Source organism: Actinoplanes subglobosus (genome assembly GCF_042650585.1).
Taxonomy (GTDB): Bacteria; Actinomycetota; Actinomycetes; order Mycobacteriales; family Micromonosporaceae; genus Actinoplanes; species Actinoplanes subglobosus.
The window spans coordinates 229,002-286,672 of sequence record NZ_JBHSBL010000028.1 but is presented as its reverse complement, the minus strand read 5'-3'; the positions used below and the strand labels follow the sequence as shown (position 1 = coordinate 286,672).

At 70.5% G+C, this 57,671-nt stretch carries 45 protein-coding genes (2 of these 45 cut by a window edge); 23 read left to right on the top strand and 22 right to left on the bottom strand.

Annotation, left to right across the window (positions count from 1 at the left end):
• Positions 1-799, bottom strand: partial view of a polysaccharide deacetylase family protein gene (locus tag ACFO0C_RS41740; RefSeq protein WP_378072375.1) — the 5' portion only. It extends 5 nt beyond the left edge of the window; only the first 799 of its 804 coding nucleotides appear in the window; the start codon lies at positions 797-799; the stop codon falls past the left edge of the window.
• 238 nt (positions 800-1,037) lie between these two features.
• On the opposite strand from ACFO0C_RS41740, the gene ACFO0C_RS41735 reads away from it, so the two are divergent.
• The gene (locus ACFO0C_RS41735; protein ID WP_378072374.1) at positions 1,038-1,700 is read left to right on the top strand and encodes a hypothetical protein; all 663 of its coding nucleotides are present in this window, start codon (positions 1,038-1,040) and stop codon (positions 1,698-1,700) included.
• Between the two features lie 89 nt (positions 1,701-1,789).
• Here the strand turns inward: ACFO0C_RS41735 and ACFO0C_RS41730 are convergent, their stop codons facing one another.
• Together ACFO0C_RS41730 and ACFO0C_RS41725 are read right to left on the bottom strand one after the other, a co-directional pair.
• The gene (locus ACFO0C_RS41730) at positions 1,790-2,524 is read right to left on the bottom strand and encodes a response regulator transcription factor (protein WP_378072373.1); all 735 of its coding nucleotides are present in this window, start codon (positions 2,522-2,524) and stop codon (positions 1,790-1,792) included.
• Between the two features lie 119 nt (positions 2,525-2,643).
• On the bottom strand, positions 2,644-4,170 hold the full coding sequence (locus tag ACFO0C_RS41725; RefSeq protein WP_378072372.1) for a GMC oxidoreductase: 1,527 nt from the start codon (positions 4,168-4,170) through the stop codon (positions 2,644-2,646).
• Between the two features lie 11 nt (positions 4,171-4,181).
• Between ACFO0C_RS41725 and ACFO0C_RS41720 the strand changes: the two genes are divergently transcribed.
• The 3 genes from ACFO0C_RS41720 (at position 4,182) to ACFO0C_RS41710 (ending at position 6,854) form a co-directional block, all read left to right on the top strand.
• Positions 4,182-4,706: a transposase gene (locus tag ACFO0C_RS41720; protein WP_378072371.1), complete on the top strand. Its 525-nt coding sequence runs from the start codon at positions 4,182-4,184 to the stop codon at positions 4,704-4,706.
• Between the two features lie 194 nt (positions 4,707-4,900).
• Positions 4,901-6,358, top strand: a complete 1,458-nt coding sequence (locus tag ACFO0C_RS41715; protein WP_378072370.1) for a pentapeptide repeat-containing protein — start codon at positions 4,901-4,903, stop codon at positions 6,356-6,358.
• Entirely contained in the window at positions 6,351-6,854 is a 504-nt protein-coding gene (locus tag ACFO0C_RS41710; protein WP_378072638.1) for a transposase, read from the top strand. Before ACFO0C_RS41715 ends, ACFO0C_RS41710 begins: the two co-directional genes overlap by 8 nt.
• A gap of 133 nt (positions 6,855-6,987) precedes the next feature.
• On the opposite strand, the gene ACFO0C_RS41705 is transcribed toward ACFO0C_RS41710, so the two are convergent.
• Both ACFO0C_RS41705 and ACFO0C_RS41700 read right to left on the bottom strand, forming a co-directional pair.
• Positions 6,988-7,386: a hypothetical protein gene (locus ACFO0C_RS41705; RefSeq protein WP_378072369.1), complete on the bottom strand. Its 399-nt coding sequence runs from the start codon at positions 7,384-7,386 to the stop codon at positions 6,988-6,990.
• A gap of 130 nt (positions 7,387-7,516) precedes the next feature.
• Positions 7,517-7,990, bottom strand: a complete 474-nt coding sequence (locus ACFO0C_RS41700; protein WP_378072368.1) for a hypothetical protein — start codon at positions 7,988-7,990, stop codon at positions 7,517-7,519.
• Between the two features lie 126 nt (positions 7,991-8,116).
• Here ACFO0C_RS41700 and ACFO0C_RS41695 point away from each other — a divergent pair, with 126 nt between their 5' ends.
• From ACFO0C_RS41695 to ACFO0C_RS41685, 3 genes are all read left to right on the top strand, one after another.
• On the top strand, positions 8,117-11,116 hold the full coding sequence (locus tag ACFO0C_RS41695) for a BTAD domain-containing putative transcriptional regulator (protein WP_378072367.1): 3,000 nt from the start codon (positions 8,117-8,119) through the stop codon (positions 11,114-11,116).
• A 90-nt stretch (positions 11,117-11,206) separates the two neighbouring features.
• Positions 11,207-11,608: a hypothetical protein gene (locus tag ACFO0C_RS41690; RefSeq protein WP_378072366.1), complete on the top strand. Its 402-nt coding sequence runs from the start codon at positions 11,207-11,209 to the stop codon at positions 11,606-11,608.
• 62 nt (positions 11,609-11,670) lie between these two features.
• Complete coding sequence (locus tag ACFO0C_RS41685) at positions 11,671-11,901, top strand: hypothetical protein (RefSeq protein ID WP_378072365.1); 231 nt, start codon at positions 11,671-11,673, stop codon at positions 11,899-11,901.
• Between the two features lies 1 nt (position 11,902).
• Here ACFO0C_RS41685 and ACFO0C_RS41680 read toward each other — a convergent pair whose 3' ends face one another.
• Positions 11,903-12,790 carry a ScyD/ScyE family protein gene (locus tag ACFO0C_RS41680; RefSeq protein WP_378072364.1) on the bottom strand — a complete coding sequence of 296 codons (888 nt, stop codon included), beginning with the start codon at positions 12,788-12,790 and terminating at the stop codon, positions 11,903-11,905.
• Between the two features lie 135 nt (positions 12,791-12,925).
• On the opposite strand from ACFO0C_RS41680, the gene ACFO0C_RS41675 reads away from it, so the two are divergent.
• From ACFO0C_RS41675 to ACFO0C_RS41655, 5 genes are all read left to right on the top strand, one after another.
• On the top strand, positions 12,926-13,576 hold the full coding sequence (locus ACFO0C_RS41675; protein WP_378072363.1) for a nucleoside/nucleotide kinase family protein: 651 nt from the start codon (positions 12,926-12,928) through the stop codon (positions 13,574-13,576).
• 46 nt (positions 13,577-13,622) lie between these two features.
• The gene (locus ACFO0C_RS41670; RefSeq protein WP_378072362.1) at positions 13,623-14,804 is read left to right on the top strand and encodes a metallophosphoesterase; all 1,182 of its coding nucleotides are present in this window, start codon (positions 13,623-13,625) and stop codon (positions 14,802-14,804) included.
• A gap of 1,190 nt (positions 14,805-15,994) precedes the next feature.
• Positions 15,995-16,900: a phosphotransferase family protein gene (locus ACFO0C_RS41665; RefSeq protein WP_378072361.1), complete on the top strand. Its 906-nt coding sequence runs from the start codon at positions 15,995-15,997 to the stop codon at positions 16,898-16,900.
• Between the two features lie 101 nt (positions 16,901-17,001).
• On the top strand, positions 17,002-20,484 hold the full coding sequence (locus ACFO0C_RS41660; protein ID WP_378072360.1) for an ATP-binding cassette domain-containing protein: 3,483 nt from the start codon (positions 17,002-17,004) through the stop codon (positions 20,482-20,484).
• Positions 20,485-20,502: 18 nt separating this feature from the next.
• On the top strand, positions 20,503-21,258 hold the full coding sequence (locus ACFO0C_RS41655) for a nucleoside-diphosphate kinase (protein WP_378072359.1): 756 nt from the start codon (positions 20,503-20,505) through the stop codon (positions 21,256-21,258).
• Here ACFO0C_RS41655 and ACFO0C_RS41650 read toward each other — a convergent pair.
• A complete protein-coding gene (locus tag ACFO0C_RS41650; protein WP_378072358.1) occupies positions 21,246-22,277 on the bottom strand; it encodes an alpha/beta hydrolase in 1,032 nt (343 codons plus the stop codon). The two genes, ACFO0C_RS41655 and ACFO0C_RS41650, sit on opposite strands and share 13 nt — an antisense overlap.
• Positions 22,278-22,303: 26 nt before the next feature.
• Here ACFO0C_RS41650 and ACFO0C_RS41645 point away from each other — a divergent pair, with 26 nt between their 5' ends.
• The 3 genes from ACFO0C_RS41645 to ACFO0C_RS41635 are packed head-to-tail and all read left to right on the top strand — an operon-like array spanning position 22,304 to position 25,745.
• The gene (locus ACFO0C_RS41645) at positions 22,304-23,458 is read left to right on the top strand and encodes an acyltransferase family protein (RefSeq protein WP_378072357.1); all 1,155 of its coding nucleotides are present in this window, start codon (positions 22,304-22,306) and stop codon (positions 23,456-23,458) included.
• Positions 23,418-24,554, top strand: a complete 1,137-nt coding sequence (locus ACFO0C_RS41640) for an NADAR family protein (protein WP_378072356.1) — start codon at positions 23,418-23,420, stop codon at positions 24,552-24,554. The genes ACFO0C_RS41645 and ACFO0C_RS41640 overlap by 41 nt, the downstream gene beginning before the upstream one ends.
• Before the next feature lie 9 nt (positions 24,555-24,563).
• Positions 24,564-25,745: a hypothetical protein gene (locus ACFO0C_RS41635; protein WP_378072355.1), complete on the top strand. Its 1,182-nt coding sequence runs from the start codon at positions 24,564-24,566 to the stop codon at positions 25,743-25,745.
• A gap of 4 nt (positions 25,746-25,749) precedes the next feature.
• Here the strand turns inward: ACFO0C_RS41635 and ACFO0C_RS41630 are convergent, their stop codons facing one another.
• A complete protein-coding gene (locus ACFO0C_RS41630; protein ID WP_378072354.1) occupies positions 25,750-26,904 on the bottom strand; it encodes a dienelactone hydrolase family protein in 1,155 nt (384 codons plus the stop codon).
• 112 nt (positions 26,905-27,016) lie between these two features.
• Complete coding sequence (locus ACFO0C_RS41625; protein ID WP_378072353.1) at positions 27,017-28,354, bottom strand: glycosyl hydrolase family 18 protein; 1,338 nt, start codon at positions 28,352-28,354, stop codon at positions 27,017-27,019.
• 128 nt (positions 28,355-28,482) lie between these two features.
• Here ACFO0C_RS41625 and ACFO0C_RS41620 point away from each other — a divergent pair, with 128 nt between their 5' ends.
• Positions 28,483-30,012 carry a diguanylate cyclase domain-containing protein gene (locus tag ACFO0C_RS41620; protein ID WP_378072352.1) on the top strand — a complete coding sequence of 510 codons (1,530 nt, stop codon included), beginning with the start codon at positions 28,483-28,485 and terminating at the stop codon, positions 30,010-30,012.
• A 10-nt stretch (positions 30,013-30,022) separates the two neighbouring features.
• Here ACFO0C_RS41620 and ACFO0C_RS41615 read toward each other — a convergent pair whose 3' ends face one another.
• From ACFO0C_RS41615 to pgi, 7 genes are all read right to left on the bottom strand, one after another.
• Complete coding sequence (locus ACFO0C_RS41615; RefSeq protein WP_378072351.1) at positions 30,023-31,849, bottom strand: glycoside hydrolase family 5 protein; 1,827 nt, start codon at positions 31,847-31,849, stop codon at positions 30,023-30,025.
• A 225-nt stretch (positions 31,850-32,074) separates the two neighbouring features.
• Entirely contained in the window at positions 32,075-33,850 is a 1,776-nt protein-coding gene (locus tag ACFO0C_RS41610; RefSeq protein WP_378072350.1) for a rhamnogalacturonan lyase, read from the bottom strand.
• 176 nt (positions 33,851-34,026) lie between these two features.
• The gene (locus tag ACFO0C_RS41605; protein WP_378072349.1) at positions 34,027-35,250 is read right to left on the bottom strand and encodes a hypothetical protein; all 1,224 of its coding nucleotides are present in this window, start codon (positions 35,248-35,250) and stop codon (positions 34,027-34,029) included.
• Positions 35,251-35,311: 61 nt separating this feature from the next.
• Complete coding sequence (locus ACFO0C_RS41600; RefSeq protein WP_378072348.1) at positions 35,312-36,238, bottom strand: metal-dependent hydrolase; 927 nt, start codon at positions 36,236-36,238, stop codon at positions 35,312-35,314.
• Between the two features lie 203 nt (positions 36,239-36,441).
• Positions 36,442-36,879, bottom strand: a complete 438-nt coding sequence (locus ACFO0C_RS41595) for a hypothetical protein (RefSeq protein ID WP_378072347.1) — start codon at positions 36,877-36,879, stop codon at positions 36,442-36,444.
• 461 nt (positions 36,880-37,340) lie between these two features.
• A complete protein-coding gene (locus ACFO0C_RS41590) occupies positions 37,341-38,411 on the bottom strand; it encodes a winged helix DNA-binding domain-containing protein (protein WP_378072346.1) in 1,071 nt (356 codons plus the stop codon).
• 33 nt (positions 38,412-38,444) lie between these two features.
• Positions 38,445-40,076: a glucose-6-phosphate isomerase gene (pgi, locus tag ACFO0C_RS41585; RefSeq protein ID WP_378072345.1), complete on the bottom strand. Its 1,632-nt coding sequence runs from the start codon at positions 40,074-40,076 to the stop codon at positions 38,445-38,447.
• A 188-nt stretch (positions 40,077-40,264) separates the two neighbouring features.
• On the opposite strand from pgi, the gene ACFO0C_RS41580 reads away from it, so the two are divergent.
• The 4 genes from ACFO0C_RS41580 (at position 40,265) to ACFO0C_RS41565 (ending at position 48,555) form a co-directional block, all read left to right on the top strand.
• Complete coding sequence (locus tag ACFO0C_RS41580; RefSeq protein ID WP_378072344.1) at positions 40,265-41,212, top strand: hypothetical protein; 948 nt, start codon at positions 40,265-40,267, stop codon at positions 41,210-41,212.
• A gap of 78 nt (positions 41,213-41,290) precedes the next feature.
• Positions 41,291-42,625, top strand: coding sequence for a DprA-like winged helix domain-containing protein (locus ACFO0C_RS41575; protein WP_378072343.1), 1,335 nt, complete (start codon positions 41,291-41,293; stop codon positions 42,623-42,625).
• Positions 42,622-45,306: a DUF6493 family protein gene (locus ACFO0C_RS41570; protein WP_378072342.1), complete on the top strand. Its 2,685-nt coding sequence runs from the start codon at positions 42,622-42,624 to the stop codon at positions 45,304-45,306. The genes ACFO0C_RS41575 and ACFO0C_RS41570 overlap by 4 nt, the downstream gene beginning before the upstream one ends.
• A gap of 183 nt (positions 45,307-45,489) precedes the next feature.
• A complete protein-coding gene (locus ACFO0C_RS41565) occupies positions 45,490-48,555 on the top strand; it encodes a DUF7824 domain-containing protein (protein WP_378072341.1) in 3,066 nt (1,021 codons plus the stop codon).
• Positions 48,556-48,762: 207 nt separating this feature from the next.
• Here ACFO0C_RS41565 and ACFO0C_RS41560 read toward each other — a convergent pair whose 3' ends face one another.
• The 3 genes from ACFO0C_RS41560 to ACFO0C_RS41550 form a co-directional block, all read right to left on the bottom strand.
• Positions 48,763-49,428 (bottom strand): esterase/lipase family protein, encoded by a 666-nt coding sequence (locus ACFO0C_RS41560; RefSeq protein ID WP_378072340.1) that lies wholly within the window; start codon positions 49,426-49,428, stop codon positions 48,763-48,765.
• A gap of 95 nt (positions 49,429-49,523) precedes the next feature.
• Positions 49,524-49,727 (bottom strand): hypothetical protein, encoded by a 204-nt coding sequence (locus ACFO0C_RS41555; protein WP_378072339.1) that lies wholly within the window; start codon positions 49,725-49,727, stop codon positions 49,524-49,526.
• A gap of 432 nt (positions 49,728-50,159) precedes the next feature.
• On the bottom strand, positions 50,160-50,786 hold the full coding sequence (locus tag ACFO0C_RS41550; RefSeq protein ID WP_378072338.1) for an SIMPL domain-containing protein: 627 nt from the start codon (positions 50,784-50,786) through the stop codon (positions 50,160-50,162).
• A gap of 479 nt (positions 50,787-51,265) precedes the next feature.
• Between ACFO0C_RS41550 and ACFO0C_RS41545 the strand changes: the two genes are divergently transcribed.
• Positions 51,266-53,356 carry a serine/threonine protein kinase gene (locus ACFO0C_RS41545; protein ID WP_378072337.1) on the top strand — a complete coding sequence of 697 codons (2,091 nt, stop codon included), beginning with the start codon at positions 51,266-51,268 and terminating at the stop codon, positions 53,354-53,356.
• A gap of 22 nt (positions 53,357-53,378) precedes the next feature.
• Here the strand turns inward: ACFO0C_RS41545 and ACFO0C_RS41540 are convergent, their stop codons facing one another.
• The gene (locus ACFO0C_RS41540; protein ID WP_378072336.1) at positions 53,379-54,335 is read right to left on the bottom strand and encodes a DUF7507 domain-containing protein; all 957 of its coding nucleotides are present in this window, start codon (positions 54,333-54,335) and stop codon (positions 53,379-53,381) included.
• A gap of 318 nt (positions 54,336-54,653) precedes the next feature.
• Between ACFO0C_RS41540 and ACFO0C_RS41535 the strand changes: the two genes are divergently transcribed.
• Entirely contained in the window at positions 54,654-55,865 is a 1,212-nt protein-coding gene (locus tag ACFO0C_RS41535) for a DUF1996 domain-containing protein (RefSeq protein WP_378072335.1), read from the top strand.
• Here ACFO0C_RS41535 and ACFO0C_RS41530 read toward each other — a convergent pair.
• Positions 55,859-56,416 (bottom strand): exonuclease, encoded by a 558-nt coding sequence (locus ACFO0C_RS41530; RefSeq protein WP_378072334.1) that lies wholly within the window; start codon positions 56,414-56,416, stop codon positions 55,859-55,861. The two genes, ACFO0C_RS41535 and ACFO0C_RS41530, sit on opposite strands and share 7 nt — an antisense overlap.
• A 176-nt stretch (positions 56,417-56,592) precedes the next feature.
• Between ACFO0C_RS41530 and ACFO0C_RS41525 the strand changes: the two genes are divergently transcribed.
• Complete coding sequence (locus ACFO0C_RS41525; RefSeq protein WP_378072333.1) at positions 56,593-57,123, top strand: hypothetical protein; 531 nt, start codon at positions 56,593-56,595, stop codon at positions 57,121-57,123.
• A 107-nt stretch (positions 57,124-57,230) separates the two neighbouring features.
• On the opposite strand, the gene ACFO0C_RS41520 is transcribed toward ACFO0C_RS41525, so the two are convergent.
• Positions 57,231-57,671, bottom strand: the end of a protein-coding gene (locus tag ACFO0C_RS41520) for an acyltransferase family protein (protein WP_378072332.1). Its footprint extends 720 nt past the window's final position; the window shows 441 of its 1,161 coding nt (coding positions 721-1,161); the start codon falls outside the window, past its right edge; it ends in the stop codon at positions 57,231-57,233.

Genomic DNA, 57,671 nt, shown 5'->3' with positions numbered 1-57,671 from the left:
TGAGCTCCCGTCCGGCCTTGCGGGCCAGTCTGCGGACCAGCCGCCAGCCCGGCTGGGCGCACTGCCGCAGGCGGGCGGCCGGTGTCGCGCCGGACCTGGAGACGAGGTCGACCAGGTCGGCGCCGGTGTGGTCGGGGGTCGGCTGGAAGCGCGGCACCGCGAACCGGCGCTCGGCGGGGGTGTGCGGGCGGCGGCCGACCTCGGTGGCGTTGTCGTGGCCGGACCGCTCGACGACCCGGCGGACCAGCGCGCTGTTGTAGCCGTGCGGGTAGGCGAACGACCGGACCCGCCGCTGGAGCCGCTGTTCGAGCTGGTCGCGACTGGACACCACCTCGTCGCGCAGCTGGGCCGGGGACAGCACGTCGAGCGGGTGGTGGACCAGGCTGTGGTTGCCGATCTCGATGCCGGCGGCGGCCACCTCGTCCAGCTCGGACCAGGTGAGCATCGGGCCGAAGTCGGACGCGTACCGGCCGAGCCAGCCGGCGTGGCCGCCGAGGTGGCCGACGGAGGCGTAGAGGGTGGCGCCGGCGCCGGCCTTCGCCAGAGCGGGCACACCCTCGGTGAGGAAGTCGCGGTAGCCGTCGTCGAAGGTCAGCGCGACCGTCTTCGCGGTGTTGCCGGCGGCCAGCCGGTCCAGCGCCTCGGTCAGCCCGACGAGCTGGTAACCGGCGTCGCTGAGTGCGCCGAGCTGCTCGGCCAGGCGTTCCGGTGGCACCGCGAGGTCACGCAGCGGGCCGCCGACTGCGGAGACCGAGTGGTACATCAGCGCGGGCAGCGTGCTCACCGCGTCCTCCCCCATGATCGTGACTTTCCGGCCGCCAAAGTTACCCGCCGTAATCGCCTCGCCGGGTCCTCCTTTCGACTGGACCTCTGGCCTTTTCACACTACAGCGAGTAACGTCCGAGACCTTCCGACTCCCCGGCCAGCGCAAATGACGTGACACGATCATCACTTAAAGTGATATGTGAACCGAAGGCCAACCGGAGACGTATCGGAGGGCAACACCGAAACCGCTCTAAACCCCGGGAGCGCGCACCATGTTCCGCCTCATTCAGTTGCACACCGAAAGCGGCGTCCCACGCATCGGCGTGGACCCCGACGGCTACGTCAGTGCCCGCGCCGCACTGGCCCACTACCGGACCGCCCCGGCGACCTACTTCGCCGTCGGCCGCTTCGACCACGAGGGCACCCTCACCGAGGTGATACTCGACCCGATATGCGGCCTCGACGGCGCCTGCCAGCGCCCCGCCTCGGTCATCCACGCGCAGACCTACGAGCGTCTGTGCGAGCGGTGCGCCTCCGGCCTCGACGTGCTCACCGTCCCGCAACTGGCCCGCCGCCTCGGCATCGCCTGCCGGCTCGCCCCGAGCGTCGCCCGCTTCCGGCAGACCGCGCTCGGCGGCCTGCGCGCCCCCTCGGGCAACCGCATCGCCCGCGAGTTCCCCGACCACGTCCACGACCCGGCGTGGCGCCAGGAACTCTGCATCAGCCTCACCCAGAGCCCGACGGCCCTGAACGGCCTGCTCATCGGTGTCGGCGCGCTCAGCCACCGCCAGGTCCTCGACCTGTTCCCGGTGCTGTGCGCCCTCGGCGACGAACTCCCCGACGCCATTCGCGACGACCTCACCCGGGCGACCTCCCGGGCACTGTCTCCGGCGGGCGTCGCGGGGCTGCGGCTCGGCCTCCGCAACAAACCCTGATCTGGTACGGCCACGCCGGGTCACGTACCTACACCGCGACCCCGGCGATCCTCACGCACACCAAGGCGCCTCACGGGCGAGGCGGTGGGTCACCGGCTGGTAGTCCGGGTTGTCTCAGGGCTGGTGAGACAACCCGAGGACCAGCCGGTCCCGTGCGTACGGACCGGCGCGACCCGGACCAGACCGCTGCGGTAGGCCGCCACCACCGCCTGTGCCCGGTCCCGTAGCCCGAGTTTCGTCAGGATGCGGCCGAGGTGGGTCTTGACCGTGCTCTCGGCGACGAAGAGCTGCCGGGCGATCTCGGTGTTGCCGAGACCCTGGGCGACCAGAGCCAGCACCTCCGTCTCGCGCGGGGTGAGATGGTCGAGCAGCGCCGTCCCGGTGGCGACGGCGGTCGGCCTGGTGACGTACTCGCGGAGCAGGTCGGAGGCCAGATCCGCGTCGAGCCAGGCGCCGCCACCCGCGACCGCCCGTACCGCGGTGACCAGGACTTGCGGGTCGGCACCGGTGAGCAGGAATCCAGAGGCGCCGGCCAGCAGGATGCGACGGGCCACCGGCCGGTCGAGAATCGCGGCGAGGGCGAGTACCCGGGCGTACCCGGAACCGACGATCTGCCGGGTCGCCTCGATCCCGTCAGCCAGCAGATCCATCACCACGACGTCGGGGCGCTCCGTGCGGCTGAGGCCGACGGCACGGACCGCGTCGCCGGCCTGGGCGACGACCTCGATGTCGTCCGGCCGCCCCAGCAGCAGCGCTAGGCCGCCCCGGATCAGCGGGTGTTCGTCGGCGATCAGGACGCGGATCGGGTTCTGCTCGGTGCTCACTCTGCGGCTCCGATGCTGGACGGCCGGCGGGCGGTCCGCCGTACACCTCCACTGTCCTCAGGCCGCTTGCGGCCACCTTGCAATGGCCTTGGACCCGGTTGTCAGTGGCCGCGCCGCCCTCAGAGATGGTCGGCGAGCCGCCGGGCCAGGGTCAGCCCGGTCAGCATCGGCCCGGCCGAACCGCATGACGGGAAGACCGAGCCGTCACAGGCATAGGCGTTGCGCAGATGATGGAACCGCCCGTCCGGATCGGTGACCGACGTGGCCGGATCGTCGCCCATCCGGAGCCCGCCGACCTCGTGGTGGCTGTCGCCCAGCGGCCAGTGCCAGCTGGGGAACCCGTCGGCGCCGAGCGGGAACGGGGTGCGGTGCCATGACGTGCCATACCAGTACCTGATCTTCTCCGGATCGGGCGCCAGGGCACCCAGCAACGCGACGGCGGCCGCGTCCATCGCCTGCCAGGTGTCCAGATCCGCCCGGCTCAGGTGCACGTTGACGTAGGCCGTCGGCACCTGGAAGCCGTCCGGGTGGTTCGAGTCGACGGTGATCCAGTTGCCGTCCGCCGCACCGGCCGGGGTGTGCGGGTCGCCGTGGGTCTCGCCGACCGCGCGGATCACCACCGTGACCCATTCCGGGTCGACGCCGGTGGTGCGCAGGCGATCGAGATGGTCGAGGTCCGGGATGGTCCGGAACAGCGGGTCGTCGGCGCCGCCGGTGCCGGTGGTGGCGGTGATCTGGAAGTGGAACCGGCCGGTCCCGGTCGCACCGCGGGCCAGGATCGTCGCGACGCCGAGCCGGTCGCCGTCCCGGGCCGGGAGAGCGGAGCGGTGGATCCGCGCGACGAAGTCACTCCGCGTGTGGATCATCAGGCCGCGGCCCATCGCCGGGGTGGGGAACGAGTTCAAGGCGAGCCGGGTGCTCTCCACCGTGCCCAGGGCCAGTACCACCGTGCAGCCCGGCAGGATCGGCAGCCGTTCCCGGCGGCCGGGCAGGCCGACGTCCAGGGCGCGGACCACGCCGTTGCCGTGCCACAGGCGCAGAGCGGTGGCCCGCGGCACGAAGTGCAGGCGCCGGCGTTCCCGGAGACGGTCGTCGCGGACCGCGTTCAGCAGCACGGGCAGGCTGCTGAACTTGCGGAACGGGAACAGCCCGAACTCCGGTGAGGCGGCCTGCACCGCCAGCGGCGCCGTACCGACCTCGTCGGCCCGCAGGCCGGGCACCTCGCGGGCCGCCTCCCGCACCATCGGCAGCAGCGTGGTGTGCAGGGCGCCGTCGACGAAATCCCAGGCCGGCACCACACCGGTCTCCTCCTCCAGCCGTGCGTACCCGGCCTCCAGATCCGCCGCCGCCCGCTGCGGCCAGCCGCTCAGATCGTCGGCGGAGAGACGGGCCAGCCAGCCACCGGAGAACATCGACCGGCCACCCGCGCAGAACGCCAGGCCGGGGAAGTACACGTTGCTCCGCCAGGGTGACCACCAGACGCCGTTCGGATCCGGTTTTCCCCGGGGAACACGCAGCTCGATGTTGCCGAGGTTCTGGACGTGCTCGGGGATGACGACCGTCCCGGCGTCGAGCAGCAGGACCCGCTTCCCCCGCCCGGCGAGCTTCGCCGCGCAGTAGGCGCCGTAGGTCCCGGCGCCGAGCACCACCACCTCGGGTGGCGGCGAGTCATCGTGGACGGCCTCGTCCCAGGTGCTGCAGAGGAACCGCCCGCGGATTCGACGGCGCGAGGCTGATCAACGGCCGCAAGCGGCACCTGATCGTGGACACCAAGGGCCTGCTCATGACGGTGAAAGTGACTCCCGCGGACGTCACCGACCGCGACGCCGCCCGGGAGCTGCTGCCGGAGCTGCGCGAGCGGAACCCGGAGTTGACCATGATGTGGGGCGACAACGGCTACACCGGCCTGGCCGACTGGACCCGCAACGACCTCGATCTCACCTTCAAGGTCGTGAAGAAGCCACCGAACCAGGTCGGGTTCAAGGTGCTGCCCCGACGGTGGATCGTGGAACGCTCACTCTCCTGGCTGATGCGCGCCCGCCGCAACGCCCGCGACTACGAACGACTGCCGGAGCACTCTGAAGCCCACATCACCTGGGCCAACATCACCCTGATGACCCGCCGACTCGCTCGAACTCAAGAGCAACGTCAAGCCGCTGAGCCGTCGTCGATCGCAGCTTAGAGCCATGTCCCGTGGGCTTGACCCGCTTCACTGGCAGAGGACACGAGTCGCCACCACCCGGATCTGCGCGGCCCGCTGGTTACGGTCGCGGAGCAGGAGCACCACGCGGTCGCAAGTTTGAGCACCATGATCGGGTGTTGCGGGCGCCTAATACTGCAACCCCGCTCAGTGACCTGGTGTGACAGCATCTTGGCATGGCGCGAATGTCCGCAGTGGAACGACGAGTGCGAGCCGCCTTCCACGCGGGCGTCGAGATCGCGTTCTCGGCCGGTGATCCTCCGCTGCCTGGTTCGGTGGTGGCCGACCTGCTGTGCCGGCCGGTCGACCGGGCCGAGCATCCGCGGGCGGCGCTGCGGCTGCGTGGGGCCACCGTCATCGGCCCGATCGACGCCAGCGATGCTGAGATCACGGTTCCGGTGCGGTTCCGGGACTGCCGGTTCGATGCGCCCGTCGACCTCTCTGGCGCGCGACTGGCCGATCTGCAGTTCAGTGGCTGTGAACTGCGCGACTTGCGTGCCCGGCTGATGGCGGTCCGCGGTGATGCCAGTCTCGCCGACAGCACCGTCGCAGGGCCAGCCGACCTGAGTGACGTCCGGATCGGCGGTGACCTGGTCCTGGAGAGGGCTCGGCTGCGGCATTCGGGCGGCCGAGCCCTCGCCGCGGCCCGGCTGGCGGTCGGTGGCAGCCTGCTCGGGAGCAGCCTGCACGCGGCCGGGGAACTGTGGCTCGACGGCGCCCAGGTAGGTGGGAACCTGGTGCTCGACGGGGCGGTCCTGCGCAACCCCTCGAAGCGGGCGATCGCCGCAGACCGGCTGGTGATCGGCGGGAACCTGCGGGCCGGCGCCGGGTTCGACGCACACGGTGATCTTCTCTTGATCCATTCTCAGGTGGGTGGGCAGCTCTGGTTCGTCGGTGCGAAGCTGACAAGCCCGGCCGGGTGGGCCCTGCACCTGGGCAGCGCGAAGGCTGACAGTGTATGGCTGTGTTTCGCCGAAGCGCCGGTCGGGCGGGTACGGCTGTCCGGGCTGCGGACCGAGACCCTGTTCGATCATCCGGCGGTGTGGCCGGCTCAGCTGGACCTGGTCGGTTGCACGTATCGGCTGTTGGTCGCCCGCTCGTTCGAGGGTGGGTCGTCCGCTCCGGCCGGGGTGGTCACGGTGCCGGTCCGGCGGCGGCTGGAGTGGGTGCGACGCAGCCCGGACGGGTACGCGCCCCAACCGTACGAGCAACTCGCCGAGGTGTACCGTCGCGGTGGCCAGGACGTCGAAGCGCGCCGGGTGCTGCTGGAGAAGCAGCGCCGTCGCCGGGCTGGTCTGCGCCTGCCCGGCCGGATCGGCGGCTACCTGCTTGACGGCCTGGTCGGGTACGGCTACCGCACCTGGCTGGCCGGTCTCTGGCTGCTCGCCTTCTGGGCACTCGGCACGGCCGCGTTCACCGCCTGGCCACCGCCGCCCCGCAACCCGGCCGAGGCCCCGGAGCCGTCGGCCGCCCTGTACGCGCTGGACCTGCTCCTGCCAATCATCAACCTGGGCCACGATACGGCCTGGAAACCAGCCGGAACTGGACAGTACGTGGCGGCGGTGCTGGTCGTGATGGGCTGGGTGCTGACCACCGCGGTGGTGGCCGGCCTGTCCCGGATCATCAATCGGTAAGCGCGGCCCACGCCACCACCCACAGAACAAGATTTCCTTCCTACGGTTCTTCCAAAACCGCGCTCAACGAGCAGCCGACAACAGCCGGGACACGCGCGGATTCGACGGCGCAAAGTTGATCAACGGCCGCAAGCGGCACCTGATCGTGGACACCAAGGGCCTGCTCATGACGGTGAAAGTGACACCGGCGGACGTCACCGACCGCGACGCCGCCCGGGAGCTGCTGCCGGAGCTGCGCGAGCGGAACCCGGAGTTGACCATGATGTGGGGCGACAACGGCTACACCGGCCTGGCCGACTGGACCCGCAACGACCTCGATCTCACCTTCAAGGTCGTGAAGAAGCCACCGAACCAGGTCGGGTTCAAGGTGCTGCCCCGACGGTGGATCGTGGAACGCTCACTCTCCTGGCTGATGCGCGCCCGCCGCAACGCCCGCGACTACGAACGTCTGCCCGAACACTCCGAGGCCCACATCACCTGGGCAACATCACCCTGATGACCCGCCGGCTCGCGCAAGCTCAAGACCAGCGGGAAGCCGCCGAGCCGTCGTCGATTGCGGCCTAGAGCCCACTGGATTCGTACGTGTCAACGAGGGCTCCGGCGCAAACCCTGTGCTTGATCTTGTCGGGCTATGTCGATTGGGGAGCGTCTCGTCGGCTTCTGACGTAGTCCATGTATTCCTCGCCGGCTACCGCGTGGTTGACCCAGCGGCCGGGGTTCGCGTCGGTGAGGTGCTCGGCGAGCGCCATAGCTTCTTCCGGGTCTTCGCTAAGGGCCAACTCTCGGCCTTCGCCGACGTACGCTTCGTCGGCCGGATCGAGCGAGATGAGGTTGGGAAGGTCACCTACCTGGTCGTCATCAGGGTCTCGCACGGTGTGAAGTGAGACCCGGTATCTCCTGTTCATGGGACTGATCGCCACCCAGCGGATGGCTCGTTCGCCGCTGATCTCGATGCCTCCGAGGAACTGTTCGATGCCGTTGCCTCGGCGCAGGGCACCGATCGCGAACTGCCGGGTGAGATAGCGCATCGGGAGAGCGTAGTGCCGATCGGGTGGGACTGCGACCGACCGGTTGAGACAGGACATCCGGTCCCGAATTGGCGAGAGCAAAGCGTTCGTGCGCCCGTCACGGTGACGGCAACTCGAACGCCGCAAATCCTTATGGGTATCCCGGAAATCGCGCTACCTGCGGAAGCAGGTTGAGAGACAGGCACTCAGCCAACGGTCGGGGCTTCGGAAGATCCCTTATAGCGAGCCGGGGGCCACCCACGACGAATCCTGAATTCTCGTTCCGGCGGCCAAGATATTTGGTGCAGGGATCCGTGACCCACCGCTGGTGCCCGCCCTCGAACGTGACCAGGTATTTGTACTCGTACCACCCGTCGGGCAGGCCATCGACCTGGCACACGTACAGATCACCGGACGGATGATCGTTTCTCTCCATGACCGGGGCGGACCCCGCATCCCATGCCCATCCGCCGTTGAGCTGCTGAAATGAGCCGACGACGCGGATCTCTCGGATGAACGGAAAGGCATCTCCGTTGTACTGTGATGGGTCTTTTCGCGCATCCGGCAGAAAGACTCGGAAGGTGACGGAGTCGTTGACGACAGTAGGTCCGAAATTCTGATACATGCCGCACCACCTCACTGTTCCGCCAGTCAGTGTGCGACACCGCATTCATGATTTCCATACCGTCGCGAAGTCGGCATCGCGATATTCAATGGCCTTGCACAGCACACCGGCCGACAATCGGCCTCGATGACCGGAACGGCTCTCCACGTCCTCGGCCCGTTGGAGTTCCTGCGCGACGGGCACTGGCTGCCGCCTGCCCGTGGTCACCAGGTGCGCCTGCTCGCTGCGCTCGCCTGCTCCCCCGGCCGGGCCGTACCGGTCGAGGCGCTCACCGGTGTGCTGTGGGGCGGCCGGGCACCCCGCGACCCGGCCACCGCGCTGCAACCGGAGATCTCGCGGCTCCGGCAGGCGCTCGCACCGGCCGGTATCCCGATCCGGTACACGACCGGCGCGTACACCCTCGTCGTCGAGCCGGACCGGGTCGACCTGTGCCGATTCGAGGACCTCGCCGCGCGGGGCGGCGAGGCGTTGCGCTCCGGAGACCACGCGCGCGCCGCCGACCTGCTGGACCGGGCCCTCGGGCTGTGGCGCGGCCCCGCCTTCGCGGACCTGACCGGCGAGCCCTTCGACAGCGCCCGCCGCCGCCTGCACGAGCAGCGCCTCACCACCCGGCTCGCCCTGGCCGAGGCACATCTGGCGACCGGAAGGCACGGTGAGACCGTCGCGTCCCTCACCGAACTCGCCGAGGAGCACACCCTCCACGAGGGCCTCGCCGGCCAGCTGATGCTCGCCCTGTACCGCTCCGGCCGCACCGGCGACGCGATGGGCGTCTACCACCGCGTGCGCCATCGCCTCGCCGAGGAACTGGGCCAGTCCCCCGGCCCAGCGCTGGTCAGACTCTACGAGCGGATGCTCGCTCAGGACCACGCCCTCGACTGGGCCGCCGGGCCGCGCCCACGGGTGTGGAACCTGCCACCGGCCAACCCGAAGTTCTGCGGACGCGCGGCGGTGCTGGCGACGCTGACCGCGCTGCTCGACCCGGCCGGCGCCGTCGTCCTGCACGGCCTGCCCGGCATCGGCAAGTCCCAACTGGCCCTGCGATACGCGCACGACCAGGACCTGCGAACCGTGTGGTGGTGCCCGGCGGAGACACCCGACCTGCTGGACGCGTCACTGTCCAGCCTGGCCGACGAACTCGGGGTGTCCGTGACCGGCGATCTGGACCGGACACGGATCGCCGTGCGACGGGCGCTCGCGGACCGCACCGGCTGGCTGCTCGTCCTCGACAACGCGGCGGACCTGGGACACCTGCGCAGCTGGCTGCCGGACACCCGTACCGGCCGGGTCCTGATCACCTCCCGCAACGCCGACTGGGAAGGATATGCGAAACCCCTCGCGGTGCCGGTCTTCGCCGACGACGAGTCCCAGCGGTTCCTGCTGGCCCACGTCGGGGGCGACCCGGCCAGCGCGGCCGTGCTGGCCGGGCGCCTCGGCAACCTCCCGCTCGCCCTGGAACAGGCGGCCGCGTTCTGCCGGCGTACGGGTGACAGCCTCGGCACCTATCTCGACCTGCTCGACCAACGCGGACGCGACATGCTGGCGCGCGGGCGCACCGGCGACTACGACGGGACGGTGGCGACCACCCTGCGGCTGGCATTCGCCCGGGTGGCGCACGACGACCCGTACGCGGCGGGGCTGCTGCGCGCCTGCGCCTTCCTGGCCGCCGACGACATCCCGACGGCGGTGCTCCGGACAGCCGTCGCGGGCCTCGACGACCCGATCGGCCTCGGAGAGGCGATCGGCGCCCTCATGCGCTACTCGCTGGTGGACCGGCGCGGTGACGCGGTGTCGCTCCATCGGCTGGTGCAGGAGCTGGTGCGCGCGGAGACCCCGGCCGGGCAGCGGCGGGACCTGCTCACCCGGCTCGTGGCCGCCCTCGACACCGCGCCCGCGACACCCGGTGACCGTCACTCACCGCACCTGGCGGTCCTGCTCGGTCACCTCGACGCCGAGGCGCTGTGGCCACGACGGACGGCCGGACTGGTCTGCCGTACCGCCCGGCACCTCGACGAACGGGGGGTCTACGCGGCCGCCGGCCGGCTGACCAATCTCGCCCTGCGCGTCCTGGACCGGGCCGGGCCGGACGACACCGCCGGCCGCGCCGACCTGCTCAGCGAGCTGGGCCGGACCCTGGACCGCGCCGGATGCGACCTGCACAGCGCACGACATCTGCTCCGCGAGGCGCTGTCCATCCTGGACAGGGCGCCCGGCGACACCACCCTCGCCGTCGGCCGGACACTGAGCCGGCTCGCCCACGCCCTGCACTGCGCCGACCTGACCTGGGAGGCGTACGAGGCACACGAGAGGGCACTGGTCCTGCTGCGCGCCGCACCCGACCGGGTCGAACTCGGGCACGCGCTGGCCGGGTTCGGCACGACACTCTGGTGGAGCCGGGACCTGGCCCGGGCCGAGGCGGCCTTCACCGAGTCGATCGTCATCCTGACGGCCGAACGCGGACCGGACTCATCCGACGTGGCCATCGCCCGCGGCGGTCTCGGCACGGTACTGCAGGACCGGGGTGACCTCGCGGCCGCCCGCACCCAGCTGGAACTGTCGGTCGCGGCACTGCGGGCCGCGCATCCCGAGGACGGCGACGCGCACCCGGACGTGGCACAGAACCTCGACAAACTCGGCTATCTACTGCGCCTGACCGGCGATGTGGCGGCGGCACGGGACTGCCACGGACGCGCCGTCCACGCCCTGGAACGCCTCTTCGGCGCCGACGACCCCCGGGTGGCGATGGCACTGACCAATCTCGGTCTCGACGAACTCGACGCCGGTGACGTGGAACGGGCCGTGACCACGCAGGCCCGGGCGGCCGCCCTGTTCGTCGAGGTGTACGGGCCCCGGCACTCCAGCTCCCTGATCGCCCGCGGCCGGCACGGGACGGCGCTGCTGGCGGCCGGCCGGGCGGCGGAGGCCGTGGAGGTGCTGCGGGCCGTGACCGAGGACCACCGGAACAGCGGAGGGAAGCGGCCCGACCCCGAACTCGGCCGCGCTCTCGCGGATCTGGCCCGGGCCGAACGCCGCGCCGGTCGTGAGGCCGACGCCGCCGCGCACGAGCACGAAGCGGCCGCCGAGCTCGCCGGTGTACTCCCGGAGTCGTACGCCGCGAAGTCCGACTGACGGCAGACGACCTCGCCGCCCGGCGCCGACAGCATGGAACCACCGGGCGACAGCCGCCCGGACTCCCCAACGAAACCCCTGGGAGGGGCCATGCCGGGAACCTGGGACGCCGAGATCAAGCTGCTCACCCTGGTGGACGAGAACACCCGTTTCACCGCACCGACCGTCGTGAACGGCAAGACGTTCGACGTGCTCGCCGACGTCGAGATCGGCGCCGACCTGATGAAGTTCGTCACCAAGCACGAGCTGTTCGTGTCAGTCCTCAACGTCAGCACCGGCGCACCGCTGCCGGGTCAGCCGATCGTCTTCAGCGAGGTCCTGCCGCCGCAGGGCAACAACCTCCCGCTGAACCGCGAGATCCGGCTGCCGGTCGCCGGCTGGAAGGCCAGCGAGGGCGACATCCTCAAGGCCGTCGCCAGCTACAAGGTCAGCGCGGGCGTCAACACCGACTACTCCACCTCGGATACCACCAACTCCATCGTCACCACCTGAACCGCGCCCGGCACTCTCCCCGTGCCGGGAGAGTGCCGGGCCACCCGAACAGGGAGGAAGAGATGCCTGAGGCACTCGCCATCGGTCTCGTCATCGTCGTGCTCGCCGGCCTGCACGTGCTCGCCTGGTTCCTCAGTGAACAGGCGGGCTGGCTGGCGGCCGTGGGCCTGGTGCTCGCCTGGATCGTCTCGATCCTGATCATGATGGCGATCTCGACGGCCGCCAGCAGCGGTAACCGGGTCCAGCCGATCCGCACGCCGCCCGCCACCCACCACTACACCTATCCGCGCTGAGTCACAGGCGGATCTTCAGGACGGCGCCGGTGTCCTTGCAGGTGCTGCACGTGGAGACGTAGGCGTGGCCACAGCGGATGGCCAGGCCGCCCGGTGCGGTCAGGGCCGTGGTGGCGATCACGCGGCGTTCGCCGGTCGGGGTCAGCGCGGTCAAGGTCCCCGCTTCCAGGACGTAGAGGTGACCGTCGGGACTCCAGGCCAGGTCGACGATGCCGGTGAAGCCCGTGGCCCACACCTGCGGGGGACGGCCGGGCTCGATCCGCCAGATGCGGGCCGGCTGTGGGCGTACCGCCGCGGGGTCTGGCATCTCACCGACGAACCAGGCGCCGTCCGGGCCCCGCGTGACCGAATTCGGCGCCGATCGCGCCGGGAAGGCCGCGACCGTCCGGGTCCGGCCGCGCGGACCGGTCCGCAGCAGGGACCGGGAGCGGGCGTCGACGATCGCCGTGTCCAGCGCGGCCACCGGCGCCGGGACCGCGGTCAGCAGGTTCGCGCCCCGATAGAGACCGCCCGGCTCGGCGGTGCTCGTGTGCAACGGCTCGCCGTCGGCGCCGATCGTCACGTCCGTCGGGCCGGCCGCGCCGGTGCCCGCCGGTGCCGCCTGTGACGGCAGACCCGAGACGATCCGCCACTGGCGACCGAATTCGATCACGGTGATCGCCCCGGATCGGCCGGAGCAGAGTGCGGCGCCGGGCTCGCACGGGCCACCCCGGCCGGCCTCGGCGACGTAGAGCTCACCGCGGTCGCCGAAGGCCAGGCCCCTCGGATTGTCCAGGCCGCGGGCGACGATCTCGACCGGCGGCCGGCCCGGGACCGGGACCACCGGATCGGCGGCATGACCCGTCGCGAGCAGCCCCAGGACAGCAAAATATGAACGGATTGTGAGCAACTAGAACCCCCGTGTAGTCGGCTCTCCTCGGACAGGTTCCTTTCGGCACCCTGCGGGCGCATATCGCCCGAACGGCCGGACCGGCCCCGGAGTCGGAGATCCGACCCCCGTCCGGGGGACCGGTACGGTCACGGCATGACGTTCGCCGAACTGGTGACCCGCGCCCGCGGACTGCCCCGGAACGGGCGGCGCGCCGTGCTCGGCATCGCCGGGCCACCCGCGGCCGGCAAGACCACCCTCGCGACCGGGCTGGTCGGCGCCCTGTCCGCCGATCCGCCGCCGGGATCCGGGCCGGGCTGGGTGGCGCACGTGCCGATGGACGGCTTCCACCTCGCCGACGCCGAGCTGGAACGGCTCGGCCTCCGCGACCGCAAAGGGGCTCCGGACACCTTCGACGCGTACGGCTACGCGGCCCTGCTCCGGCGACTCCTCGACGACCGCGACGAGATGATCTACGCGCCGGGGTTCGAGCGGGTCCTCGAACAGCCGATCGCCGGGAGCATCGGGGTGCCCCGCGAGGCCCGGCTGATCATCACCGAGGGCAACTACCTGCTGCTCGACCAGCCCCGATGGACGCCGGTGCGGGAGCTGCTGACCGAGGTCTGGTACACCGATCTGGAGAACGGCGAGCGGCTCCGGCGACTGATCGAACGCCACGTGCGGTTCGGCAAACCGCGGGAGGCCGCGGTGGCCTGGGCGACCGGCACCGACGAGCGCAACGCCGAGCTGATCATCCCGACCCGGGAGCGGGCCGACGTGATCGTCGACTCCCTTTGCCTCAGCTGAGAGCCGGCTCAGCATTTCGTCGCCGGTGAGTGGCATGCTTGCCGACATGTCGGTGGGTGAGGCGGTCGAGACCGAGCCGCGCAGGCGCGGGCCACGGTTCGCGCGTTTCGGTCTGGTTCTGGTCGTGGTGCTGTCGCTGCTGTTCGGCGTGCCGTGGGCGACGCTCGTGTGGTCCGGCAACGACTGGCCGCTGCCGGCCTTCGTCGCCGGCACGCTGCTGTTCGCCGGTGTCGCCGCCGGCTTCCCCTACCTGATGTTCCGCGGCCACGGCGGTCACCGTGACCTCGAGTCCCGGATCGCCGACACCCTGCTCGGCGTGATCTGGGTGCTCTTCACCTGGTCGCTGATCGGCCAGCTCGCCGGCCTGGTGCTGCTCGCCCTCGGTGTCGACGACCCGATCCGGTCACGCGTCGTGTCGGCCGGTGTCGTGGTGATCTCGGCCGGCCTGCTGATCTGGGGCTACACCGAGGCGATGCGGGTCTCCCGGGTGCGGCGCGTCGACGTGACGATCCCCCGGCTCGGCCCCGGCCTCGACGGGCTCAAGGTCGCGCTGATCACCGACACCCACTACGGCCCGATCGACCGTTCGCGCTGGTCGCGGGGCGTCACCGAGGTGGTCAACTCGCTCGACGCCGACATCGTGGCGCACACCGGCGACATCGCCGACGGCCTCGTCGAGCAGCGGCTGGAGATGGCCGCCCCGCTCGGCGACATCCGGGCCCGGTTCGCGCGGGTCTACGTGACCGGCAACCACGAGTATCACAGCGGAGCCCAGGGCTGGGTCGAGCACATGGAGCACCTCGGCTGGGAGACCCTGCACAACCGGCACATCCTCGTCACCCGCGGGGGCGACTCCCTGGTCGTGGCCGGCGTCGACGACCGGACCGCCGGCGGCTCCGGCCTGCCCGGCCACCGCACCGACCACGAGGCCGCCCTGGCCGGCGCCGACCCGGACCTGCCCGTGCTGCTGCTGGCCCACCAGCCGCAGCAGATCGCGGACGCGGTCACCCACGGCATCGACCTGCAGCTGTCCGGCCACACCCACGGGGGCCAGATGTGGCCGTTCCACTACCTGGTCCTCACCGACCAGCCGAGCCTCCAGGGCCTGTCCCGCCACTCCGAGCGCACCCAGCTCTACACGAGCCGCGGCACCGGTTTCTGGGGCCCACCGTTCCGGATCTTCGCCCCGAGCGAGATCACCCTGCTCACGTTACGCAGCGCCCACTGAGCAGCGCGGCGCGCCGTGGGCTGTTCGTGCCGGTGGCGGCCATGCGGCTTCGTCAAGATCACATTGCCTGCGCGGCATTGTGCGATCGCGAGCCGTAGCCTAGACGCCCTATCGGCCACAATTGAGGTACCTGAGCTACGGCTCACGGCGTGGGTCAGCGAGCACAGTCGGCGGTCAGGGCGCCTGCCGCCGCAATAGCGGCGGTGACGTCGCCCGCTTACTCCCGCGGGTGCTCCTACCGCCCCCACAACGGCGATCACGTCCCCCGTTTACTCCCGCGGGCGCTCCTACCGCCCCACAACGGCGATCACGTCCCCCGTTTACTCCCGCGGGCGCTCCTACCGCCCCCACAACGGCGATCACGTCGCCCACCGACGGCTGCGGGCGCACCCACCGCCCTGCAGCGGCGATGACGTCGCCCGTTCACTCCCGCGGGCGCACCCACCGCCCCCACAACGGCGATCACGTCACCCGCCGACGACTGCGGGCGCACCCACCGCCCTGCAGCGGCGATAACGTCACCCGCCGACGACTGCGGGCGCACCCACCGCCCTGCAGCGGCGATGACGTCGCCCGCTCACTCCCGCGGGCGCACCCACCGCCCCCACAACGGCGATCACGTCACCCGCCGACGACTGCGGGCGCACCCACCGCCCTGCAGCGGCGATAACGTCGCCCGCTCACTCCCGCGGGCGCACCCACCGCCCCTGCAACGGCGATGACGTCACCCGACGGTGTTCGTGGGTGCGCTCGCCGCCGCCCCGAGACCCGGAGCGGTCACTGACAGCCAGAGGACTCGGCCGCCCGACGGCAACCGTCGCGGCGGCTGCCCGGCCGATCACGGCACGGCCGATCACGGCACGGCCGATCACGGCACGGCCGATCACGGCGCCGGTGAGCACGGTGCGGGTGAGCACGGTGCGGCGGCGGCTAGTGACGCACGCCACTCTGTGACTGGTTCGCGGCCTGGTGCCGGAGGGTCCGGGGTGCTGGCCGCCGTATCCGCTGTCGCGAATTCATGCCTGTCGCCGGATTCACCGGGCATCGACCCGCATGACGGCGTGTGCGGCTTCAAGAGCGGCCCGGCCGACTGAAGGCGGCTCCCCCACCGGCCTACGTTGTCCCGGGTCCACCCGGACGAAGCGGCTCCGGGAACGACACAGACCGACGGATCAGGCGGGGGATCGATCATGAGCGACACGATGCGGGCCAGGGAGATGGCGACGGCGGTTCTGGGCTGGGACCCCGGACCGATGGCCGCGATCGCAAGCCTCTCCCATCAGGTGCACATCGGCGCCGAGGTCGTCGTAAAGATCATCGATTCAGCTCGCCATACCCGCCTGACCAGGGAGATCGCCCTGGCTCCGCACCTGCCGGCCGGCATCACCGCCCCGCTTCTCGCCAGCGGCACCCACCCGTTCGACGGCGGTGAGGCGCTCCTTGCCTGCTACGCGCGGGTCCCCGGGACGACGCCCGGCCAGGGTCTGCCGGAGGCCGATGAACGGACCGCCCGCATCCTGGCCGAGCAGGCCGTCGAGCGGCTGCGGCGCCTGCATGACTGGATCCCCGCGGCCTCTGCAGTCCCGGTGCTGCGGGAACCTCTGGATCACGGCGGTTTCACCGGCCGCGCCGGGCTGCTCGCCGAGGTGGGCGCCCTGACCGGCTCCGTCGTTCCGGCCGGTCTCGTCGACGGTCTGACAGCGCTGGCCGCCGGGGCACCGGAGCGGTCCGGTGCCCACATCCCGGTGCACGCCGACTGCCACTGGGGTAACTGGCTGGCGACCGGCGCCACGGTGACCGTGCTGCTGGACTTCGAGTGGGCCCGGTTCGGCGATCCGTTGGACGACTGGTTCTTCCTGATCGCCGACAGTGGCCGCCACCGCCGGGCGGTTCTGGCAGTGGTGTCTGAGGCGACCGGCCTGTCCCCGGACGAGCTGACCGCGGCGTGCGAGATCCGCCACGCGAACTACCTCGCTGCCGACATCCGGCTGGCGCTGTCCGATCCCGCGGCACACGGAGCTCTGCTCGCTCCCCGGCTGGATCAGCTGAGCGAGGTCATCGGGTGTCGTACCTGGTGGAAGTCCTCTGTCGACTGAGCACCGCCGGGCGAATTGCCGGAAATAAACCTGTTGAGCCGTGCTCTATGAGCCGAGCAGGATGGTGACACCGCCATCCCCTATTGCTCCGAGGATTCATCATGCGTCTTCTCCGCGACCTGTGGGCCACGAGCCGAAGTCGCACCGCGCTCGTCGCGTTCCTGATAGTCATCGGCGCGGCCGGTTCGGCGGCCTCCTTAGCCTTGGCCGGTCCGGTTCTCGTCGATCGTTCGGTCCCCCTGTTCACCCTTCTGGCGGTGGGCCTGGTCGCGGCCGTGATCAGCGACGTGGTGGTCGGTCTCGTGGTGGCCCGGCTGACCGCGGACTGGGCGGCCCGCACCCGCCGTGACCTCAACCGGGTCGCGTTCGGCCAGGACATCCCGACGCTGGAGAACACCCCGGTCGGCGAGCTGCTCGACCGTATCGACTCCGACGTCTACCAGGTCGGCGCCGAGGTGCGCGGCAGTGGCGTGCGGCTGGCCCAGTCGCTGGCTGTGGCGACGCTGTCGGTGGTGACCACGTTCTTCGTGTGGTGGCCGGCCGCGCTCGCGATGATCGCGGTGGGCACCCTGCTGTTCGTGGTGATGAACAAGCCGGTCCAGCGGATCGGCCCGGTCCGCATCGCCGAGGAGGAGGCCTGGTCCGACCTGGCCGCGGTGATGGAGGAGGCCATCCACGGGCAGGACGACGTGCGGACGAGCCTGGCCGCGCCGTACGTCCGCCGTCTCTATGCCTTGCGCTCGGCGGAGGTTCTGCGCCGTGGCCGCCGGGTGTGGCGGATGTCGGCGAAGGTCACCATGACCGCCGGCGCCATCACGCGTTCGCTGATCGCCTCGCTCGTGGTCGGCGGCGCCTGGGCGCTGACGGCCGGGCACATCGACACGGCTCGGCTGACCGCGGTGTGGCTGCTGGCGCTCGGTTTCGGCGGGACCCTGGAGCACCTGACCCGGATGGTGCCGGAGATGCAGAACGCGCTCGGCGCCTGGGGCCGGGTGGTCATGCTCACCGAGGTGCCGCAGGAACCGGTCGGCGGGGTGGACCCGGTCGACGGTGACCTGGAGGTGCGCGATCTGACGTTCCGTTACGGCGAGTCCGACGGCGAACGGCCGGCGGCTCTGCGCAATGTCAGCGTGACGTTCGCCCGTGGCCGGTCGTATGCGCTGATCGGGCGTACCGGCTCGGGCAAGTCGACCCTGGCGAAGATCCTGACCCGGGCGGTGGACGTGCCGCGCGGGACGGTCTTCCTGGGTGGCATCGACATCAACGACATCGGTGTCGACGCGCTTCGCCGCCGGACCGCGATCGTCCCGCAGCGCACCGAGATCCTGGCCGGAACGCTGGCCGAGAACATCGCGCTGTTCGACCGTGCGCTGCAGCCGGGCGCCGGCGCGGCGCTCGACGAGCTGGGCCTGACCGCCTGGGTCGCCGGCCTGCCGGACGGTCTGGAGACGAAACTCGGCGAGGGCGGCTACAAGCTGTCGGCGGGTCAGGAGCAGCTGGTGGCGTTCGCCCGCATCCTGGTCCGTGATCCGCAGGTGGTGATCCTCGACGAGGCGACCGCCCGGATGGACCCGGTCACCGAGTCATGGGTGCAGCGGGCCACCGACCGGCTGCTGGAGGGCCGGATCGGGGTGATCGTCGCCCACCGCCTGTCGTCGGTGCAGCGCTGTGACGAGGTCGTGGTGCTGGCCGACGGCCAGGTGCTGGAGCAGGGTCCGCTGCGCGAGTCACGCCGGTTCGCCGAGCTGATGAGCAGCAGCAACCTGACGGTGCCGGCGTCACCGACGGCCGGCGGCACCGTCCTGCTCGCCGAGCGGGACTGGGACGCCGGGATGCGCGAGGAGCTGGGGCCGGACGTCCTGTCGAATCCGCTGCCCACGGTGGAGCCGCCGGAGCTGCCGGAGCCGCCGCGGGCCCGCACGATGCGCGAGATCCTGCGACTGGCCACGAACGACAAGCGGTTCGGCCTGGCCGCCTGCGTCTGGTTCCTGCTGCTGGTGCTGCTCGGCTTCGACGGCGCGATCCTGCCGCTGCTGTGGGCGAACGTCGTCGACGGCCTGGGCGACCCGATGCTGCCCGCGATCGGTATCGCGGTCGCCCTGCTGGCACTGGTCCCGTCGCTCTACTTCACCGGGGCCTGGTTCCCGGAGTGGTGGGTGCGACAGATGCTGCGGATCAGCCTGCGTCTGCTGCACGGTCAGATCGGCCCGCGCCGGGTCAGCAAGCACACCCCGGCCGAGGTCGTGGCGCACGGCGGTGACACCGAACGGGTGGTGCAGCTGGCCGACAACGTGATCGACAACACCGTGGCGATCTTCGCGCTGGTGTCGATGACGCTGTTCTCCCAGTCGATCGTGCCGGGCATGTTCTTCGCCGGGACGATGCTGCTGTCCGGGATGGCGGCGACGCTGTTCGGGCCGCGGCTGGAGAAGGCGGCCCGCCGGACGGTGGCGGCGCGGGCGGCGTTCGCGACGTCGCTGGTGTCGTCGTTGTCGGCGGCGCGCACGGTGAAGCTGGCCGGCGCGACCGACCCGGTGCTCGCGCATCTGGCCGACCTCGACGGGACCCGCAGTGAGCTGCAACGACGGGAGATCGCAATCCAGGTGTGGGCACGGTCCACGCCGTCGATCGCCAGCGGTCTGCTGCCGATCGCGGCGTGGGCGCTCTACCTGGGCGGTCACCTGACGGCGGCGGCCACGCTGATCGCGGTGTCGGTGCTCGGTGCGGCCCGTTGGTTCGCGTGGACGACGGCGTCGCTGGTGTCGCACTTCCCGTCGGCGAAGGTGTGGACCCGCCGGACGGCCGCGATGACCGGCACGTCGGAGTACTCGGCGGACGTCTCCGGCGTGGACATCTCGGCCGGGACGGCGCCGGCGCCGCCGACGGCGCCGCGCAACCCGTTGCGCACGCTGGAGCTGTCCGGCTTCAGCGCGGTGCACGAGAACGGAGCAGTGGGGGTACGCGACATCGACCTCACCGTCGAACGCGGCGAACTCGTGCTCGTCCTCGGCCCGGTCGGCGCGGGCAAGTCGTCGCTGCTGCGCGCGCTCGCCGGGATCGTGCACCACACCGGCGAGCTGCGGTGGAACGGTGACCCGGTGAACGAGCCGGAGCTGTTCCTGCGACCGAACCAGGTCGGCTACGTGGCCCAGCTGCCGCGCGTGCTGTCCGGGACGGTGGCGGAGAACATCCAGCTCGGGCACGAGGTGGACGCGGCCGACGCGGTGTCGGTGGCCCAGCTGGAGCACGACCTGGCCACCGCCGGCGGTGGACTGCAGCTGCTGATCGGCCACAAGGGCACCCGGCTCTCCGGCGGGCAGCTCCAGCGGCTCGCTCTGGCCCGGGCGCTCGCGCCGCGTACCGAGCTGCTGATCGCCGACGACGTCTCGTCGGCGCTGGATGTGACGACGGAGCTGGAACTCTGGCGGGCGTTGCGCTCGCACGGGGTGACGGTGGTCGGCTCGACCTCCAAACGGGCCGCCCTGGCCCAGGCCGACCGGGTGGTCGTGCTGATCGGCGGCCGCGCCGAGGACCAGGGCACCTGGGCCGAGCTGGCCGACCGCTGGGGTCACCTGGCCGGCTGAAAGGCTAGGTTGGTCGGCGTGCGCGCGTTCGTTCTCCTCAAACCGGACGGTCTACGACGAGGACTGAGCGGTGAGGTGGAGCGGGCGGCCACAGCGGCCGGCCTGACGATCGACGGGCGGAGAGCGGTGACGCTCTCCCCCGCCGACGTCCGGTACCTGTGGTCGGAGTACACCGATGCCGGCCACAGCCTGACCCTCGGCTTCCTGGACCGCTACCTGACCACCGGCCCGTCGCAGATGCTGCTGGTCAGTGGCCCCGACGCGTTCGAGGCGGCCCGCCGCGTCAAGCGGGAGATCCGGTCCCGGCACGCCGACGGGCCGTTCGCCAACGTCGTGCACGCCGCCGAACACCCCGGCGAGCTGGCCCGGCAGCGCGACCACCTGCTCGGCCTGGACAACGCCGACCCGCCGGTCAGCGCGCCACGCCCGCCGGGCACCGACTTCCGCGGCCTGGTCGACGTTCCCGCCCTGGTCGCCGAGGTGTGGCCACGGATCCAGGGTGTGCCCGAGGATCCCGGCCCGCACCGGCTCGACGACGGGAGCGGCGGGCAGGTCGTCCTCGGCCCGGACCGCGGCCACACCCTCGACTCCACGGTCACCGCCCTGTGGCACGCCCTGCCCGGTGTCGAGCCGGCCAGGGCGGTGCTGCTGGCGCTGCACGCCGGCTGGTCGGGCGGCACACCGGTCGCCACCGGCAGCCGGACCGCCCGGCGCCGGTGCCTGCGGACGCTCCGCGCAAACGGGATCCGAAACTGCTCCGATCAGCCGCGCTGAAGCCGTTGGGCCAGCCACTCGATCGCGAGCGGGTACCGCCAGTCGATGCCGCCGTGCTTGGCCGGGAACAGCTCGAACGCGATCTTCTCCTCCGGCACCCCGATCCGCAGCAGCCCGGCACGGAACGCCTCCGCCCCCAGGTCGAGGAACCATTCGTCGCGGGTCCCGGCGTCGATCCACACCGCCCGCAACGATCGCAGCTCGTCGGCGTACCGGTCGATCATCCGGATCGGATCCCAGTGCAGCCACCGCTGCCACACTTCGGGCAGGATCTCGCCGGTCCGCGGGTGGAACGGCAACCGTGGTGTCCCGTCCGGGTCGGCCGAGAACGCCGCCGTGCACCCGAGAACGAGGACGAGGAGCATGTCCTCCTCCTTGGTGAACGCGACCCGCGACTGGAAGTCCTTCCAGTACGCCTGGATGTCGTGGTCGTAGTCGCGCAGCGCCCGGGCGGCCTTCGCGAACTCGTTGAGATAGCAGTACTCGTAGAGCGCGTCTCCGGCGTGGGTGGCCAGCGCACCGAACAGGTCGGGCCGCAGCATCGGCGTGATCATCGCCCCGAACCCGCCGGACGACTTGCCGGTGATCGCCCGCGATTCCCGGTCGGCGATCGTGCGGTAGTGGGCGTCGACGTACGGCACCACCTCGTCACAGAGGTAGGTGTGGTAATTCCCGGTCCCGGGCGAGTCGACGAACTGCGAGCCACCGTAGGCGGTCCACGCGTCCACGTAGACGAGGATGCACCCCGGCGCCTTCCCCTGGGCGAACACCTGGTCGGCGGTCTCGACGAACGGCTGCCGGAACGGTGTCCGGTTGCCCCACATGGTGACCTGGCCGGAGTAGCCCTGGATCACGTAGATGGTGGGATAGCGGGCATCGCCGTCCTGCTCGTAGCCGGGCGGTGTGTAAACCCACAGCGGCCGCTCGTGCGGGTCACCGAGCACGTTGCCGCGAAGAGCCTGCGAATCGATCGTGTCGTGATGCAGGTTCCCCGCGAGCTCACTGGTCCATATCGACATGCCCTTGAGTCAACTATCTTTCACCGATGACCGCACCCAGGTTGGCTTGGCTCGACGGCCTCCGAGCGGTCGCCGTGCTGCTGGTGGTCTATGCGCATCTGACCCGGTTCGTCTTCACTGATCTGCGGGCCGTCACCGGGGAGTGGCTGCACGCCGGGACCGCCGGGGTGATGCTGTTCTTCCTGGTCAGCGGCTACATCATCCCGGCCTCGCTGGAGCGGCACGGTGATCTGCGGGCGTTCTGGCGCAGCCGGATCCGGCGGTTGTTCCCGCTCTATCTGGCGGTGATCGCGGTCCTCGTGGTGGCTCACCCGCACGCGTTCTCGCCGGCGACGGCGGTGGGCCACGCGACGATGCTGCCGTTCCTGGCCGGTGTGCCGCTGATCACGCCGGTCTTCTGGACGCTCTCCTTCGAGATGGTCTTCTACCTTCTCGTCACGACCCTTTTCACGGTACGGGCCACCCGTTCCCTTCTCCCGCCGGTCGTCCTGGCCGTCGCCGGCGCGGTCACGGCCCCACTGGTGCCGCTCCGGTTCGGGTCGATCCCGGTGGTGATCGGGGTGGTTCTGGCGTTCGGCCTGGCCGGGGTGGTGTCCGGCCGGCGCTGGGCGGAGCTGTCCGGCGGCCTGCTGCTCGGCGGTCTGGCGCTGGCGCTGCTGGTGTTCAACATGGATCCGGCGCACACCCGTGACGGCCTGCTGATCCTCGCCGTGATGTTCACCGGCACCGTGATCCACCGCGCCGATCACGGACAGACCTCCTGGTGGCGGGCGGGCGCGGTGATCGCCGTGGTGGCGGTGTCGTTGCTGGTCGTGTGGATCGGCGAGCTGGCGGCTCTGCACGCGGTGACGCCGCGCTACGTCACCCGCTCGGTGCTGACGCTGCTGGTCTTCGGTGGTTCCTTCGCCGCCGGCATGCTGCTGCGCCACCGCCACACCCCGTCGTGGCTGGCCCGGATCGGCGTGCTCAGCTACTCGGTCTACCTGATCCACTACGTGCTGATCGAGCTGTGCCGCCCGCTGCTGTCGTCGAGCGTCCCCGGCCCGCTGCGGGCCGCCGGCTATCTGGCGGCGGTCTTCGGCATCTCGTGGCTGACTCACCGGTACATCGAGGTGCCGGGCCAGCGGCTAGGGTCGCCGCATGCCCGACAGCACACCGACCTGGCGGCGAGTCGACGGTGACATCGTCCCCGGCCTGCAACGCCCGGTCCTTCTCGCCGGCCGGGGCTTTCGACTCGCTGCGCTCGCCTGCTTCGCAGACGATCTGATCACCTGGGGGTACGGCCGGAGCACCGACCTCGCCGGACTCCGTGCGGCCCTGGCTGACGGGTCCGTGGTCGTCCAGGTTTCGGCCGGCTCCGAGGTCCACGTGCCGGGCCTGGGCACCGTCACGACGACCGAGCCGAACACGTGGTCGACCGAGGAGATGTTTCTCGGCGAGGTGGCCGACGACCTGGACCGTCTCCACGACCGGCCGGACTCGTCGCGCCGCGCCCACGACGCGTTCCTCGCCTACGCCGCCGACCCGTCCGGGCCGGCCCTGGAGGCGGCCCGCGCGGCGTATCTGGAGGTGCCGTCGCATCGCCGGATCTTCATGTTCGGCGACATGGACCACCAGGACGAGGCAGCCCGGATCCTGCTGGCCGATCTGGGCGAGGAGATCCCGGCCCGGCGCCCCGATCACACACACCTCGTGACGGAGGACCTGAAGTCCTGGGCGATCCGATATTTCCGGAGGCTCGAGCCGGCCGTGGCCCGCCGGCAGGCCGACCGGACGGTCGACGGCCCGGAGACCGCGTCCGCGCTGCCGCTGACCGTCGGCTCCCGGGTCTTCGCGGACGGCTGGCCGGACGATCCGGGCACCGAGGCGCTGCAGATCGACTTCCCGGCGGCCGTCGTCCACGAGGGCCGGGAGTTCCCGAGTGTGGCGCACGCCTACTGGGCGCTGTCGACCGCCGATCCGCAGTGGCGTGACCGGATCGCCGCCGCCGACCGGGGCCACGACGCGCGGGACCTGGCCGCGTCGGCGCCCCGGCGGGAGGGCTGGGCCGCGGCCCGGCTCGCCGTGATGGGCGTGCTGCTGCGCGACCGATGCCGGCGGCATCCGGCGCTGGCCGCGACGTTGCTGGCCACCGGTGACGCCCGGATCCTGTACGTCGGAATGGAGTCCGGTTACTGGTCCACGGCCGCCCGCCAGGGCACGAACTGGATCGGGCGTCTCCTGGAGACGATCCGGTCGGAACTGGCCGCCGAAGCCACCGGAATCCTGCCCGGCTAGGGTCGGCGGGTGTCGATTCCCCTGCGCTGGCAGCTGTCGGATGTGGTCACCGGTGAGCCGGTGACCGAGTGCATGGAGATCGACGGGTTGTTCGCCGATCGGGTGTTTCCGGTGGAGCCGGTCCACGAGCGCTACACGCTGCTGGACTGTGCGCCGTCCGGGCCGCTGCGGGCCGCGATCGACGGGGACGGGCCGGCGTGGCTGGCCAACGTGGTGGCCGCCGGTGCACACGTGCCCGGGCGGCCGATCGCGGAGCGCTGCCCTCCGGACTGCTACGACTGCTACCGGATCGGCGAGGAGATGCTCGACGTGCGGGTGGTGGGATATCGGCCGGCCCCGGGCGGGGCGGGCCGCTTCGACATCGATCTCGAAGGGCATCGTCGCGACGAGGACCACAACGCCGGTGGCACGGTGGCGCCCGACGTCGCCGGGTACCGGCTGTCGATGTGGGGCGACGGGACCGGCGCCGAGACGCCGCTCGGCGAGTGCCGGGTCGTCGACGGCCTGTTCCGTGAGCGGCCGGAGGTGTGGCCGCCGGGACCGCCGGTGACGTTGCGGGGTTGCCGCCCCGGGCTCATCGGTCATCTCGAGCTGCACTGGGCACACGTGCGCGTCGACGGAACGGTTCACCGGCCCGCCTGGGAGTCGCGGATCTTCGGGAAGGTCGTGGCGACGGGTCCGTCGGCGTTCGGGGACGGGCTGGTCGACGTCACCCTGGACGGGCCGGTCTCGGTGCCGCTGGCGGCGAACGAGCGGGAGATCTGGGACGTGTGGCGTGCCGGTGGGCCGGACGGACCCAACCGGTGGGCGGGGCTCGATCGCAGTGGCCGATACCTGTGGGTGCGGGCTGCGGCCTTCCATCGGGTTCCCACGCCGGACAGGCCGGCCGGGACGGTCTACCACCTGGACGGGCGCCACGTGACCGACTACGACGGGTTCTTCTGTGCCATCGGTGAGGCGATCAACGGGCCCGGCGGCTGGTTCGGTGGTGACCTGTTCTGGCTGCACGAGAACGCCGCCACCGGTGACGGCGGCGCGACCCCCGGGTTCACGCTGGTCTGGCACGACTCGGAGGTCGCCCGTACCCATCTGGTCGCCGGCTACGACCGCAAGAGCTGGCAGGAGGCCGTCACGTTCGACGAGCTGGTCGCCGTCCTGGGCCGGGACGGCGTGCGGGTCGAGCTGCGCTGAGTGGTCACAGGTGGCGGTCGAGCCAGGTGAAGGCCTCCTCCTGCATCTCGGCGGTGAAGACGTGACCGAGACCGGGCCACGTCATGGTGCGCAGACGGTGTCCGGCCCGCTGGCTCGACCAGACGCCGGCGAGTTTGGCGTGGGCGACGGCGGTGCCCTCGGCGGTGAAGAGGGGGTCGAGCTCGCCGCCCATCACGAACATCGGGCGGGGCGCGGCGAGAGCTGCCACGTCGGGGATGTCGAGGTGCCGGTAGAGGCCCGGGTGCAGCATGTAGAACGCGGACTGGCCGCGCAGCGTGTTGTTGCCGGGAACCATCATCTCCTTGAGCCCGGTCATCCAGCAGACCGCGACGGTGGCGGCGATGTGGTCGGACAGGGCCGCTACCTGCCAGGCACGGTAACCGCCCATCGAGAAGCCGACGGCGGCGATCCGGCGCGGATCGACCTCCGGCACGGTGGCGAGGAAGGCGGCGGCGCGGGCGTCCTCACGGGCCATCAGCCCTGCCGGTGACGATCCGAGGTTGAAGAGGTTGCTGGCCAGAGCCTGCTGGCCGTCGTAGGTGAGGCCACCGCGGTCGCCCCAGCCGAGCGCGTCGACGGCGAGGACGGCGTAGCCGCGCTGGACGAGCTGGTCGCCGACGAACCGGTCGCTGAAGTAACGGCCCGCCCAGGCTTGCGCGGAGGCGAGACGCGTTTCGTCGTACCACGGCTGAATGAGTTTTTCCTTGCCGATGTCGAACCTGGCGCCGTGATCGTGGAGCAGGAGCGCGGCCGGGAACGGTCCGGGCCCGTCGGGCAGGAGCATCGTGGCGCGGACGCGGCTGTGCCGGGTGACGTTGAGGACGACCTGGCGGCGGCGGTATCCGGGGCCGGCCTGCTCGTCGACGATCTCCGGTTCGAACGGCGTGCGGTCGGCGGGCTGGCAGAGCAGGCTCTCGAACTGGTGGCGGGCGCGGCGTTTCCAGTCGCCGAAGTCGCGTTCGCGGGAGTTCGGCCATGCCAGGGGGAAGGTGAGTTCGTCCTTGAGCCGTTCGTGGAAGACCGGGAGGTTGCCGGTGACGACCGACGGGCCCTCGAATCCGGCAGCGGCGAGGGCGTCGGACAGGTGTGGTGCGGCGAGGGCCGCGGCGGGCAGGGAGATCACGGAGCGGCGCTTCATGGGGATTCCTGTTCTTCGATGGAATCCCGACGCTAGAAAGCCCTTTCCCGCATGTCAACAGATTGCCGCCCACCCCGGGGACGGTCCGGGTGGGCGGCAATCCGGTTCGGGGTCAGCGGCCCTGGATGGCCTTCACGTTGTCGCCGAAGGTCCAGTTCTTCGAGCCGTCCCAGTTGATCGACCAGGTCATCAGGCCCTTGATGCCGGGAACGCTGTTGACCGCCTGGGTGACCAGGGCCGGCGTCATGTAGCCGCCACCGGCGCCGACCTGCGCGGGCAGGCCGGGGACCTGCTTGTCGTACGGGATCCGGATGGTCGTGCCCTGGATGGTGAGGCCGTTGGCGAGGCACTGGGTCTGAACGGTGAAGCCCTGGACGGTGCCGGCGCCGTAGGAGTCACCGGAGCAGCCGTACATGCTGCCGTTGTAGTACTGCATGTTGAGCCACCAGAGGCGGCCGTTGTCCAGGTACTTCTTGATGATCGGCAGGTAGGAGCCCCAGATCGAGCCGTAGGTGACCGAACCGCCGGTGACGTAGGCGGTCTCCGGAGCCATGGTGAGGCCGAAGTTCGACGGCATGGCCGCCAGCACGCCGTCGATGATGCGGATCAGGTTGGCCTGCGAGGTCGACAGGGTGTTGATGTTGCCGCTACCGGTGAGGCCGGTCTCGATGTCGATGTCGATGCCGTCGAAGTTGTAGGCCTTCAGGATCGGCACGATGGTCGCCACGAACCTGTCGGCGACGGCGCTGGAGCTGAGGTCGACACCGGCGGTCGCACCACCGATGGACATCAGGATGGTGGCGCCCTGGGCCTTGGCGGCGCAGATCTCGGCGGCGGTCGGCACCTTGACGCCGGCGTCCATGCCGTTCTCCCAGAGGACCGTGCCGTCCGAGCGGATCACCGGGAAGGCGGCCATCAGCACGTTGTAGCCGTGCTGGGTGATGCGGCTGTCGTTGATCGGGATCCAGCCCATGCCGGGGTGCACGCCGTTGGAGGCGCCGTCCCAGTTCTCCCAGTAGCCCTGGAGGACCTTGCCGGCCGGGCGGCCCGTGACCCCGCAACCGGTGGGATTGGAGGGACTCGGCGAAGTCGACGGCGAAGGCGAGGTCGACGGTGACGGCGAGGTCGAAGGTGACGGCGAGGTCGAGGGCGACGTGGAGGGCGACGGCGACGGGTTGGTGCCGCCGGTGCAGGCGCCGAGGCTCTTCCACAGGGTCGGGGTGGCGGCCGGGTTCCAGCCGGTGCCGGCCCAGGCGGTGTGCGTGACCAGGGCCTGGTAGAGGGTCGCCTGGTAGGTGACCTGCTGGCCGGCGGTGTAGCTCACGCCCTCGGCCCAGATCGTCGAGGAGCAGGCCACTGCCGCGTTCCCGGTCGAGGCGAAGGCCACGGCCGAACCCAGCACCACCCCCACCCCGGCAACCAGGGCCAGCATCTTGCGGCGAACCCTCATGACGAACTCCTCGACGAGAGAATGTGACGTGTGTGACCACATCCTGAAGTTCACATACGTAAATATCAAGGGTTCTTAACAGTAATTCTGCGGCTAAGTTCCGGCGTGCGCGTGCCGAGCAGTACGGCATGGTGCGGCGTTCGTGGACCACTGCCGGGCTGCTGGCTCTCGTCGCTCTCGGTGCGACGACGGTGTTCGCCATCCCCGCGCTGTACGAAGCCGGCTCCTCGGTCTACATGACCGTCGTCGGTGGCGCCGAGGTCCTGTTCACCGCACTCGGGCTGATCTTCGCGACCTGGGCGAGCCGGTTGCCCGGTCTGCCGCCGCGGATCCGGCGGGCCTGGCGGTGGATGCTGCCGACGTACGCCCTGTGGCTGGCCGACGTGATCCTCTACGGGATCTTTCCGGGGCAGCCGTTCCCCAGCCTGCCGGAGGTCGGCCAGCTGTTGATCGCGCCGGTCACGCTGGCCGGGATCCTGGCGTTCACCCGGATACCCGGATCGCGGACCGAGCGGATCAAGCTCTGGCTGGACGCCGGTGTGGTGGCGGTCGGCTCGGCGATGGTCCTGTGGTTCATGATCCTGAGCCCGGCGCTGGCCGGCGCCGCGAGCGCCACCTGGCGAGAACTGACCCCGAGCATCGCGCGGCCACTGCTGGACGCGGCACTGCTGTTCGGTGTCGGCGTGGTGCTCCTCCAGGGCGCGGAGGCGGTGGTGGCCCGGCTGCCGCTGACCACCGTGGTGGCCGCGATCCTGCTGATCATGATCGGTGACATGCGCCGGGCGTACGTGGTGAACCACGGTGGCTCGCTGTGGCCGTCACCCGATCAGACCATGTTCTGGGTGGCCGGGCTGTTCATGCTGATGCTCGCGCCGTACCTGCAGGTGTGGCGGACACAGCATCGGGCCGCGCCGGAAGCCGCGGCGGCCCCGACCGGCCCGCCCCGATGGCCGTACCTCACCGCGATCCCGGGCTACCTGCTGCTCATGTTCACCGTCGGGGTGGAGCATCCGTACCCGGCGAGCGGCCTGATCGCCGGTGCCTTCCTGGTCTCCACGCTGGTCTTCGGCCGGCAGATGGTCGCCGCCCGGGAGAACCGGCGGATGGCCGTCACCGATCAGCTGACCGGGCTGGCCAACCGGGTCCAGATGTACGAGGCGCTGCCCCGGGCGATGGCGCGGGCCCACCGCAACCACACGCTGGTCGCCGTCATGGTCATCGACATGAACGGGTTCAAGCAGATCAACGACGAGTTCGGCCATCAGGCCGGCGATCAGCTGCTGATCGGCTTCGGCCGGCTGCTGCGGCGCTGCGTCCTCGGTTCGGACCTCGTCGTCCGCCTGGGCGGCGACGAGTTCGCCATCGTCCTGCCCGACCTGACCGATCCCGGTCACGCCCAGGCGGTGGTGCAGCGGATCCGCGCCGCGATGGCCGAGCCGGTCCGCGTCGGCTCGACCGTGGTCCAGCCGAGCGCCAGCATCGGCGTCGCCTTCGCCCGCCCCGGTGACCATTCCGTCGACGACCTGCTGCACCGCGCCGACGTGGCGATGTACGACGCCAAGAAGAAGGCGCGGCCCACCACGCCACCCGTGCTCCACCGCACGGTGCCCGGAACGTCGAAAGGACAGGACCGCGAGCCCGCCGACAACGAGAACTGACCGGTCCCGGTCAGGGCAGGCGTCGGCAGAACAGGGCGTCGGGGGTACGCGACGACAGGAACCGGCCGGTCCAGGCGATGCCGGCCACGTACTCGTCGTCGTTGCACTGGCCCTTGTAGTGGCCGCTCGCGAACTCGCCGCCGGGACCTCCCGCGGGACGGGCGTCGCCGCGGTCGAACCACACCGTACGGCCCGCGTCGGAGGCGGCCCCGATCGCGGTGGCGCACAGGGCGCTCGACACCGCCGCGCCGCGCACCGCGTAACCGACCAGCACCGACGTCGCCGGGCACTGGAACTTCGTGTAGCCGGACGCCCAGTCGCGGGACACGAAACGCTCGTCCTTCACCACCTGGTGGGAACTCCAGCCGAGGGCACGGGTGGTGTCGGTGCACAGACCCCGGTTGCCGGTGTGACTCAACCCGATCAGGCGCTGGCCGTCGGGGCAGGCCGCCTTGCGGGCTCCGCTGTCCCAGTCCGGCTGGGCGCGCATCGTGAGTGACGCGACGAAGTCGCCGTTGTCGGGGCTCAGCATGCTCCGGGACGGGACCGGAGTGACGTACCCCTGCCGGCTCGTGGCCGTGACCAGCCGCTGCCAGACGGCCGACCGCCAATCCGGACCGTCGAGGACGCCGGATCGCCGCCCCGCGGCGTCGAAGAACAGCAGCCCCCACTCGTTGCCGCTCTCCGCCCAGCCGATCGCCGGCCAGTAGGCGAAGTCGGCGTCGGCGCGGATCAGGATGTCCACGAAGTTCTCGAACCAGGCACGCTGGCTGCTGCCGGCGGCCGCGTTGGCGTCGAGGCCGAACTCGCTGATCCACACCGGAGCGGTGAAATGGTTGCCGGCCTCACCGGCGACGTACAGGGCGTCCCGGTTGACGACGGCGGCCAGATCGGCGGGGCTCAGGTCGCGGTAACGCGGGTCGGTGGTCTCGCCGGTGCCGGTGGCGCCGCTGTGGTTGGGGCCGGTGTAGTCGTAGAAGTGCGCCGAGTAGACCAGCTTGCCCGACCGGACCAGCGTGTGCGACAGGGTACGGACCGGGCGCAGGGTGGGCCGCTCGTGGGCGAAACCGTCGACCGGGATGCCGGTCCAGTTGATGCCCTCGACGATGATCAGCAGGTTCGGGTTGGCCTCGGCGAGGATCCGGTCGCCGGTGCGCTGCGAGGCGGCGAACCAGTCGTGGGCGTTGCCCCAGCCCCAGTTCGGGTCGTCCAGGATGGTGCGGCGCACCTCGTTGTACAGGTCGGCACCGACCACGCGCGGGTTGTCGCGGTAGCGGCGGGCCATGAACAGCCAGTCGTCCTCCCACTGCTGGACGCCCTGCGAGGTGTTCCACCGCTCGTTGCCGTCGACGGCACAGCACCAGCGGGTGGTGTTCGTGTGGTTGTTCAGGATCACGGCGATTCCGGCGCCGGTGAGTTCGGCGACCACCCGGTCGTACACCTGCAAGGGGGTTGATCCTAGCAGTTGGGGGTTGGCGGCGACGGCGGTGTCGGTGACCGGCGTGGTGTCGCGGACCATCTCGTTGGAGAACGGCAGGCGCACACTGTTGGCGCCCAGGTCGCGGAAGCCGGCGACGATCGTGGCGATCGGCGCCCGGTCCAGGCCGAGCGGAACCCGGCCGGAGTTCTCGCCCGCGTGGTGGGCGGCGTTGTCGGCCTTGTTGCCGGAGCCGTTCCAGGTGCCGCTGGCGCCGTGCCAGTTTACCGACCGCAGCTTGAAACGCTGCCCGTCGGCGTCGACGACGTACCGCCCCCGGGTGGACAGCGGCCCGGTCCACCCGGGTTCGGCCGCGGCGGCGGTCGCCGACGCACCCGGCAGGAGACCCGCAAGAACCACAAGAGCCACCATCAGGCGTACGGCGACACGCACTGTGACCACCAACCTTCGTCGACGAGTCCGGTGGATCACATTGAAGAGCATCAGCGCCCTTTAGGGAACACACCTAACTGATCAACCTCTGAGCCTTCTGCAGCAGCGCCTCGATCGCCGGGTCCGCACCCGGATCACGAAGATGCGCGCGGCGTGTGAGGCCGATGACCCCACACGCCGCGGTCGAGCGGATCAGCCGATCGCGAAACTCGGGTGCGGCGGCTGGTTGTAGGCGGTGTTCTGCCAGGCGACCGCCTCGCGGTACATGCGGTCCTGCATCAGCGACGGCCGGGAGATGCTCGTCGCGTCGGTGGTGGAGTAGATCCGCAGGGCGGTGTTGTTCGTCGTCGGCCAGATGACCTCCTCGCGCCAGTCTCCGAGGATGTCGGCCTGCAGCGACGGGGTGGCCTTGGTGCCGTTGTTGGAGTGCACACCGTCGGCGGTCAGCAGGCGGGTGTCGGCACTGGTGCCGTACTTGTCGATGTGCGTGCCGTCGAGCAGCTCCCGCTGCGCGTCACCGTCCCACCAGATGACGAAGTTGGAGCTGGACGGCTTACGGCCGATGTTCTGCCCCGACGTGTTGTAGATGCCGGACACCGCCGACGACCACGACTCGGCACCGGGACTGCCCGCGTAGACGTCGGCCGAGACACCCCGGCCGTTGTCGCAGCCACAGGACGCGTTCGACCAGATGATCGATCCGGTACGGGCGTCGGCCATCCACGCCGCCAGCTTCGTCGTACTCTCGTCGACCTTGAAGACCTCCAGCCCGGCACGGCTCGGGATCAGGTCACCGACGTGGTAGGCGTCGCCGTGACCCTGCCCGTTGACCCACAGGCCGTAGCCGTTGTCGTCGACGGCCATCGCCCCGTACAGGATCTCGTCCTTGCCGTCGCTGTCGACGTCGGCGATGGAGAGCTGATGGTTGCCCTGGCCGGTCCAGGCCGAACCGTTCGTCGACGAACTACTGTCGAAGGTCCAGCGCCGGGTCAGTGCGCCGTTGCGGAAGTCCCAGGCCACGATCACCGAACGGGTGTAGTAGCCGCGCGCCATGATGATGCTCGGGTAGGAGCCGGTCACGTAGGCGGTGCCGGCCAGGAACCGGTCCACCCGGTTGCCGTAACTGTCACCCCACGAGGAGACCGTCCCGCGCGCCGGAACGTAGTCGGCGGTCGCCATCGCCCGGCCGGTCTGGCCGTTGAAGACGGTCAGGAACTCGGGCCCGGACAGGATGTAGCCGGACGAGTTGCGGTAGTCGGCACTCGAACTGCCGATCACCGTGCCACCGCCGTCGACCGTACCGTCGGCGGTCTTCATGGCGACCTCGGCCTTGCCGTCGCCGTCGTAGTCGAACACCTGGAACTGGGTGTAGTGGGCGCCGGCCCGGATGTTACGGCCCAGGTTGATCCGCCAGAGGCGGGTCCCGTTCAGCTTGTACGCGTCGATGTAGACCGGGCCGGTGTAACCCGACTGCGAGTTGTCCTTGGCGTTGGACGGGTCCCATTTGAGGACGATCTCGTAGGAGCCGTCACCGTCGAGGTCACCGACCGACGCGTCGTTGGCGCTGTAGGTGTAGGCGACGCCGTCCGGTGTGGTGCCGCCGGCCGGGATCTGGATGGGCACGTCCTGGTAGGCGGCGGCCAGCGCGGCGACCGGGGCGGTCTCCGCGAGGGTCGAGACACCGGCTGGGCGGACGGTGTAGGTGGCGCCGACCTCGGCGCCGACGTCGGTGAAGTTGGTGTCGGCGGTGGTGGCGACCCGGGTGCCGTCGCGGTAGACGTCGAAGGTGCCGCCGGCCCGGTCGGCGTCGAGGAGGCGCCACGAGAGGAAGTTGCCGGTGGCGGTGCGGAGGCTGATCAGCGCGCGGTTCTCGGAGGGGGCGGCGGCCTGGGCATTCACGGGCACGCCGGGGACGGCCAGTGTCACGGCGGTTACCACCGCGGCGACACCGGTGAGCAGTTTGAACATGGGGGATCCAAACCTTTTTCCGGGGGTACGGGGATCCGGCGGCGAATCCTGTGCGGCCGGCGACGCGTGACCTGCCTCTCTCGAGGGCGACCGGCGCATGTGGGGATCATGGCAGGTCAGCCTTAGTTTCAGCCGTTGCTTCAGCAAGGGTTGAAAGCTTTCACCAAGGCTGGATGCTATAGACGCTGGCCAATGTCTGCAAGGGTTCGGCGGGACAGCGCCAACAGGATGGCCGCCCACCCGAGGGCATAGACGATCGCCATCGGCGGCCCGCTTCCGGCCGTCCACAGCAGCAGCATGACCGCAAGGTAGACGGTGGCGGCTCCGAGTGCGGTCCTTTCCGCCGGGTTGCCGGTCAAGCCTTCGCCCAGGCCTCCCGAGGGTCCTTCTTCCGAGCCCTCCTCCGGCCTTCCTTCCGGCCTTCCTTGCGGCCTTCCTTCCGGCCTTCCTTGCGACCTTCCTTCCGGCCTTCCTTGCGACCTTCCTTCCGGCCTTCCTTGCGGGCTCCTTTCCCGTTTTCTTCCCGGCCAGGCTTTCGGGCTCAACGCCGCCACTCCCTCCCCCTGCCGCGTCACTGCCATGATCGCGACGACCGCGAGGGCCGCGAGCTCACACCACAGGACCACCGTCCGCCCGGATGGCCCGAACGGCAGCGTCGGGATCGAGAACGCCATCATGGCGAGCGGGGTGAGCACCCCCACCGCGGCGACGCGCCACGCCCGCAGCGGGCGGCCGGCCAGCAGCAGCCGGGTCAGCAGCACGGTTCCGAACGGTGCCGCCGCCGCGAAGATGACAGCGCTGGTCAGCGGGGCGTCGCCGAGCATCGGGGCATTCGACGGCGCGGCCGGGTTCCACACCCACCAGCGCAGATCCGGCCCGATCTGGTCGAAGATCTCGTAGCCGACATGGAAGACCACCGCGACGCAGGCGGCGCCGACGAGGGGGCTGCGGCGGTCCAGGATCCCGGCCTGCTGGACGAGGGCATAGGCGAGGTACGTCATGGCGGGGTACAGGGCCACGATGTAGAGCGGCAGCCGGTCGAAGAGGAACTGCACCGTGAAGACGTTGTGCACGAAGATCAGCCCGACCTGCTCGTCGAGCCCGAACCGGTCCGGGAAGTACAGCGGCGGTTCGAGGATCAGCACGTAGACGACGGTGGCGAGCCAGAGCCCGAGGTTCCCCGGGTCGCCATGGCGGCGCCACCAGAGAACGGCATGGATCAGGGCGGCGACGGCGCCGGTCACCATCAGCAGTTCGAGAACGGGCTGGGTCCAGCTCTGCAACTCCCCCGGATCACGGACGGTGACCACCGGATTCGCCGCCGCGCACTCGATACCGCCGAGAGCATCGGCCAGCGCCGTGAAGTCCGGATGACACGGCCCCGCAGCCACGGGAATCATCGCCGCACCTCCGTCGAGGCCTTCGCCTTCCTCGCCGTCACGCCGCCTACCGTCGCGGCCGTCATCGCGCTGTCGCTGAGTAGTACAGGCTCAGGTCGAGGCCGCGGTCGTAGGCTTCGAACCATCCGGCGGCGAACTCCGGAAGCGGCTCCGTCGCCGGCCGGTGGTGCGGCACCTGCGAGCGCAGCAGCCGGTAGACGAGGACCGCCATCTCGGCGTTGCCGGCCGGGGCGAACGGTGACGGCGGCGCGATGCCGAGGCGTCGGCGCAGGCCACCGGCGAGCGGCAACCGGGTGAGCGCCTCCTCCCGCCGCACACCGTCGGGTGAGACGTTGCGGTACTCGGCGCGGCGGTCGGCCTCCGGCACGTGCTTGTCGAAGCCCCGCAGGATGTTGCGGTAGACCGTCATGACGTGACTGAACGTCGCCTTGGTGACGCGGCTGCGGTACCACCGGTTGTGCACGACCGCGTCGAAGACCACCAGTGCCGAACTGCGGTGCTCCACCTCCTCGCAGAAGTGCCACAGGAACAGCGACGCCACCCGCTCGTCACCGGGCCGGAACAGGACGTCCTCATGATCCAACATGATCTTGAAGAGCGGCGTGAACGTGGCCTCCAGATCCGCGGTGTAGGCGAGCTGCCACTCCAGCGGCCGGGTCCGCAGCAGTTCGTCATAGCTGGCGACCGCCTCGTCCGCCACCTCCTGGATCCCGGGGTACTGCGCGACCAGCGCCGCCACATGCCGGCGGTGGTTGTTGGCGTGCTGGGCCTCCTGCCGCAGGAACGACTCGGCCTCCTCAGCCGCCGCCGGATCGGTGATCAGCGGAATGGCCTTCCGCGTCGACGCCACGATGAACTTCTCGAACGCGACGGCGATGATGCTGATCGCGTTGCACATGAGCCCGAACTTCGGATGACTCGGCAGCCACTGGAACGGAATCGTCTCGTCCAGCCTGAAGTTGATGCGGCGGATGGGCAGATCCGTCATCGCGAACTCCTCGCGCAGACACCGGGACCCCAAACTAGAACACGTTCTACTTCAGTGTCTACCGCGCCGTCTTCAGGAGACCCGCTTCAAGGCCACGCAGCCCCTTGACTGAGTGCAGAACTGCAACGTATCCGCGTCGATCCGCCGAATCGCCCCGGCCGCCGGATACATCTCGATCACCCCGCCCAGATCGGATTCTGTCTTCACCGGTTCCAGCCAGCTTCACCGGTTCCAGCCAGCGAGCCGGCACGGTCCCGGGCACCCGTCGACCCCTCGAAACGCTCCCCGCCGCGCTGACGTGAAACGGTCATCCGCTGCCGGAGACACAAGTGGTCCCGACCTTCCTGCCCGTTCCAGGACCATTCGATCTCGATCTCCCAGTAGACGTCGAACTTGCTCGCCACGGCCTCGACCTGGAATGATTCGTTTTTCGCCGACACCCCGTACGGGAATTTGATGGGCTCGAGCCTGAGGTCTTCAGCTGCCCCGAATATCTCCGACGTGACAGTTGGCGGTTCGACATCGAGATTCGATCGCGGAAACTGATACGTCGTCGGTTCCCCGCAACCGATAGCCACCTCGGTCCCCGTCAATGGCGGATTGCGGGTTCCGACGACGACCGCCCGGATCCCACGGATCACGACGTCGGGCTCCTGCCTGGCATTGGTCGGGCTCCTGTCTGGCATTGACGGTGACGACCACACCGGACTGTCTCGAATGAACCGCATCCGGACTGGTCACCCCTTGAGTCACCGCGCCGGATGCGGGAGCTGGGATCTCGGCCGGCTTCTTGTCGGTGATCCAACGCTGGAGACAGTAGTTGTCCTGGACGGCCACTGCCGCGGCGATGGGCTGTCGGTCGTCGGCAGCCGACGCCGACGGTGGAACACTTGGCTGCGCAGGCTGAGGAGATGGCGCCGCGGTGAGCGAGGTGTCCTGAGACTCACTTTGGAACATGCCGGTCACCGCAGCTCCAGCAAGTGCTGTGACCAGTGCGAAGAAGCCACCGAGCACAGCTACGAGAACATTTCGGCGGACCACCGAAGTCGCTTTCTCCGCCATCTCTGACTATCGACGGCAAGCACTATCAAATGGACATCGATCATTGAATGAACTTCACCGTGAGCGGGAGGCCGATGAAAGCGGCGAACGGCTCCAGGGCAGGGATCGCCTCGGCGAGGTCGAAATCGGCCAGCGGCTCCACGGTGACCGTCACCGCTCTCTTGCCGAGTGTGCGTGTCCACGTGGCCACCACCCGGCCGTCGTGGACCAGTGTGGATCGGAAGACACCGTTACCACCAGGAATGATCCTGGCGACCTGCTCCTTGGTGGCCATCATGGAGCGGTCCTTGTAGCCCAGCATGTACTCGTCGAAGCCGGGCAGGGCCCACCAACCCGTCACCGGGCCGGCGTCGAGCACCTGCGGGTCGGCGAACATCTCGACGCCGTCGACGTCGACCGCGGTCAGGCCGGCCGCGGCCACGCCTTTGCGGCAGTCGGTGACGGTCAGGCCGGTCCAGCCGGCGAAATCCTTCACCGTCGTCGGGCCGTGCGAGCGGAAGTAACGCTTCGCGAAGATGGCCAGGCCCTCCTCGCGGGATGGGCTGTTGCGCTCGGCCGCCCACTCGTCGAGCAGGACGAACGTCTGCTCACTGCCCCGGTTGGGCGCTATCGCGGTCACGCCGCGCTGACTCACATACCAAAGAAGGTGGTAACCGCGCTGACCCTCGACCGAGATGCCGCCCTCGGTCAGCGCGGCCATGCACTCCGATCGCGTGAGGCGGCCGCCCCCGGCCGCGACAGCGGCGGCCAGCACGTCCATCGCCAGATGCGCGGTCTTCTCGTCGAGCCCCAGGAACTCCCACCGCTTGGCGACGCCGCTGAGCGTGCGGACGCCAGCCAACTCGAGCATCCAGTGGGCGTCGGCGGACGGGATCAGGTGGACGGTGCCGCGCATCGGCCACGTGCGGACCACGTCACCGCGCTCGGTGGCGGCGACCACCTCCGGCAGGGTCACCCCCGGCAGGCGGGCACCGAGTGACCAGAGCACGCTGTTGAGGTCTTGCGCCTGCATGGCGCCGAACCACTCGACGACGCCCAGCACATCGGGTCGCGTCTGCGCGCCGAGCAGCAGGCTGGTCATCCGGAGGCTCAGGGCCGTGTTGGTGTCCACGGCCCTGAGCCTAGAGAACGGGTACGACAGAAATCAGCGGCCGCGCTGCGCCCTGTACCGCTTGATCAGTGCGTTCGTCGACGAGTCGCCGTCGTCGGCCGGGGTCTCCCGGGACGTCAGTTTCGGTGCGAGCTGGTTGGCCATCACCTTGCCGAGCTCGACACCCCACTGGTCGAACGAGTTGATCTCCCAGATCACGCCCTGGGTGAACGTGATGTGCTCGTAGAGGGCCACCAGCTGCCCGAACGTGGCCGGGGTGAGGCGCTCGGCGAGGATCGTGGTGGTCGGGTGGTTGCCCTGCATGACCCGGTGCGGCGCGATCTTCGGATCGGTGCCCTCGGCCTCGACCTGCTCCAGCGTGCGGCCGAAGGCCAGTGCGCCGGTCTGCGCCAGGAAGTTGGACATGAACAGGTCGTGCATCTCGCCGATGTCGTGGCTGGGCACGCTGAAGCCGATGAAGTCGGCGGGGATCAGCTTGGTGCCCTGGTGGATCAGCTGGTAGAAGGCGTGCTGGCCGTTCGTGCCGGGCTCGCCCCAGAAGACCTCACCGGTCTGGAAGGTGGCGGGCTCACCGGACAGGCGCACCGACTTGCCGTTGCTCTCCATGGTGAGCTGCTGGAGGTAGGCGGCGAAACGGTGAAGATACTGCGCGTAGGGCAGGACCGCGTGCGACTGGGCGCCGAGGAACGTGTCATACCAGACATTGATCAGGCCGAGCAGAGCCGGGACGTTGCGCTCGATCGGAGTGCTGCGGAAGTGCTCGTCGACGGCGTGGTAGCCGGAGAGCATCTCGGCGAACCGCTCCTTACCGATGGCGATCATGACGGAGAGACCGACCGCGGAGGGCAGCGAGTAGCGGCCGCCCACCCAATCCCAGAAGCCGAACATGTTGGCCGTGTCGATGCCGAAGTCGGCGACCTTGGACGCGTTGGTGCTGACCGCGACGAAGTGCTTGGCGACCGCGGCCGCGTCACCGCCGAGACCCTCCAGCAGCCAGGAGCGCGCCTCCTTGGCGTTGGTCAGCGTCTCCTGCGTGGTGAAGGTCTTGGACACCACGATGAACAGGGTGGTGGCCGGGTCGAGGTCGTGCGTCTTCTCGAACAGGTCGGTGGGGTCGATGTTGGAGATGAACCGGCACTCGATGTCGCGCTGGGTGAAGTCCTTCAGCGCTTCGTAGGCCATGACCGGGCCCAGGTCGGAGCCGCCGATGCCGATGTTGACGACGGTCTTGATGTGCTCGCCGGTGTGGCCTTTCCACTCGCCGGACCGCACCTTGTCGGCGAAGGCGCCCATCTTGTCGAGGACCTCGTGCACGTCGGCGACGACATCCTGCCCGTCGACGACCAGCGCCGCGTCGCGCGGCAGCCGCAGCGCCGTGTGCAGGACGGCCCGGTCCTCGGTGATGTTGATGTGCTCACCGGAGAACATGCCGGTGATCTTCTCGCTCAGCTTCGCCCGCTGCGCCAGCGCGAACAGGGCGGTCAGCACCTCATCGGTGACCAGGTTCTTGCTGTAGTCGACATAGAGGCCGGCGACCTCGGCGGCGTAACGGTCACCGCGCTGCGGGTCGCTGCCGAACAGGTCGCGCAGGTGCACCGCGGCGAACTTCTCGGCCAGCCCCTGGAGGGTCTGCCACTCGGCGCTGTCGGAAACGTGTTCAGCCATCTCTCCCACTCCGAACCTGGACGACGCACAAATCGTGGCACGATCCGCAGCCCGGCACCCGCGAACCGGCCGCACTGTCGTGTCCTGTCCGCGAGGTTAGTCCTCCTGACCACACGATGCGGCCTCGGTGTCCTTCTTCTCACTTCCGTGAACCCGATACCCATAGGACGGTGATTTACACTCCGCCGATGATCTTCAGGTGGTCGGTCGCGGTCGCCCGTCATCGCCGGAAACTGCTGGTGACGGCTGCTGTGCTGGTCGGGCTGGCACTACTGGCCCGGCTGTTCGGCGCGGACCCCGACGATCTGGCGCCCTATCTGGGATTTCCGGCGTTCGGGGTGCTGGTCGCCTGTCTCGTGGTCATGTTCGCTCCGTCCTCGCGACGCGCGCCCGCCTCTTTCGTCGTGACGGGAGGCGGGTTCCGTACCCCCGAAATCGCCGTCGTCCCCCTTGCCGGCACCGCTCACCTGGGCCTCCTCGGGATCTTCGCGCTCTTTCCCGGCGAATTCCTGGACGCGGGCGCGGGCCGCAAGTTGCTGATCGTGATCGCCGTCGTGATGTACGCCGGCTACCTGCGCGCGCAATGGCGGGGTTTCGGCCTGACGCTCACGCCGGAGGGGCTGCACGCGGACAAATGGTCGGGGTCGATGACCGTTCCGTGGACCGCTCTGGACGCCGGACAGCCCGCCTACCAGGAGGGTGAGCTGGAGCTGGCGTTCAGCCGGCCGGAGCAGGTCGGATACACCGGCGTCGTGGTGCGGAAAACCGTGCCGGTGGAGGGTCTCGGTGTGCCGCCGGAGTTCGTCGTCGCGGCGATCCACCATTATGTGGCGCATCCCGGCGAACGGACCTCGATCGGCACCGCCGAGGGCCACGAACGCCTGCTCGCCGCGGTCGGTGTGGGCACGCCGCCCCCGTCCCCGAGTGAGCCCCTCACTCGCGCGCGCCTCCTCGTGCGTGTTCCCCTCTGCGTGGTGGCGGTCGCCGCGATCCTGTTCGGCGACGGCTGGGCGATGGAGCGACTGGGTGAGGAGTCACTCCTCTCGTTCGGCGTGCACCTGGTCGCCCTGACGGCCGCCGGGACGGCGAGCGGCGTGGTCGTCAAGGCCGTCCGGGACCTGTGGCGGACCCGCTGACGCAGGTCGGACGGTTGTCCGCACCTTGGATCCGGACGGCCGGTCGAAAATGTCGTACCCCGCATCTAGGTTCTGCGCATGGTTTCCGCGGCGTACTCGTACCTCGGCTCGTCGGCCCTCGACGACGGCCTCACCTTGCAGACCTCCGGCGGCCCGGCGGCGCACCCGCGCTTCTACACGGGCTTCCTCACCGATCCCGGCGCCGCGGCCACCGGCCTGTTAGCCGTGGCCGAGGTCGCCCGGACCCGATACTTCCGGCCGCTGCCACCGGCCAGCCTCGATCCGGTCGTCACCGCCGGCTCCGACCGGCTGCGGTTCGAGTCGTTCTCCGGCTGCTGCGGCGTCTACGTCCGGATGGACGTGCTGCCCGGCGGTCTCGACGGCGACATCATCGCCCACGGCACCACCAACGTCGACGTCAACGTGCCACTCCAGCGGGCGCTGACCCGCGTCGGGCGGGCCGATCCGATGCACGTCGCGGTCGGCCCCGACGATCTCACCGTCACCACGTTCGACGGCAAGCTGGTGGAGAGGAAGGTGCCGTTGCCCTCGCGCTGGCTGCGCGGCTTCGCCGAGGCCCAGGTCCTCACCGCCCGGTTCGACCCACGCGCCGAGATCGGCGTCGCCGAGGCCCGCATCCTGCTCAACCGGCTCCCGGCCACCGACAAGTCGATCCTGTGGGCGGTTCCGGCAGGGCGCTCGCTGCGCTTCACCTCCCGGCCGGTGCCGGGCGCCGTTTGCCTTCCGGGCGCCGGGCGGCTGGCTGCGCTCAAACCCTTCCTGCGGTATGCGACATCGCTGCGCGTCTACGGCCCGGCTGTCGCCGCGGGCAGTGGCCCGGTCGCCAGCACCTGGGAGCTGGGCATGCCGTCGCTCCGCCTGTCGCTGACGCTGTCACCGGAGCCGTACCGTGGCTTCTCCGGTGAGGGCGCCGTCCTCGACGCCCTGGCCAGCGACGAGGCCTCCGACGACGCCGACCTGGTCAGCGCCCTGCTCTCGTGGGACCCGACGATCGACGTGGACGCGCTGGCCACCGCCTCCGGGCTGGACGCGGGCCGGGTCCGTGACGCCCTGACCCAGCTCGGCACGGCCGGGCGGGTCGGTTACGACGTGGCCGAGGCGGGCTACTTCCATCGCACCCTGCCCTATTCGGCCGATGTGGTGGAGCGGATGAACCCGCGGCTCGCCGGCGCCCGCGCCCTGGTCACGGCCGGTGCGGTGACCGCCGGGCCGGAGGTGTCGGTGGTGCGCAGCGGCGAGGAGACCTACCACGTCCGCGACGCCACGTCGTGCACGTGCCCGTGGTGGGCCAAGCACCGCGGGGAGCGCGGGCCGTGCAAGCATGCGCTCGCCGTCCGCCTCGTGCAGGCCGGGACGGTCGCCGAGGACGCCGGCGAGGAGGTGCCGGTATGACCCTCGACTGGGAGACCGTGGACCGGCGGGCCCGCAGCGGCGATCAGCCCGGCGTGGCCCGGCTGATCCTCCAGGCGACCGAGGCCGAGCGGCTGGCGTTCGCCAAGGCAGTCGAGGCCGGGATCAAGGACACCGAGCCGGACCTGCGCTGGCGGGCCGATGTCGACCCCGGCCCGGCCATGGCGCTCGCCGTGATCGGGACGGCGCCGACCGCGGCCCGGGCGGCGACCATGTTGCTGCGGCGTCAGTTGCGTGACTCGTGGCCGCAGATCCAGTTCGGCCGGCTGACCCAGATCGCCGATGCCCGGCAGCTGGACTGGCTCGGCGAGCTGGGCGAGCGGCTGTGTGCCCGGCTCCCGACCCGTGATGTGTGGAACGGTGATGAATGGGCCTTCGTCGCCGGCGTGCTCCAGGCCGGTGACGCCCAGCCACCGGTCACCGAGGGTGTGGTCCGGGGCTGGCTGGCCCGGATGATCCGGCCCCGCGGCGAGCGGATGCCGCCGTTGACCATGCGGTTGCGCGACGACCCGTACCTCGACGTGCTGCTGCCCGGTGTGTTCGAGATCGACGGTATGGGCGCCGACATCTACAACGCCACCTGGGGCGAGGGTTCCGCGCTGCCCAGGTCGGGGACCCGTTTCCACGACGCGGTGGCCGCCCTGGTCGCCGAGGGCCGGCTGGAGCGCAAGACGATCCTGGTCGCGGTCATCGACCGGCTGGCCCGCGGCGACAAGCCCAACGCGTTGCGGCCCTTCGTGCTGCTGCACGACGAGCTGGCGCCGACGGTCGACGAGATCGCCGCCCACGCCCTCGACTACGCACGGCTGCTCGCCGAGGGGCCGGGCGTGATCGCGACGCTCGCACAGCGCTGCCTCCGCACCCTCGACGACACCGGCCGCCTCGACCTGGACACGTTGCTGGAGGCCAGCCGTCCGGCCCTGCTCCGCAAGGAGAAGACGCCGGTCAAGGCACAGATCACCTGGCTCGAAAAGGTGGCCCGGCGCGAGCCGGAGCGGGCCGGTGAGGTGTTCGAGACGATCGCCGCCGCGTTCGGTCACCCCGCGCTGGAGATTCAGGAGCGGGCGCTGACGCTGATCGCCAAGCACCTGTCCACGCTGCCCGGCGACGCCGTGGCCAGGATCGCCGACGCGTCCACGATCCTGGCCGGCGACCTGCCGGCCCGGGCAGCAGCCGTGTTCGGCACGACGGTCGTCGCCGAGACCGTGCCCGAGCTGCCGCCCTATGCGGGGCCGGCCCCGATGCCGGCGCCGATCACGGCCGCGGCCGAGCTGGCCGAGGAGATCGCGGTCCTCGTCCACGACGAGTCCGGGATCCGGTGGGAGCGGGTCCTCGCCGCGCTCGTCACGCTGCACGCCGACGGCCGCCGGGCGGAGCTGGCCGCGGTTCTGCCGCCGCTGCTCGACCGCTACCAGGGCGATCTGACCGCCCACTCGTGGAACGAGGGTGCGGCCCTGAGCTGCCTCGGTGCCGCTATCACGGCGGCGACCGGCCTTCCCCGCGATCACGCCACCTACCAGCGGCTCTACGGCGCGGTGCGGATCGCCTGGCAGGAGGGCCGCCGGGGGGACACCGGCTCCGACCTGCCCGCCGGTCCCGACGGTGTCCTGGCGCTGCGGGTGGCGGAGATCGCGGTCCATCTGAACGGTTCGATGATGCCGATGCTGGTCGCCACACCCACCCAGGTGAACGGCAGCATCGACGCCGAGGCCCTGCTGGCCCGGCTGGCCCGCGCCGAGGCCGAGGGCTGGCAGCCGTGGTCGTTCGACCTGGAGCAGGCGCTCCTCCGGCTGCCCCGCTCGACCGCCCCCGAGGTGCTCGACCGGGCGGCGGGACTGACCTCACCGGCCGGGCGGCAGTTCGCCCAGTGGCTCGCCGGCGGCGGCCTGCCCGACCCGGTGAGCGAGCCGTTCACACAGGTCGGCGAGACCAATGCGCGCGGCGAGTTCCTGTGGGACCCGGCGGTGACCCGGCGGATGGCGGCGACGCTGCGCCCGTCCCGCGACGGCGGCCTGCGTCTGGAGCGGCAGCTGCTCACCCTCGATCCGGAGAAGCATCCCGAGTGGGCACCGGACCAGTTCGGGGAGCTGCCGGGCGTGCTGTCGATGGTGCTGCCACACCACCGGGAGGTCGCCGCCGCCTGGGCGATCGGCGAGCTGGCCGCTCTCGCCGACCAGGATCAGCGTGGCAACGGTCGGCTGCTCCCCCTGCTTGCCGAGTGCACCGGCCCGGTCGGCCCCGCGCTGGCGTATGGGTTGGCCTACACGTTCGGCGCCAAGCAGGAGGCGGACCGTGCCGCCGCTGTCGACGCGTTCCTGGTGATGGCGACCGGCACCGAGCCGTTCGCGGCAGCGGTCGGAACGGCACTGGCCGACCTGGCCTCGGACAGCGCGGTGAAACTCAACCGGGCGCTGCCCGCCCTCGCCGACATTCACCGTTCCGGAGCGTCCGCCGCGATCTGGGAGCTGCTGACCGCGGCGCTGCCGCCGCTGCTCGCCGCCGGCCATCGGGCCGTCTCCGACATGCTGGAGCTCGCCACCCAGGTCGCCGTCGCCACCGGCGCCCGGGCAGAGATCCCCGGCCTGGCCGAGACGGCCGCCCGACCAGGCAGTTCCCGGCAGGTCCAGGAGGCGAAACGACTGTTCTCCACCCTGTCGGCCTGACCCACCCCGCCGCTCGTCCGCGGACCGCTCCCCCGGCACCCGCGGACGGCCGGGCCCCTCCCAACGCCGGCAGGTCCTTCTTTCAACCGGCCCCCTCCCCTGCCGGCGACTTCTCGCCGCCGGCAGCACGAATCCGCCGGCCAGCCAAAAGCGCGGGCCGGCAAGACGAACGTGGAGCGCATCATGAACGGGATCACCTGGGAGACCGTCGATCGGCTCGCCCGTGACGGTGATCTGGACGGCATCGTCACGGTGCTCCGGGCGGCCACGGCAGCCGATCGGGTGACCGTCGGCGAGCGGGCCGAGACGGCGATCCTCACGGCCGGGCCGGACACGTGGTGGCCGACTGCCATCGGCGGAACCGGTCGCGCGCAGGTCAACCCGGCGCCCGGATATGCGATCGCGGTCGTCGGCTGCGTGCGGTCCGCCGCCAAGGCCGCGACACTGCTCGGAAAGCTCTCGGCCCGGACGTCGAACCACTCCTACCTGGTGCGGGTTCGGGAAGCCGCCGGGCTTCGGGAGCCGTCGTGGCTGGGCGACGTCGGCACCCGTCTCGCCCGGCGACTGCCCACCCGTGACCCCCGTTCCGAGGACTGGAGTCTCGCGGCCACCGTGCTGCTGGCGGCGAGCGCCGAACCACCGGCCACGGAGGCGTTCGTCCGGGGCTGGATCCGGCAGCTGTCGCGACCGGGGTTGCCGGGTTCGGAGAGTGTGCCCCTCGCTTCCCGGCTGGCCACGGATCCGTTCCTGGACCGTCTGCTACCCGCGTTCTTCGAGATCGACGGGCTGGGCAGGGATGCGGCGGCCGACTTCTGGGATCCCGATACCGGCCGGTGGGAACGGGCGCCGTGGTTCCCGGCAGTGATCCCCCGTCTCGTCGCCGACGGCCGGCTCGACCGGGCCGGAGTTCTCGACGCCACCGTCGGCCGCCTCGAACGTGGGGGCCGGCCCGCCGCCCTCCGACCGTTCGTGCTGCTGCACAACGCGTTGGCGCCTGCCGTCGACGAGGTCGCCGCTCACCGTCCCGGTTACACCCGGATGCTGTCCGCCGGGCCGTCGACCGTCGCCGGGATGGCCCAGCGAGCGCTTCGTGCACTCGACGACGCCGGGCGCCTGGACCTGTCGGTGCTGCTCGAAACCAGCGAGGTCACGCTGGCGCGCCCGGAGAAGATACTGGTCAAGGCACAGTTGAGCTGGCTGTCCAAGGTCGCGGCGAGAACTCCCGAACGGGTGAGCGAAATCCTTCCGTCGCTCGCCGCCGCGTTCGGAAACCCGTCCTCCGAGATCCAGCAACGAGCACTCGATCTGGTCGCCAGGCTCCATCGATCCATCACACCCCGGCCCGGCACGGACCGCTCCACCGCATCTCCACCCGACCTCGCCGGACCGAACCGTCCGTCCCCGTCTCAATGGAGTGAGGAACGGCTCGCCGCGGCGGTCGACCTGCTCAGCGGTGACCTGGCCGAGCAGGCGGCCGCTCTGCTCGGCTTCCCCGAGCCCGGCCGTGTACCGATCCACCAGCCAGGGGGCCTCGCCACAGTGGCTGAGCGTCCGGCCGTCGTGGTGGCGCGGAGCATGCCGGCGGCGGTAGCACATCCGGTGAAGCTCGCGTCCGAAGTGACATCGCTGCTGGTCACGGAGACGGCGGTGCGGTGGGAGCGGGTGCTCGCGGGGCTGGTCGCGTTGACGGCCTCCGGGCGCGGTCCGGAACTGGCCGTGCTTCTCGCGCCGCTGCTGGAGCGGGAACCCTGGCTGTTCGAGGAGCAACTCTGGGCTGCACAACGCCGGACAGTGTTTCTCGGGGTGATGATCCGCCGGCTCCGGGATCCGGACGATCCGGGACCGGTGTGGAAACGGATGGTCGCGGCGGTCCACCACGCCTGGGAGACCGGACAGCGCGGCGGGCCCGACTCGGCGCTGGCCGCGACACCGGAGGGCGTCCTGGCAGCGCGGATCGCCGAGGCGGCCCTGATGTTCGTGGAATCCCCCGTGCCGATGCTGCTGGCGACACCGACCCACGTCAACGGCACTGTCGAGGCCGCGGTCCTGCTTGAACGGATCACCCGGTTCGAAGCGGAGGGCCGGGAGCCGTGGCCGCTCGATCTGGAACAGGCCCTGCTACGCCTGCCCCGCCGGGTGGATGACGCCGTCGTCCGACAGGCCGCGCTGCTGACCTCGCCTGCGGGCCGGTCGTTCTCCGCATGGCTGGCCGGCGGTGGCCTGCCGGATCCCGTGACGGTCCGGATCGTGCAGGAGACCGCGCCCGCCACCGGGATCACCTTCGACAACGTGGTGGGCATGTCGCTCCGGCAGCCGGCGCCGGCGGAGCCCTCCACCAGTCAGGACGCATCGGCTTCCGAACCGGCCAGTACCGAACCGGCCTCCGAACCGGCCAGTACCGAACCGGCCTCCGAACCGGCCAGTACCGAACCGGCCAGTACCGATCCGGCTTCCGGGCCAGCCCACGGCAACCCGGCTTCCGGACCGGCAAGCGACGGCGGCCACCGCAAGCGCCGGGTCCTGGCCGACATGCGGCCGAACGGCACCGGTGGCCTCCGGATGGCGGCCCAACTGTTCGAGTTGACGCATCCGAGGGTGCTGATGTGGCTGCGTTCGGGTCCGGGGCGGGACGGCGACGTGCTGGCGATGGTGCTGCCGCATCATCGGGAGGCCGTGGCTGCCTGGGCACTGCCGGATCTGGCCGGCCTCGCCGAACCGGACGCTCGCGGAGCCGGCAGCGGACATCTGTTGCCGCTGCTCGCCGATGGTGACGGCCCGCCCGGCCCGGCCACAGCGATCGCCCTGGCCTATGGCCTGAGCGCCCGGCACGAGACGGATCGCGTCGCCGCCGTCGACGCTTTCCTGGCCCTGACATCCCGCCATCGACAGGGCGCCGCCGACGAGATCCCAGCGCCGCCTGCCGTGGCCGGGGCGGTCGGTACCGAGGTCGGGCGGCTGTGCGAACCCGAGGGCCCGGTGAAGGTGAGCCGGGTGACGGCGGCGCTGACGGCGGCTCATCGGGCGGGCGCCACCGTCGCGGTCTGGGAGGTGCTGGAGGCCGCCCTGTCTCTGCTGCTGCCGAAGGCGCCACGGGGTCTGCCCGACCTCCTGGCACTCGCCACCGAGGTGGCACATGTGACTGGCGCACGCGGTGAGATCGCCGGTCTGGCGGCCGTCGCGAAGCGGCGGGGCTCGGCCCGGCTCGCGGTCGAGGCTCGGCGACTTCACACGCTGCTGACGACGCCATGACGGCCGCACCCCCGGACGGCCGCACGACCGAACAGCCGCACGACCGAACAGCCGCACGACCGAACAGCCGCACGACCGAACAGCCGCACGGCCGTCATGCCAAGGTCGACCCCACGATCACCGCGTCGGCCGGGTGCGGCCGACCGCCGACCGCCCGAGGTGATGGGTGGTGGTGGACCACAGTGTTCGGTGGGAGACGAGGTGGAATCAGGTGTTCAGGAAGGACCTGATCTGGGCGAGTGTGATGGTGTCGGTGAGGTAGCCGAGGTGTGTCTGGCACGCCACGTAGTTGTTGGTCGCGCCGCTCAGCATGGTGCTGGTGTAGGGGATGATGATGCCGTCACACGGGGAGTACCACGTGGCGTAACGAGTGCTGCCGGGGGTTTCGTCGCCGGCGCTCAGGGTGTTGACGAACGACGAACCCGGATACATCTGCTGGCAGGTCACGAAGACCAGGCAGGCCCCGGCGTAGGTGGTGCCGTGGTTGGCGCCGGCGATCGAGGCCAGGTGCCGGACGTACTGGGCGCCGCCCAGCTGCTTGAGATACCACTGGCTGACCAGGCCGCCCATCGAGTGGTTGACGATGTCGACCTGGGACGCGCCGGTGCGGGAGCGGACCTGGCTGACGTAACTGGCCAGGCCCTGCGCGTTGGTGATGTTGTTGCCGTAGGAGTTGTACTCGTAGGCGAAGAGTTCGCTGCTCGAATAGCCTCCGGCCCGGAACACCGACATCGCGGTGGTCCAGTTGGAAGCGCTGCCGGTGTAACCGTGAACGAAGATCACCGGGGTGCCGGGGGCGGCGGCCGCCGGGAGGGCCGGGCTCAGGGCGAGCGCGGCCAGCACGGCGATGAGGAGGACGACGAGACGGCGCATGAAACCTCCAAGGGAGTTCGGGGGTTTCTGCATCGTCAGTGCAATAGATGTGAACGAGCATCGGTGAAATCGCCAGCGGTCGATATGTGGCGGGTTCAGCCGGAGCGGCGGACCTTTCGCATCAGCATCGCCCAGACACCGGCGCCGGCTCCCGCGTCCTGCGTCACCGCCCCGGCCGCCGAGCCCATGAACAGGGCGTTCGCACAATCCGGGCAGACCTCACGACCGGTGACCGTCTTCTCGAACGGCTCGCTGACGCGACGGCCGCAGTCGGGGCAGTTCCCGCCTGACAAACCCATGCTCGCCTCCGGTTCTCGGGCACCCCAGCCTACGGTCACCGCACCACACCGAGCGCCGGCCCGGAAAACACCCCAAGGCGAAGGCCCACCGGGGGTACGGCCACACAGGCGCACGAACAGTCGAGACCCGTAACGCACGACAGAGTCGAGGCACCCGGCACAGCGGCAGAAAGGGCCGGACCCCGGCGGCCAGTAGATGGACACCGGACTCCACGGCCAGCAGGTGAAGGCCGGACCCCACGGCCAGCAGGTGAAGGCCGGACCCCACGGCCAGCAGGTGAAGGCCGGACCCCACGGCCAGCAGGTGAAGGCCGGACCCCACGGCCAGCAGGTGAAGGCCGGACTCCACGGCCAGCAGGTGAAGGCCGGACTCCACGGCCAGCAGGTGAAGGCCGGACTCCACGGTCAGCAGGTGAAGGCCGGACTCCGCGGTCAGCGGGTGGAGGCAGAGCCGAGGATCCACTCCACGGTCACGGTGACCGACAGGCGCTGGCGACCCGGTTCGATCGGGGCGGCGGAGTCCATCGCTGCCATCGCGGCGGTCATCTTGTCGCGCTGCCCGGGTCCTGACCAGCCGGTATCCGCCTCATTGATCTTGACTACCCGGCCGAGAGGGCGGGCCGATTCGCGGGCGTACAGTTCGGCCTTGCTGCGGGCGTCGGCGAACGCCTTCTTCCGCGCCTCGGCGAGCAGGGCCGCGCTGTTCTCGACCGCGAACGACACCCCGTTCAGCCGGGCCGCGTCACCACCCGCCTTGATCGCCGCGCCCATCAGCGTCCCAGCCTTGCCCAGGTCCCGGATGGTGGCGGTGAGTCCCTGATTGACGGTGTACCCGGTGAGTTTCCCGTTGTCGTCCTGGGTCGAATTGACGCTGACGTTCGCCGTCTGGAGGTCGGCTCGCGCGACCCCGGCCCGGATGAGAGCGTCGCGCATCCGGGTGGCCGCGGTGACGGCCTGATCGAGGGCCGCACCGACAGTGGAGGCGGTGGTCTCGACGGCGAAGTCCGCGGTGAGCGTGTCGGGCTCACCGAAGACGTCCCCGGTACCGGATACGACCACACTCTCCCAAGCCGGATCAACGGCCGGCGCGAGAGAAGAGGCCAACGCGAGAACAGACGCCGGCGAAACCAAGGACACCGGAGAAGGGGACGCCGCTGGCGCGAAAGCCGAGCGCGGCCCGCGCGAAGTGAACGACGCGAGGGACGCCGCTGGCGCGAAAGCCGAGCGCGGTGCGAGGCCTGCGGTTGGAGTTGCTGCGACAACAGCAGCCGACGCCGGACTTGCACCGATCGTCGACGACGAGAACGCGCCGACGGTGGTCAGAGCGACGATTGCCGCCACACGTGTTCGATTCATTTTCCCACCTTTGAAGCCGTATTCCCCCTATTCAAGGCTGCGCCGCCGCTACCCCACCGCCATTTCCGGGTATCTCGGCACGTCAGGGCGAGGGTGCATCTGATCGACCCGCGGCATGACGGGACCCGGCGGACTGCGTACTGTATGTCGGTCCTTGCCGAAATCTGTCGATGGGTTGACCGATGAAGAGCCCACTGCGCCCCGGCGACCCGCACGAACTGGGCGGATACGAGTTGCTGGCCCGGCTCGGCGAGGGCGGCATGGGATCGGTCTTCCTCGGTCGCCGCAGGGAATCCCGGCACAGCAACGACTCCCTGGTCGCTATCAAGATCATCAAGCCGGAGTACGCCCACGAGGAGGAGTTCCGGGGCAGGTTCCGCAGTGAGGTCAAACGCGCCCGTCAGGTCCCCCCGTTCTGCACCGCCGCGGTCCTCGACGCCGACCCCGAGCACCGCACCCCGTACCTGGTGGTGGAGTACGTCGACGGCCCGAGCCTGGACGAGGTGGTGACCCGTGAGGGTCCGCTGGCCGACAGCCGCCTGCACGGCGTGGCCGTCGGGGTGGCGACGGCACTGACCGCGATCCACGGCGCCGGCGTGATCCACCGTGACCTCAAGCCGCGCAACGTGCTGTTCGCGCTGGGCTCCCCCAAGGTCATCGACTTCGGGATCGCCCGAGCGCTGGAGGTGACCAGCCAGCACACCCACCCCGACCAGATGGTGGGCACGGTCGCCTACATGGCGCCGGAACGGTTCGACGGCGTGCACCGCGACATCACCCCGGCCGCCGACGTGTTCGCCTGGGGTGCCGTCATCGCCTACGCCGGGACCGGCCGTACCCCGTTCCGCGCCGACTCGCCGGTCGCCACCGCGGCCCGCATCCTGACCCAGCCACCGGACCTGACCGGCCTGTCGGGCCCGCTCGCCGACCTGGTCGCGCTCGCCCTGTCGAAGGATCCGGAGGACCGCCCGACCGCCCACGAGCTGCTCAATCTGCTGCTGGCGCAGAACACCGACCCGGACGCGATCCGGCGGCCCCCGGCGCTCGACCCGCGGCTGCGGCAGGTCGCCGAGGCCGCTCAGCAGTCCGGGCGGCACGAGTCCGGCGCCGGCAAACGCCCGGTGGGACGGCCCGTGCCCCCGAAGAGGCGACGGCGGAAGACCGTCGTCGCCACCGCGGTCGCCACCGCCGTCATGGCTGCCGCCGGCCTGTACATCGGCGCGCTCGACGACGACGTCGAGTCCGAGTCGTTCACGGACACGGTGACGCAGACGTCGATGCCGGTCCCCGGCAAGGTCCGCGGTCCGTGGGTGGTGGACGCTCTCGACCGGCGCGGGCAGTGGAGGGCGGTCACCGACGAGTTCGGTGGCCGCTGTTCGTTCAAGGACGGCCTGCTGATCACGACTCCGAGTTACGCGACGATGTGCCCGGGCCCGGCCGGGACGTTCGCCGGTGACCAGGCGATCTCCGCCGACGTCGCCGTTCACACCGACAAGTCGTGCGCGGAGGTCCAGTTCCGGACGGTGGGCGACAGTTCCTACTGGCTGGACCTGTGTCCGCGGATCATCCGGATCCGGCATCAGGGCGCCGTGCAGACGACGACGCTCGGCGAGGTCGAGTCCGACCTGTTCGCACCCCGCCTGCGCCGGGCCGTCGTGCTGACACTGTCGGACGAGGAGGCGTCGGTGACCGTCGACGGCGAGTCCGTGCTCGACGCGTCACTGACCGATCCGAGCCTGCTGGCGGGCACTGTCGCGTTCGGTGTCGGCCCGGTCGACGACGCGCGCGACGACGAGGTCACGGTCAGCGCGGTCGTCACGCAGGCGGAGATCCGGCCGATCGAGGACTACGTCGAACCCGCCGACCCGTCGATGCCGGTCTTCACCGACGTCCGGACCGGAGACACCCGGTCGACGGTGAAGGTTCGCGGCTACTACCCGAAGTCACGGTCGATCGTGGTGGAGCCGGTGCTGTTCATGACCGGCGACGAGTACTGCAAGACCTTCGGCCTGGAGCCGTCGCCGGACGCGCCGTGCGAGCAGGCGTGGGTGACCGAGGACAGCCGCATGGTCGTGACCCTGCCGATGTCGGCCACCCCGAAACTGACCAGCGTCTTCGACGACCCGGAGCGCTGCGCGGGCGACCCGGTCACGGTCGGGACCTGCACGATCGTCGCGGAGAAGCTCGCCGAGCGACTCGGGACCGACGGGCTGGCCGAGATCACCACCAGGGACGGCGTCGTCACGGGAGTGGCCGAGACCTACCTCCCGTGACGACCGCGGTCCGCCTGGGGCCCTACGACGTGAAGCGGGTGCGGCGCTGACGCGCCACCAGGAAGATCACGCCACCGGCGATCAGCAGGCCGATGCCGGCGCCGGCGATCAGGGTGCCGTTGGAGCCGGTGATCGGCAGGCCGCCGCCCTCACCGCCGGGCGCGTCCGAGGAAGCCGACGGGCTGGGTGCCGCGGCGGACGCGGAGGCCGAGGCGCCGGCTGACGCCGACACCGTCGCCGAGGGGGCCGCGGTCGGCTCGCCGTTGCGCTCGAGCTTCACCGTGAAGTCGCCCGGCTTCGCGCTGATGGAGAACTCGGAGTAGCCGCGCTCGACGATGTCCCATCCCGCCGGGGCGGTGAGGGCCGACTTGTAGCGCCCGACCTGCACGGCCTTGAACTCGGCCCGGCCCGCGGCGGAGCTGGTGGCCCGCAGCACGATCGGGTCGGGGGTGTTGGTCCGCTCGGTGAGCGTGACACCGAGCCCGGCGACCGGGGCACCGCTCTTCGCGTCGACGGCTTTGACCGTGTAGTCGCCGAGCTGCCCCGGAACCCGGATGCTGCGGTAGGCGATGTTGTTACCGGTGTTCTTGTCGCCGTTGGCGCCGGCGAAGTAATACAGAACCTGGACGGAGCCGTTGGCGAGCGCGGGCTGGGGGACGACGCCGTCGCGGGTCAGCACCTTGGACTCACCCGGCGCCAGGTCGAACTTCGGGCCGCCGATGAGAGCGGGCGACGTCCAGGTCAGCTCCTCGTCGAACTCCCGCCGGATCGCCACGTCGGTCGCGGCGGCGTCGCCGTCGTTGGTCACGGTGACCGTGAGGGTCAGCGCGTCACCGACGGCCGCGATGTCCCGGCTGAACGCGAGCGACGTCCGGATGTCCGGCTGGGCCTCCTCGGCGTGGGCCGGCGAGCCCAGCGCCAGCGATGCGAGCCCGGCGCCGACGGCCAGTGCCGCGGCGGTCACCTTGCGAGAAAACATTGCGTAGCTCCCCGTGATGCTGTGGACGAACCGCAAGAGCTTATAGGTAACAGTAAATTCATGAGCCACCCCAAAACCGACATTTGGTACGGCTACGAGTGATCCTCATTACGTCGGAGCGGGGCCGGCACTCCGGGGACGCACGGAAACGAACCCGATAACACTTTCCTGTCACGGGCCGGCGAATCACGTACCAATGGACGGTCTTTTCTTTGCTTTGTTTTAAGTGCCTGTCCGGCGCCCGCGACGGATGCCTAGCATTTCGGCGGCCGATCGGTCCGGTCACCCAGCCGCGCATGTCATGTCAGGGAGTCACCCGTGTCGTCATCCCCGTTCCCCGAACCCGGCGCCGGCCGCCATGCCCGCCGTCCGCGTGGCCTGGCCGTCGTCGCCGTCGGCGCCGCCGTCGCCCTGATCGCCGGGGTGGCCGTGTGGGTGACCCGGTCCGGCGAGACCACCGACGCCGGACAGCCGTCGCGGAACGTGGGTGCCGTCCTGCCGCCGGACGCCCCGGCCGCGAGCGGTGCCGGAACCCCGGCCGCCGGCGTGACACCGTCCGGTTCCCGGTCCGCGGCGTCCGCTGCGGTCTCGGCGAGCGCCACCACCTCCGGGAAACCCGCGGTCCAGGCCGTGGCCAAGGGCGGCTGGCTCCCCGTCGACCAGGCCGCCTGGGGCAAGCAGCTGGCCGATTACGAGCGCACCGAGGCCGACCCGCCGGGCAACGCGGGCAACCTGCCGGAGTTCCGGGCCGACTGCACGTACAGCCACCGCAAGCCCGACGACCCGATCGTCGCGCCGGGGCTGCCGGGCGCCTCACACATGCACTCGTTCGTCGGCAACAAGGCGGTCGACGCCGGCACCACCGCGGCCGACCTGATGAAGTTCACCGCGACCACCTGCAAACCGGCCGTCGACCATTCCGCCTACTGGGTGCCGACCCTCTACGAGGCGGCGTCGAAAAAGCCGGTCGAGACGTCGGGATTCCGCGTCTACTACCGTTCGCTGCGAAACAATTCGACCGGCATCGTGCCCATTCCCAACGGGCTGCGAATGATCGCCGGTGACGCGAAGAAGAAGGTGCCGACACCGCGGGGCACGCAGGGGCAGTTCTACTGCGCCTTCTACGGTCCCGGTGACATCGACGGCTACGCCCGCAGCGACAACGGCAACTGGCCGATCTGCGGCGAACCGGCGAGCCTGCATTTCATGCTGCAGTTCCCGGACTGCTGGGACGGCAGGCACCTGGACAGCCCCAACCACAAGGACCACGTCGCGTTCGGCACCGACAAGGGCTGCCCGGCCGCCCACCCGGTCCGCATCCCGGCGCTGACCTTCGACATCGCCTACGGCGCGAAGGGCTCGAAGGCCGGCTACTACCTCTCCTCCGACCCGGACGGGAGGAGCGCCTCGTCGATGCACGGTGACGCGTTCCTGATGTGGGACGCCGACGCCATGAACCAGCGCGTCCGCAACTGCATCGCCCAGCGCCGGACCTGCAACAACACCGGCTACGACCCGTTCTCCTACTGACGCGCCGCCGCGAGCATCGAGCAGAAGAGAGTGCCCTGCTCCAGGGCGTCGTCGAGGGCGACGTGGCTGTGCGGTGACCGGTCGAACCAGGACCGTGGCATGGTCCGCTTCACCGTCGACCGGAAGTCGGTGCCCAGCAGTGCCATCGCGTAGGACTTCATGTCCAGCGCCGAGTGGGAGAACGGGCTCGCGCCGGTGAAGCGGATCAAATACCAGTGGACGAACATGAAGTCGAAGGCCGCCGGGTAGCCGACGAAGACCGGACGGCCGGGCAGGCCCTCCAGCCAGGTGCGGTAGGCGGTCATCGCCTCCGCCGGGTCCTGCTGGCCGGTCCGGCTCGCCTCCCACGCCCGGGGCTGGGTCGCCCACCAGGCCATCGTGTCGGGGTGGCCCTCGGCTCCGGGCAGCGTGGTCAGGTTGGCGGTGAAGGTGCCCAGCAGCGTCTTGTCGGCGGTGAAGGCCGCGGAGGCGAAACTCAGCATCGAGTGCGGGCCGGGGATCGGTCCGTCGGTCTCGACGTCGGTGCTGACGTAGATCTCGGGTCTTGCCATTGCCGCACCATAAGGGCGCGCTCGTGGCAGCGTCGACCGTATTCCCCGACGAAGGAACCGTCCGGAGCACCGTATTCCCCGATGAAGGAACCGTCCGGAGCACCGTATTTCCCGACGAAGGAACCGTCCGGAGCACCGTCACGTCTCAGGCCCTGCCGACCGGGAGGAGCCACCCCATGCACGCACGAGTCACCACCACCGTCGCCGTTCTGCTCACTGTTATCGCAGGTGGTTGCGCCCGCGCCGAGGTGGAACCGGCAGGGCCCGGGCCGGTGGCGCCGGAGGTCCACGCCCGGTGGGAGTCGTGTCCGCCGGCCGGCGACCCGAACGAGTCGACGCTGGAGGCGTACGGGCTGCCGGTTCTCGATGACGCCTTCCAGCCGGTCGCCGCGGTCGTCTGCCGGGTCGAGCTCCGGGAACGGGCCGGCGGCGGGACCGAGACGATCGCCGAGGAGCTCCGCGCGGAGGACGTCGGCGCTCTGGTCACGGCTCTGCGCCTGCCCGACGAGGCGGCCACCGCGCAGGCCTGTACCGAGGAGTTCCACCTGGTGCCGTGGCTCGCTCTGCTCGACCGGGAGGGGCGCTGGGTCCGGCCCGGTGTCCCGATCGACTCCTGCCGTAAACCGCGTATCGAGTTCCGAACGGCGCTCGGCGAGCTGACGACCACGACCGTGAGCAGCAGGATCGTGGAGCAGCCCGGGCGGTGAGGCGGGCAACGGCCCGGATGGCCGCGAGGCGGCCGGGACGGGCCGGCGGCCTCGCGGTGTGGTCCGGGACGGGGCCGATGCGTTCGGGGGCTGCCGGTCCCGTACCGCTAAGAGGTCTTCGTCAGCGCGGGCACCGGGACCGGGCCGGGAACGGTGACGGAGGGTTCGCGGGTCCAGCGGGAGGTGATCCGGATCAGCCAGCGGCGGCCGGGTTCCTCGATGTACTGATGGGCGCCCTCGGCGATCAGCAGCAGCACGGCCAGGGTGACCAGCAGCGCGCCGTAGGGGACCCAGCCGTGCCCCGTCCTGATGACGTCGCTGGTGGGCATGCCGAAGAGGATCCAGCGGTGGGTGATGTAGAGCGCGTAGCTGGCCAGGCCGAGGCGGACCATCGGGGTGGTCGACAGGAAGCGGGCCAGCCATCCGTGACCGGAGGCCAGGCTGATCATGGCGAGCGCGAAGGGGACGGCGAAGTACAGGCCGTAGGCGGCGGAGCTCCAGCCGGAACCCGACGGGTGGAAGGCGGCCAGACCGAAGACGTAGGCGAA

Coding starts and splice junctions, on each gene's coding strand:
- pgi (WP_378072345.1), bottom strand. CDS start 40,076: ATGGCTGAACACGTTTCCGACAGCGCCGAGTGGCAGACCCTCCAGGGG.
- ACFO0C_RS41670 (WP_378072362.1), top strand. CDS start 13,623: ATGTCGGTGGGTGAGGCGGTCGAGACCGAGCCGCGCAGGCGCGGGCCA.
- ACFO0C_RS41660 (WP_378072360.1), top strand. CDS start 17,002: ATGCGTCTTCTCCGCGACCTGTGGGCCACGAGCCGAAGTCGCACCGCG.
- ACFO0C_RS41650 (WP_378072358.1), bottom strand. CDS start 22,277: ATGTCGATATGGACCAGTGAGCTCGCGGGGAACCTGCATCACGACACG.
- ACFO0C_RS41645 (WP_378072357.1), top strand. CDS start 22,304: ATGACCGCACCCAGGTTGGCTTGGCTCGACGGCCTCCGAGCGGTCGCC.
- ACFO0C_RS41530 (WP_378072334.1), bottom strand. CDS start 56,416: ATGGCAAGACCCGAGATCTACGTCAGCACCGACGTCGAGACCGACGGA.
- ACFO0C_RS41600 (WP_378072348.1), bottom strand. CDS start 36,238: ATGACGGATCTGCCCATCCGCCGCATCAACTTCAGGCTGGACGAGACG.
- ACFO0C_RS41610 (WP_378072350.1), bottom strand. CDS start 33,850: ATGTTCAAACTGCTCACCGGTGTCGCCGCGGTGGTAACCGCCGTGACA.
- ACFO0C_RS41700 (WP_378072368.1), bottom strand. CDS start 7,990: ATGTATCAGAATTTCGGACCTACTGTCGTCAACGACTCCGTCACCTTC.
- ACFO0C_RS41575 (WP_378072343.1), top strand. CDS start 41,291: ATGGTTTCCGCGGCGTACTCGTACCTCGGCTCGTCGGCCCTCGACGAC.
- ACFO0C_RS41665 (WP_378072361.1), top strand. CDS start 15,995: ATGAGCGACACGATGCGGGCCAGGGAGATGGCGACGGCGGTTCTGGGC.
- ACFO0C_RS41555 (WP_378072339.1), bottom strand. CDS start 49,727: ATGGGTTTGTCAGGCGGGAACTGCCCCGACTGCGGCCGTCGCGTCAGC.
- ACFO0C_RS41620 (WP_378072352.1), top strand. CDS start 28,483: ATGGTGCGGCGTTCGTGGACCACTGCCGGGCTGCTGGCTCTCGTCGCT.
- ACFO0C_RS41675 (WP_378072363.1), top strand. CDS start 12,926: ATGACGTTCGCCGAACTGGTGACCCGCGCCCGCGGACTGCCCCGGAAC.
- ACFO0C_RS41715 (WP_378072370.1), top strand. CDS start 4,901: ATGGCGCGAATGTCCGCAGTGGAACGACGAGTGCGAGCCGCCTTCCAC.
- ACFO0C_RS41605 (WP_378072349.1), bottom strand. CDS start 35,250: ATGATTCCCGTGGCTGCGGGGCCGTGTCATCCGGACTTCACGGCGCTG.
- ACFO0C_RS41565 (WP_378072341.1), top strand. CDS start 45,490: ATGAACGGGATCACCTGGGAGACCGTCGATCGGCTCGCCCGTGACGGT.
- ACFO0C_RS41685 (WP_378072365.1), top strand. CDS start 11,671: ATGCCTGAGGCACTCGCCATCGGTCTCGTCATCGTCGTGCTCGCCGGC.
- ACFO0C_RS41640 (WP_378072356.1), top strand. CDS start 23,418: ATGCCCGACAGCACACCGACCTGGCGGCGAGTCGACGGTGACATCGTC.
- ACFO0C_RS41625 (WP_378072353.1), bottom strand. CDS start 28,354: ATGAGGGTTCGCCGCAAGATGCTGGCCCTGGTTGCCGGGGTGGGGGTG.
- ACFO0C_RS41630 (WP_378072354.1), bottom strand. CDS start 26,904: ATGAAGCGCCGCTCCGTGATCTCCCTGCCCGCCGCGGCCCTCGCCGCA.
- ACFO0C_RS41695 (WP_378072367.1), top strand. CDS start 8,117: ATGACCGGAACGGCTCTCCACGTCCTCGGCCCGTTGGAGTTCCTGCGC.
- ACFO0C_RS41540 (WP_378072336.1), bottom strand. CDS start 54,335: ATGTTTTCTCGCAAGGTGACCGCCGCGGCACTGGCCGTCGGCGCCGGG.
- ACFO0C_RS41560 (WP_378072340.1), bottom strand. CDS start 49,428: ATGCGCCGTCTCGTCGTCCTCCTCATCGCCGTGCTGGCCGCGCTCGCC.
- ACFO0C_RS41570 (WP_378072342.1), top strand. CDS start 42,622: ATGACCCTCGACTGGGAGACCGTGGACCGGCGGGCCCGCAGCGGCGAT.
- ACFO0C_RS41525 (WP_378072333.1), top strand. CDS start 56,593: ATGCACGCACGAGTCACCACCACCGTCGCCGTTCTGCTCACTGTTATC.
- ACFO0C_RS41690 (WP_378072366.1), top strand. CDS start 11,207: ATGCCGGGAACCTGGGACGCCGAGATCAAGCTGCTCACCCTGGTGGAC.
- ACFO0C_RS41735 (WP_378072374.1), top strand. CDS start 1,038: ATGTTCCGCCTCATTCAGTTGCACACCGAAAGCGGCGTCCCACGCATC.
- ACFO0C_RS41545 (WP_378072337.1), top strand. CDS start 51,266: ATGAAGAGCCCACTGCGCCCCGGCGACCCGCACGAACTGGGCGGATAC.
- ACFO0C_RS41580 (WP_378072344.1), top strand. CDS start 40,265: ATGATCTTCAGGTGGTCGGTCGCGGTCGCCCGTCATCGCCGGAAACTG.
- ACFO0C_RS41705 (WP_378072369.1), bottom strand. CDS start 7,386: ATGCGCTATCTCACCCGGCAGTTCGCGATCGGTGCCCTGCGCCGAGGC.